Origin of the sequence: Rhizobium sp. M10 (assembly GCF_002531955.1) — a bacterium.
GTDB lineage: Bacteria > Pseudomonadota > Alphaproteobacteria > Rhizobiales > Rhizobiaceae > Rhizobium > Rhizobium etli_C.
The window spans coordinates 54,091-110,203 of sequence record NZ_NWTA01000009.1; the positions used below are offsets into that span (position 1 = coordinate 54,091).

The window sequence follows — 56,113 nt, forward strand, 5'->3', positions numbered from 1 at the left end:
GGCAGGGGCGCAAGCACCCGCGTCGCATTCTCAGGTTCTCCGCCCTGTGCCCAGACGCGGACACGCTCCGCCCACAGATCGAGCGCTTCATCCTCATAGCCGCTGACATAGAGCTGTTCGGAACCATGCAGGCGGCAATAGAGGAAATCGGCGGTGATATCAATCAACAGCGGCCATTCCACCGTGTCGGCGCAGACGAGCGCGACGTTGTGACGCCTGAGCATCTCGATGAAGGCGGGAGAGCGGAAGCTGTCATGGCGTATTTCGAAGGCGTGGCGGATCGGCTGGCGCTCATCACTCTTAAGCCAGGCGCGTCCCTTGACGTGCCCGTCATGACGCTTGGCGAGCGCTGTCGCTGCTTCCCCATCGTGCGGCAGCAGCGCCAGGAAATTTTCGAACAGATCGGCATCGAAGGCCATGTTCGGCGGGAACTGCCAGAGGATCGGCCCGAGCTTGGGGCCGAGCCGCAGCAGGCCGGAGGCGAGGAAATTGGCGAGCGCCGTTTCGATATCCCTGAGCCGCAGCATATGGGTGATGAAGCGCGGGCCCTTGACCGCGAAGACGAAATCCTCCGGCGTCTCGTCGCGCCAGCGGCCGAAGCTTGTCGACCGCTGCAGGCTGTAGAAGGTGCCGTTGATCTCGATCGACGGGAAGTGGCGGGCGGCGTAAGAAAGCTCCTGCTTCTGTGGCAGACCCTTGGGATAAAATTGGCCGCGCCAGGGCGCATAGGTCCAGCCGGATATGCCGATGCGCACCGTTCCGGTCTTTTTCATCAGGAGATCCTCCCGTTCTGACAGGAGGAAAACAACGGCAGGCGGCCTTCGTTCCCGTCAGACGCGCATCGGCATCAGCACGTAAAGGGCATCGTCGCCGGCCGTGTCGCGGATCAGCGTCGGGGAGCCGGCATCGGCCAGCAGGAAGATCGCTTCCTCGCCGGAAAGCTGCGCGGTGATGTCGAGCAAGTATTTGGCATTGAAGCCGATTTCCATCGCATCCGTGTCGTAGCCGACGGCGACTTCTTCCGTGGCGCTGCCGGAATCGGGATTGTTGACGGTGAGCATCAGCTGCCCCTCGGACAGCGCCAGCTTCACGGCGCGGCCGCGCTCGGATGAAATCGTCGAGACGCGGTCGACGGCCTGGGCGAAGCTCGTGCAGTCGACGCGCATTTCCTTGTCGTTGCCGGTCGGGATGACGCGCTGATAGTCCGGGAAGGTGCCGTCGATCAGCTTCGAGGTCAGCACGATCGAGCCGATCGTCATGCGGATCTTGGCGTCGGAAACTTCGACGGTGACGATCGCTTCCGGATTGTCGACCAGCTTCTGCAGTTCCCCGACCGTCTTGCGCGGAATGATGATGCCGGGCATGCCCTCGGAGCCGGCGGGCGCATCGACATCGGCGCGCGCCAGCCGGTGGCCGTCGGTCGCCACCGCCCTGAGCTTCAGCTCGCCCTTGCTCTCGATCGTGTGGAAGAAGATGCCGTTGAGGTAATACCGCGTCTCTTCCGTCGAAATCGCGAACTGGGTGCGGTCGATCAGCATCTTCAGATCGCTCGCCTTCAGCTTGAAGGAATGGGTGAAGGTGCCGGCGGTCAGATCCGGGAAATCGGATTCCGGCAGGCATTGCAGCGAGAATTTCGAGCGGCCGGACTGCACCGTCATCGAGCCGCCGTCGGTGCTGGTCGCCAGCAGCACTTCCGAGCCGTCCGAAAGTTTGCGCACGATATCGTAGAGAAGATGGGCGGGAACGGTGGTGGCGCCGGCCTGCTCGACGCTGGCAGGTGTCGCCTCGGTGATCTCGAGGTCGAGGTCGGTCGCCTTCATGTCGAGGTTCTGGCCGTCGGCCTTGAGCAGTACGTTGGACAGGATCGGGATCGTATTGCGACGTTCGACCACGCGGTGGACGTGGTTCAGCGATTTCAACAGGTTTGACCGCTCAATAGTAATACGCATGGGATGCTACCGCTTTCGACCGTGACTGTCCGGGCGCATCGAGCACCCGAAGAATGCTTTCCCGATTGAGGTCGGGGGAGTGGACGGGCAAAATGGCAGACTTCAGCACCGGTTTGCAAGAGGCATGGGCGGTGGAAGGCCCGCATTTCAGGTTTTCCGGAGCAATCCTCACAGAAATCCGAACCCTTGCCGAAGCGGTGCGGCTCGCCCATAAAGGTTCCCCCATAAGGGTTCGACGACGGCGGGACGAAAGTAAACGGCATGAGCGAGGAAACGACGGCGGAGGCGGCCACGCGGCGAAGCTTCCGCCTGCACAATATGGCGGTGCCGGCGCGGCCGCTGGAGCCGGCGCTCTATCTCGTCGCCACGCCGATCGGCAATCTCGGCGACATCACGCTGCGCGCGCTGGAAACGCTGGCCGGCGCCGACGTTCTCGCCTGCGAAGATACGCGCGTCACCCGCGTTCTGCTCGACCGCTACGGCATCCAGAACCGCCCTTTCGCCTATCACGAGCACAATGCCGATGAGGCGGGGCCGCGGCTCCTCCAGGCGCTGGAGGCCGGCCGGTCGGTGGCGCTGGTGTCGGATGCCGGCACGCCTTTGGTTTCCGACCCCGGCTACCGGCTGGCGCAGCAGGCGATCGCCGCCGGTTATCGTGTCGTCCCCATCCCCGGCGCCTCGGCGCCGCTTGCAGCCCTTGTCGGCTCCGGCCTGCCGAACGACGCCTTCCTTTTCGCCGGTTTTCTGCCGGCCAAGGATAAGGCCCGCCGCGACCGCCTCGGCGAACTTGCCGCAGCCCCCGCGACGCTGATCTTCTTTGAATCGCCGCATCGCATCGGCGCCACGCTTCTCGCTGCCGCCGATGTGCTGGGCGCCACGCGGCCGGCCTCCGTCTGCCGCGAGCTGACCAAGACCTATGAGGAATTCCGCCGCGGCACGCTGGCCGAGCTCGCCGCCCATTACCAGGAGGTGGACAACGTCAAGGGCGAGATCGTTCTCGTCGTCGGTCCGCCGCAGCCGGTGGAAACGCCGGAGGCCGACGTCGAGGCGGTGCTGGCGGATCTCTCGAAGTCGATGCCGACGGCAAAGGCCGCCACCGAGGCCGCCCGTCTCACCGGCCTGCCGCGCAAGGTGCTCTATCAGCGCCTCTTGGAAATGAAGGGCGCCGATGGGCGATAACGACCTCACCGCCATCAGAAGAAAGGCGCTGCGCCGCGGCCTGATGTCGGAGTATGTCGCCGCCGTCTTCCTGATGTTGAAAGGCTATCGCATCCTGGCGCTGCGCCACCGCACCCGGCTCGGCGAGATCGATATCGTCGCCCGCAAGGGCGATCTCGCCGTCTTCGTCGAGGTCAAGGCCCGCCATGGCGAGGCGGCGGCCGTCGACGCCGTCTCCGCTGCCGCGCAGAAGCGGATACGGGCGGCAAGTGATCTCTGGCTCGCCCGCCAGGCCGATCAGGCCCGTCTTTCCCAGCGCTACGATATTGTCGCGGTCACGCCCGGCCGTCTGCCGCGCCATTTTCAGGACGCTTTTTAGTCATTCCCAGTCCGGCGGGCTTTCGGATCGTTAAAATTTTAGTTCCGGTTTGAACCAGCTTCTTACGACTCTCTGCTATCGCAATCGCAATGCATGTCGCCCGGAAGTGCGCCGCGGTTCCGGGATAACGACATGCATAAAAACAAAGATCTTTAGGGGTAATGATTGGGGGTTGTTTCATGGCCTGGAAGCTGATGTTTGCAAGTGCGGTCGCCATGGCCGTGCGTTCGGTGCCTTATGCCGTGGCGAAGCCGGCCGGGAAATCCTTCATCGCGCATGCAAGCGACCTGCTGCCGCTGAAATCCACGCCGATCAATCCCGACTGGATCGTCAGCGGCAACCCGCAAGCGCGCACCGCCGAACATTCGCGCGGCCATGACGAGGCCTCGCTGACGGCGATCTGGGACTGCACGGCGGGCGAATTCCGCTGGTATTTCGGCTGGGACGAGACGGTGATGATCCTCGAAGGCGAGGTCCATATCACCGCCGAGGACGGCACCGAACGAACCTTGTGCGCCGGCGACGTCGCCTTTTTCGCCGGCGGAACCTGGGCAAGCTGGCGGGTCGACAATTACGTCCGCAAGGTCGCCTTCCTGCGCAAGCCCTTCCCGAAGCCCCTGGCGATCGCCTATCGCCTGCGCAACCTGCTGCGCAACAACGGCAACCAGGGGATCGCCGCCTGACCAATGGTGGCGGCGGCAGGCCTTGATTGACCGTTGCGTTTGATACCGGGCCGACCTACATCTGTCCGGCATTCAGCGAGGGACGGAAATGGCCAAGATCACCAATGTAGCGGTCCAGATGGATCATGTCGCCGGCATCAATATCGCAGGTGACTCCACCTTCGCCATGAGCCTGGAAGCCCAGGCGCGCGGCTACCGGCTCTTCCATTACACCCCCGACCGGCTGAGCTTCCGCGACGGCAAGCTCTTTGCCAGCGTCGAGCCGATGCTGCTGCGCGACGTCAAGGGCGATCACTTCGAGCTCGGCGCGCCCGAGCGTGTCGATCTCTCCACCATGGATGTGGTGCTGCTGCGCCAGGATCCGCCCTTCGACATGGCCTATATCACCTCGACGCATCTGCTCGAGCGCATCCACCCGAAGACGCTCGTCGTCAACGATCCTGCCTGGGTGCGCAATTCGCCGGAGAAGATCTTCGTCACCGAATTTTCCGACCTGATGCCGAAGACGTTGATCACCAAGGACCCGGCCGAAATCCGCCGCTTCCGCGACGAGATGGGCGACATCATCCTGAAGCCGCTCTACGGCAATGGCGGCGCTGGCGTCTTCCATTCGACCCGCGACGACCGCAATCTCTCCTCGCTGCTGGAGATGTTCGGCCAGATGTTCCGCGAGCCCTTCATCGCCCAGCAATATCTGCCCGACGTGCGCAAGGGCGACAAGCGCATCATCCTGGTCGACGGCGAATTCGCCGGCGCCATCAACCGCGTCCCGGCCGAGCATGACAGCCGCTCCAACATGCATGTCGGCGGCCGCGCCGAGGCGACCGAGCTGACGCCGCGCGAAAAGGAAATCTGCGAACGGATCGGCCCGGCATTGCGTGAGCGCGGCTTCCTGCTCGTCGGCATCGACGTGATCGGCGATTACATGACCGAGATCAACGTCACCTCGCCGACCGGCATCCGCGAGGTCAAGAAGTTCGGCGGCGCCGATATCGCAGCCCTGCTCTGGGATGCGATCGAGCGCAAGCGCGGCTGAGCCTGCGGCTCCAGCCCCACGCCTGCTGTGACCGGGTACAACCCCGGTCACCATTCATATCCGAAAACGTTCCTTTATCGTTCTTGTTTTATTCCTGCTTCCGTGCCAGATTGCAACCGGTGGCCCTGAACGGTTGCGGGCGGTATAAGAGTTTGCGGGCAGGGGATGGGCATATGGTCGCGCGTGTCAGTACGGTGGCATTCCAGGGCATAGAAGGAGTGCCGGTCGAGGTCCAGGTCATGATCGCGCCCGGCAAGATCGGCATGCAGATCGTCGGCCTGCCCGACAAGGCGGTGGCCGAAAGCCGCGAGCGGGTGCAGGCCGCCCTTCACGCCTCCGGCCTGGCGCTGCCGGCCAAGCGGGTGACCGTCAATCTGGCGCCGGCAGACCTGCCGAAAGAAGGCTCGCACTTCGACCTGCCGATCGCACTGGCCTTGATGGCGGCGCTCGGCGCCATTCCCGCCGATGCGCTGTCGGATTATGTTGTCGTCGGCGAGCTCAATCTCGACGGCACGATCGCCGCCATTGCAGGCGCGCTGCCGGCCGCCATCGGCGCCAATGCGCTTGGCAAGGGGCTGATCTGCCCGGCCGAAAGCGGCGCCGAGGCCGCTTGGGCCGGCGCCGACGTTAATATCCTCGCCCCGCGCAGCCTGATTGCCCTTGCCAATCATTTCCGCGGCACCCAGGTACTGTCGCGGCCGGAGGCGTCGATCCGCGCCAATGCCGCCAACCTGCCGGATCTTGCCGAGATCAAGGGCCAGGAAAGCGCCAAGCGCGCCCTCGAAGTGGCGGCCGCCGGCGGCCATAATCTGTTGATGGTCGGGCCTCCCGGCTCCGGCAAATCGATGCTGGCGGCAAGGCTGCCGTCGATCCTGCCGCCGCTTTCGGCGGCCGAGCTGCTTGAGGTGTCGATGGTCCATTCGATCGCCGGTGAGCTTTCCGGCGGCAAGCTCTCCGATCGCCGGCCCTTCCGCACCCCGCATCATTCCGCCACCATGGCGGCGCTGGTCGGCGGCGGCATCCGCGCCCGGCCCGGCGAAGCCTCGCTTGCCCATCACGGCGTGCTCTTCCTCGACGAGTTTCCGGAATTCACGCCACAGGCGCTCGATGCGCTGCGCCAGCCGCTCGAAGGCGGCGAATGCGTCATTGCCCGCGCCAATCACCGCGTCTCCTATCCGGCGAAATTCCAGCTGATCGCCGCAATGAACCCCTGCCGCTGCGGCATGGCCGGCGAGCCCGGCCACACCTGCGTCCGCGGCCCGCGCTGCATGAGCGACTACCAGGCCCGCATCTCCGGCCCGCTGATGGACCGCATCGATATCCGCATCGACGTGCCCGCCGTCTCCGCCGCCGATCTGATCCGCCCGATGGCGGCTGAAGCGAGCGCCGACGTCGCCCGCCGCGTCGCCCGCGCCCGCGAATTCCAGCAAGAGCGCTTCGAGGCCGCTGGCGCCAAAGGCATCGGCACCAACGCCCGCTGCTCCACCGCCATGATCGAGAAACTCGCCGAACCCGACGCCGGCGGCCTGCAGCTCTTGCGCGACGCCGCCGAAAAAATGAAATTCTCCGCTCGCGGCTATCACCGCGTCCTCAAGGTCGCCCGCACCCTGGCCGACCTCGACGACAAACCGACGGTCGGCCGCCTGCATCTGGCTGAGGCGATTTCTTACAGGATTGCCGGGGAGAGGCTGACGGCGGCGGCGTGAGAAGAAGCGCGGATGCGCGCAGATATTTTGACGCATTGGTCCTCAGGGCCACTCACCAATCTGCCGAGCGCGCTGGTGCTGATGGTCGCCCTCAGCGAAATTCCAGCTGCCTCGGACGATGAAGCATCCCTCTGTGTTGATTATCCGTTAGGGGTAAAGGCCTCTCCTCATTTCGTCGCACTTTACAATATTAGCTCCGGCTGAAAAAATTTCGGGAAGAATGTCTGTCCGTTCGACATGGTCGGTCGGAGGCGACGGATGAGAAAGGCTACCGGGGATGTAGATGAGTAACGAATATCCGGGCTCAAATGCCAACCCATTGGAGGTTCTAGACTTGGCGAATGCCTACTCTCGCGCTTCCAAACTCCTATTCAGGAAGGGTCAGAAGCAAATTGCACTATCCATTGCCCCGGCTCGAATGTGCGCCATTCACGCTATCGAACTCTACTTAAATGCCTTCCTGCGCCATGAGGGCGTTGCTCCAGAGGATATACGAGGACGGCTGCACGACCTCGCGGAGCCAACGTTCGTTGACAAACTCAAACTGAGAAAAAAGACCGCCCAGCATCTCGAGGCAATGACAGCAAAGCGTGAGTACCTCATTTCGCGCTATGCTCCGGAGCGGACGAGCGAGCACACCGAGCTGACGCGTTTGACCGCGACGCTGGCGGAAGTCATGGCGAAGGTTGGCAAACACTTGCATTCAACGAGCTCAGGTGGACATCGACCATCGTCATTGCGGACTACCACAGAACTTTCGTCCCACTTCGGTTGGAACGCAGGTGACGGCACAAAAGAAAGGGCGCCGAAGCGCCCCGATATTCTGCAGGATAAATTGCCGGCGGAATCGTCCGGCCCCAGCCACCTTTAGCTCCCCAGCCCCTCAAACAATGCCGTCGAGAGATAGCGCTCAGCAAAGGACGGGATGATCACGACGATGTTCTTGCCGGCATTCTCCGGACGGACGCCGACCTTGATCGCTGCGGTCAGTGCCGCACCCGAGGAGATGCCGACCGGCACGCCTTCCAGCCTGGCGACCAGGCGCGCCTGTTCGAAGGCCTCGTCGTTGGTGACGGTGACGACCTCGTCGTAGATGCCGGTGTCGAGGATTTTTGGGGCGAAACCGGCGCCGATGCCCTGGATTTTGTGCGGGCCGGGATTGCCGCCGGAGAGGATAGGGGAATCGGCGGGCTCGACGGCGATGATCTGGATTTCGGGCTTATGGCTTTTCAGCACCTGGCCGACGCCGGTGATGGTGCCGCCGGTGCCGATGCCGGAGACGAGGATGTCGACCGTGCCGTCGGTGTCGTTCCAGATTTCCTCGGCGGTCGTCTTGCGGTGGATTTCGGGATTGGCGGGGTTTTCGAACTGCTGCGGAATGATGGCGTCGGGAAGCGATTCCGCCAGCTCCTCGGCCTTGGCGATCGCGCCCTTCATGCCCTTGGCGCCCTCGGTCAGCACCAGCTCGGCGCCGAGCAGCGCCAGCATCTTGCGGCGCTCGACCGACATGGTTTCCGGCATGGTGAGGATCAGCCGGTAGCCCTTGGCGGCGGCGGCAAAGGCGAGCGCGATGCCGGTGTTGCCGGAGGTCGGCTCGATCAGCACGGACTTGCCGGGGGTGATCCTGCCCTGCGCTTCCAGGCTTTCGATCATCGCCACGCCGATGCGGTCCTTGACCGAGGCGATCGGGTTGAAGAATTCGAGCTTGCCGATCAGGTTGGCCACCACGCCCTTTTCCCGCGCCAGCTTGTCGAAGCGCACGAGCGGCGTGTTGCCGATGGTCTCGGTGATCGAGGAATAGATGCGGCCGCGGCCGGGCTTGTGCGACATGGGTGCCTCCCTTTGGACTTCGGTCCCTGAAATCGAAAGGAGAATAGGGGCAAAGGCCGAATGAGGCCAGCCCACGTTGATGCCGGCGGAGCCGGAGGCGGAGAAAAAAAGCTTTGAAAACCGTTTCTTGGCGGATGTTTATTTCAGGCCGCCCGCGTGGCGATGAAGGCGGCGGTGCCGGCCAGGATGCCGGCCGCAACCCGGTTCAGCGTCTGCAGGGCGCGCGGCTGTTTCAGCATCGTGCGGGCCCGCGAGGCGAGCAGCATATAGGGCACGAGCACGGCAATCAGCACGACGAAGGTGACGGCAAGCAGCATCGCATAGTCGCTGAGGCTGATATTGCCGATATCGATCAGCGTCGGCGCCAGCGCGACATAGAAGAGCATGGTCTTTGGATTGCCGAGCGTCACCAGCAGACCGGAGAGGAAGGACAGGCCGATATTGCTGGATTTCTTCGCCGCGATGTCCTGCGGCAGCAGCCCCGCCGTCCAGAGTTTCCAGGCAATATAGGCGAGATAGAGGGCACCGGCGATCTTGATGACGAGGAAGACCTCGGTAAAAGTCTGCGCCACGAAGGCAAGGCCGAGAATGACGGCGGTGAGATAGGTCATGTCGCCGAGCACCAGGCCGAGCCCCATGAAGAAGGTCTCGCGGAAATTTGAGCCGAGCGCGCGGGCGACGATGGCGGTAATCCCGGGTCCGGGAATGGCGGCTGCGATGAACAGCGCTCCGGCATAGGCGAGCAAGGCGGCAAGGCTCATGTGTGGCTCCTTTTTCCCGGTGTTTTATATCCGGTCAGCCTTGCCATCAATCGGCCGGCGTTGATGGGTCCATCACCAGAAGAAATGCCTGCCGCCCTGTGCCTGCCTTCCTCTGGTCAGCCCTGAAGCGCCCGCGGCCGCAGCCAGCGCGGCGTCCAGCCGAGGTTCATGCCGGCCGCGGCAAGCAGGATGATGGCGGCGCCCGCGATCTGCATCGGCTGCAGCGCGTGGCCGAAGGCCAGCCGGTCGACGAGGATCGCGGCGATCGGATAGAGGAAGGACAAGGCCCCGGTCAGATGCGTCGGCAGCCGCTGGATGGCGCCGTAGAGCAGCACATACATCAGCCCGGTATGGACGACGCCGATGGAAACGAGGATCGCCCAGCTTCCGGCATCCTGAGGCGGCTGCGAAAAATCCGTGATCGGCGCCAGCATCAGCATGCCGGTTACGACCTGGATCAGCGCGATCAGATGCGGCGGCGTGCCCTTCAGCCATTTGGCGGCAAGCGCTGCCAGCGCGTAGAAGAAAGCCGCGCCCAGCGCCATCAGGATGCCGAGGCCGTAGCTCTCGAACGTATCGCCGCTTCCGCCCGGTTTTGCCTGGACGATCGCCATCATGCCGGCAAAGGCGAGCGTCAGCCAGAACAGCTTGGCGGCGGTGATCTTCTCGCCGAGAAACAGCGCGCCGAGCACCAGCAGCATGAAGGGCTGGGTGTTGTAGACGGTGGTGGCGATCGAGATCGTCGCATGCGAATAGGAGGCGAAGAGCAGCAGCCAGTTGACGACGATGGCGATGCCGCCGAAAACGGCGATGGCGAAGGTGCGCAGCGAGAGGATGCCCGGCCGCAGCAGCCCGAGCGCGCCGCAGATGACAAGCAGGGTGAGGGCGCCGAACAGGCAGCGCCAGAAAACGACGCCGCTGACCGGCTGGCCCGACATGACGACGAACCAGCCGATCGTCCCCGAGATCAGCATCGCTGCCGTCATCTCCGCCGTGCCTCTTTTGATATCGCCGCTCATGATCGCCTCCGTTTTGCTGGGGTGATAATATTGCGGCGACAAGCGAAATTATATAAGGATAAAAATGGACTTCATCGCTGCAGCCTAATAATAAAAGGGAAAGACGCGGTCATGCCTAACGATGCCCAGCCGCTTGATGAAATCGATCAGGCCATTCTCGAAGCGCTGGCCGGCAATGCCCGGATCTCGCTGAAGGAGCTGGCACAGCAGGTGGGGCTTTCCTCGCCGAGTGCTGCCGAGCGCCTGCGCCGGCTGGAGGAGCGCGGCGTCATCAAGGCCTTCACCATCGATCTCGATCCCGCCGCGGTCGGCTATCCCCTGCAGGCGATCGTCCGCGTGCGGCCGCTGCCGGGGCAGTTGCATATCGTCGAGCGCCTCATTCAGGAAATTCCTGAAATCGTCGAATGCGACAAGGTGACCGGCGAGGATTGTTTTATCGCCCGCCTGGTCATCCGCTCGATGGCGGAACTCGACGGCCTCCTGGACAGGGTCGCCGAACGCGCCGAGACCAACACCGCGATGATCAAAGCCTCGCCGGTCAAGCGCCGCCTGCCGCCGCTGTCACGTGGGAAATAGATCGACGAAACAGCTTAGAAATCCGCCATCGGCGAGAGCATCGCCGGAGAATGCGGGGCGGCGTCGCCGAGCCCGCGCAGCATCAGCACCGTGCCGCTTTCAAACAGCTGCGGCGCGCCCGTCCAGCCGAGCTTGTCGGGACGGAAGAGCACTTCGACGGTCGCCGAGGCAATGTCGAGGCCGCCGAGAATCGCGGCAAGCGACGGGATCTCCGCTGCCACGACATCGAGAAGGCTGAAGCGGCCTGTCCCATCCATCTTCCAGGCGATGACGGCCTGGCAGCCTTCCAGGAAGCTGATGCGGACATCGGGATCGAGCTGCGTGTTAATGAGAAACATCGCCGCATTTGCGGTCACCGAGAGCGTCGTCGAAACCGGGCTGCGTGCTTTCAGCAGCACTTGCAGCAGGGCGAGATCGTCCGCATTCGCCGGCAAAAGCGGCCGAGCGGGTGTGGCGCCAATCGCGGGGGCAGGTGCCGTTCCCTCATATCGGTTCAGTGGTATCGCGCGAAATCCGTAAGCTTCGTAGAGCGACGGCTTATCGGTGTAGAGGATGACGGCTTCGAAGCCCTGCCGCTCGCACCAGTCGAGCGCCTTCACCGTCAGATCGCGATAAAGCCCGCGGCCGCGCCACTGCGGCCGCACCGCGCCGGATTGCAGCCCGGCGGCATGGACGATCCTGCCATTGAGGACGAAGGGGAGCGCAAAGGCCGAGAGATTGGCCGCAAGCTCGCCCTCGGCATCGAACCAGCCGAACGGCATGCTGGTGGGATCGGGACCGCCAAGCTGCTGCAGCGGACCGATATCGATGCCGAAAATATCCTGGAGCAGGCGGACAAGCGCCGCCCATCCGGCGGCATCGCCGAAATAATCCTGCCGGAAGGTCAGGCCCGCGCTGTCGGGGCGCTTCGTCATCACACGCCGGTGGAGCCGAAGCCGCCTGCGCCGCGTGCGGTTTCGCTTGCCGCGGTGATCTCGGCCACTCGCGCCTGGGTCACCGGCGCGATCACCATCTGGGCAATGCGCATGCCGCGCTCGATAACAAAAGCCTCTTCGCCGAGATTGGCGAGCAGCACCTTCACCTCGCCGCGATAGTCGCTGTCGACGGTGCCGGGTGAATTCAGGCAGGTGATGCCGTGCTTGAAGGCAAGGCCGGAGCGCGGCCGCACCTGGCCTTCGAACCCTTCGGGGATCTCGAAGATGAAGCCGGTCGGCACCAGCGCCCGTTTGCCGGGCGCAAGCGTCAGCGGCGCATCCGCGTCGACGGCGGCGCGCAGGTCCATGCCGGCCGCTCCCTTGCTTTCATAGGCGGGCAGGTCGAGGCCTTCGCCATTGGCCAGGCGGATGAGGTTCAGCGTCGGGCGCGTGTCGTGATGAATGGTCATGGCCCATTACTTTGCGCCCGCAGCGCCGAGGTCAATTGCAATGCCGGGCTTTAATCGTTAGATACGCGGCAATTCCACAGGATTCATAGTATGGCCGAAAGTCTCGCCGAGGCGGTCTCCCGCCGCCGCACATTCGCTATTATCGCCCACCCGGACGCGGGCAAGACGACGCTCACCGAAAAGCTGCTGCTGTTCGGCGGCGCCATTCAGCTTGCCGGCGAAGTCAAGGCGAAGAAGGATCGCATGCAGACGCGTTCCGACTGGATGAAGATCGAGCGCGAGCGCGGCATCTCCGTCGTCACCTCGGTGATGACCTTCGAATATAACGACAATGTCTTCAACATCCTCGACACGCCCGGTCACGAGGATTTCGCCGACGACACCTATCGCACGCTGACGGCCGTCGACGCCGCGGTCATGGTCATCGATGCCGCCAAGGGCATCGAGCCGCGCACGCTGAAACTCTTCGAAGTCTGCCGTATGCGCGATATCCCGATCATCACCTTCATCAACAAGATGGACCGCGAAAGCCGCGATCCCTTCGAGATTCTCGACGAGGTGGAGGAGAAGCTGGCGCTGGATACGGCGCCGATCACCTGGCCGATCGGCCGCTCGAAGACCTTCTGCGGCTCCTATCATCTCGCCAACAGCACCGCCCGCGGCTCCGACACCGAAGTCGAGACCACGCCGGTCAATGGTCCGCGGACGGTCGCCGACAGGCTGCCGGAAAACGAACGCCAGGCCTTCATCGATGAGACCGAGCTCGCCATCGAGGCCTGCCGCCCCTTCGACCGCGACTCCTTCCTGGAAGGCCATATGACGCCGGTCTTCTTCGGCTCGGCGCTGCGCAATTTCGGCGTTCGCGACCTGATCAACGCGCTCGGCGAATTCGCGCCGCCGCCGCGCGACCAGGTGGCCGATACCAGGACGGTGCACGCGACCGACGACAAGATGACGGCCTTCGTCTTCAAGATCCAGGCCAACATGGATCCGAACCACCGCGACCGCATCGCCTTTGCCCGCATCTGCTCCGGCAAGCTCGAACGCGGCATGAAGGCGCGGCTCGCCCGCACCGGCAAGCAGCTCGGCCTGACGGCGCCGCAATTCTTCTTCGCCTCGCAGCGCCAGCTCGCCGATACCGCCTATGCCGGCGACGTCGTCGGCATTCCCAATCACGGGACGCTGCGCATCGGCGATACGCTGACCGAGGGCGAATCGCTGGTCTTCCAGGGCGTGCCGAACTTCTCGCCTGAGATCCTGCGGCGCGTGCGCCTGGAAGACGCGATGAAGGCGAAGAAGCTCAAGGAGGCGCTGCAGCAGATGGCCGAGGAAGGCGTTGTCCAGCTGTTTTCGCCGGAAGACGGCTCGCCGGCGATCGTCGGCGTCGTCGGCGCCCTGCAGCTCGACGTCTTGAAGGAGCGGCTGATGGCCGAATACGGCCTGCCGGTCTCCTTCGAAATGTCGCGTTTCTCCGTCTGCCGCTGGATCTCCGCCGATCAATCGGCCGATCTCGAAAAATTCCTCACCGTCAAACGCGGCGATATCGCCCGCGATCTCGACGGCGATCCCGTCTTCCTCGCCCAGGACGCCTTCTCGCTGCGTTACGAGGCAGAGCGCTATCCGGCGATCAAGATGGTCGCCATCAAGGAATATCACGCCGCCAAGGCGGCGTGATCATCATCCGGTCAGCCGTTCCGCCAGGAAATCGACGACGGCGCGCACCGCCGGCAGTTGGCCGCGCCGATGCGGCATCAGGATCGTCGTCTCGATGCTGCCGGCCGTCCATTCCGGCAGCACCCGCACCAGCCGCTCTTCGGCCAGCGCCTTCCGGCAGACCGATGTCGGAAGGCAGGTGATGCCGAGCCCGGCCACCGCCGTTTCCATCAGCACATAGGGCTCATCCGCCGCCATGACCGACTGCAGTGTGACGAGAGCCTCGTCGCCGCCATCGGAGGTGAGCCGCCATTGATTTTCCGTCAGGCTGGTCAAGATCGTTGCATGCTCCGCCAGCTCCTCCGGCCGGCGCGGTTGCCCATGGGCGCTGATATAGTCGGGCGAAGCGAGAATGAAGAAAGGGTGGCGGGCGAGCTTGCGCTGCACCAGCGCCGAATCCGGCAGGGGCGCACGATGGCTTCGCAGTGCGATGTCGAAGCCTTCCTGCACGATGTCGACGAAACGGTCCGTCACGTGCACGGAGAGCCGGAGCTTCGGATAGCGGGCCGCCAGCGCCGGCAGATGCTCCGTCAGGGTGAACTGCGCCGTCGGCACCGAGGCCGTCAGGCGAACGCTGCCGGCAGGTTCGGCCAGATGCCGCCGCACGATGCCCTCGGCCATGTCAGCCTCGATGATCGAGGCCTGGGCATGCTGAAAGAATTCGCGCCCGAGCTCGGTCAGCGCGAAGCTGCGTGACGTGCGCTGGATCAGCCGCACGCCGAGCCGCCGCTCCAGCTCCGCGACCCGCTTGCTGACCGTCGATTTCGGCATGCCGAGATGTCTCGCGGCGGCGGTAAAACTGCCGCTGTCGACGGCCTGGACGAAGAGATGCAGATCGTTGAGGTTGAAAAGCGCCATTGCCATCTTCCAGATATGTGGACATTGCGATGCAATTATAGCCTCTACCGCATGATCGTCCACATCTTCACATTGATCCTGTCCAAACGGGTTCAATTCTAAAAGGAACGACTGATGTCACCCATATTGTTTTACGGCGTGCCGGAGGGCTGCTCCTTCGGCTCGATCGTCGCGCTGGAATGGTCCGGCCTGCCTTATCGGCTCTGCCGCGTCGAGATGCCGGAAGTGGTTTCCACCGATGAATACAAGCAGATCAATACAGTCGGCGAGACGCCGTCGCTGCTGCTCGAGGATGGCAGGACGATCTGCGAAAGCATGGCGATCCTCAACCATATCGGCGCCCGTGCGATTGGCAGCGGTCTGGGCTTTGCGCAGGGGTCGGAGGATTTCGATCGTCAGAACCAGATGCTTGCCTTCCTCAACACCAGTTTCTTCGCAGCCTTCGGCCCGCTCTGGTATGCGTTGGAACACCCGCTGGAGCCGCAGCAGAAACAGGCGCTTACGGCCTACGGCACCGCCGCGGTCGAAAAGGCGCATCATACGCTGGAGCATCTGCTTGCTGGCCGCGAATGGCTTCTCGGCAACGGCCCGAGCCTGGCCGATGCCTATTTCGTCGGCATCGCCCGCTGGAACGATTTTCACAAGGTCGTCAACCGCAGCCAGTTTCCCGGCCTGCATCGCCTCTATGAGCGTATGCAGCAGGAGCCGGCCGTGCGCTTCGCCCATGCGATCGAGCATCGGCAGGAAGCGAAAAGCAGCGGCGCTTTCCTCGGTGAAGTCGATCTGGCCGAAGCTCTCGGCCGATTGAAGCAGGCGGCCTGAATCGTGTGGCCATCGCAGCTTCGGGTGCGATGGCCATGGCCCTCAGCCGGCGGCAACGATCTCGATTTCGACGAGCCAGTCGTCGCGCAACGTTTCGACGATGATCGCCGTGGTCGGCACGGCGCGGCCGCCAAGCGCCCGGAGGCGGGCATTCTGGTTTGCCTCGACGAAGGCGCCGTCGCGGAGATAGCTCGTCAGCCGCACGATATTGTCCACCGTCATATCGGCCGAGGCGAGGATGGTGCCGAGGTTGGACCAGATGAGATCCAGCTGCCCTTCAAGGCCGTCCGCCGCCATTCCCCTTTCATCGAGGCCCATCGTGCCGCTGACGAAGAGCAGCCTGGCGGGATGTCTGACCTCTAGCGCATGGATGTAATCGGGGCTTGCCGGGTAGATCCCGCGTGCCGGATTGTGCTCGATTGTCTCCATCAGTCTCCCTCCTTCCAGAATATTCTGTTGAGAAAGGCCAATATTGCTGATTATTCTTCGGCAGAAAGGAGATTTGCCGAATGGGAAAAAATACAGACGATCTTCGGCAGAAGCGTCCGCAGCCGCCGGTCATCGATGCTTTCGACCGAAAAATATTAGCCGCGCTCGCCGCCGACAGCGGCCAGAGCTATCAGAGGCTCGGCGAATCGGTCGGCCTCTCGGCGCCGGCCGTGCATGAGCGCGTGCGCCGGCTCAAGCAATCGGGCGCCATCAAAGGCGTACATGCGGCACTGGATGGAGCAGCCCTTGGCAAGCCGCTGCTTGCCTTCGTGCATGTCGAGGCGGCGGGCTGGGGCAAGAGCGAGCGGCTGATGCAGGTCCTGCGTTTTCCAGAGGTCGAGGAAATGCATTCGGTTGCGGGTGACGCCAGCGTTCTCTTCAAGGTCCGAACCGCAAGCCCACAGGCATTGGAGGCATTTCTGGCGCAGATCCATGCCGTTCCCGGTGTCACCGGCACTCGCAGCTATATCGCTCTTTCCACCTATCTCGAGCGTCCGGTGCAGGCTGGCGTCACGGATAGCTGGCCAGATCTGCCGGCACAGGAATAGCTGGCGGCGTTTCGCCGTCAATGTTCCTCGATCCTCGACTCCAGCTATTTTTCCCGCAGCGCGCGGCGGAAACTCTGCGTGATCGGCTCGGCCAGATAGGAAAGCACGGTGCGGGCACCCGTCCGGATCAACGCTTCGCTCGACATGCCGGGCATGAGCTTGCGGCCCTCCAGCTTGGCAAGTTCGCTCTTGTCGATCAGCACGGTTGCGGCGAAATAGGGCGCCCCGCTGCGCTCCTCCACCATCCGGTCGGCCGAGACGATCTCGACGACGCCCTCGAGCGGCGGCAGGTTGTAGCGGGCAAAGGCCGGGAAGCTGACGCGTGCGCGCTGCCCGGGCGCGATCGTCTCGACATCCTCCGGCCTGACCATGGCCTCGACCACGAGCTGCTGCCCGAGCGGCACGACCGTCATCAACGTCTCGCCGGGTTTGACGACGCCGCCTGCTGTATGGACCTTCAGGTCCATGACAATGCCGTCAACCGGTGCGACGACATTGGTGCGGGAAAGCACGTCCTTGGCGGCGCGCTCCTCCTGCCTGAGGTCGAACAGTTCCGCCTCGACCTTGCTCAGCTCTTCGACCGCCTCGTTCAGCCGCAAGGTGCTGAGATTGAGGATTTGCATGTCGATCTCGGCCATGGCGCTCTTGGCGCGGGCAATGGCCGCGACATTGGTCGCACGTTCGCCCTCGACCTCCCGCTGCTGCCGTCTGAGCAGCAGCCACCGCTCCCGGGTGACAAGGCCGCGTTTGAGGAGACTTTCAAGGTCCTTGGTTTCCCCCTCGAACACCTCGATCTGCTTGTCCTCGGTGACGATCAGCTGCTCCAGCCCCGTGATCTCTTCCTGGGTCTGACGACGGCGCTGGCTGAGAATTTCCCGCTCGTCCTTCAAATTGTGGTGCTTCGCCGCGAAGACATCGCGCTGGGCGGCCACCGCGTCCTTTGCCGACCGGGTCGGGTTTGCCAGCAAGGCCGGATCGAACTCGATCTCGGCCTTGTCGTCCCGCTCGGCCCGCAGACGGGCGGCCAGCGCCTCACGCGTTGCGATCCGGTTCTGGAGCAGATCGAGCTTCGTCCTCGCCTGCGTGCCGTCGAGCTGGATGAGCACCTTGCCCGCCTTGACGATATCGCCATTGGCGGCGTTCAGATCGGCGATGATGCCGCCTTCCAGATGCTGGATGAGCTTGCGGTCGCCGGCAACCTTGATGACACCAGGCGCCACCGCGGCGCTGTCCAGCGGGGCGAGTGTCGCCCAGCCCCCGGCCATGCCGAAGAACAGGAAGATGATCGCGAACCCTGTGACCGTTACGCCTGTCAGACGCAGGGGGGCTGGCGCAGGCGGGGGCGAAACCGGTAACGGGACGACCTTCATGTCCGTCATGGCTGTTTCGTTCCTTGCTGCTTCGCCACGATCGTCGGCATCTGCGCGACCTTGCGGACGCGTGCGGCGAGTTCATTGAAGACATGGTCGCGCGGACCGAACAGGTCCTGCTGGCCGCGGTTGAGGACCAGGATCTTGTCGACGGTTTCCATGATGTTCGGTCGGTGCGCGATCAGGATAACGGTCGTGCCCGCCGCCTTGACCGTGCCGAGCGCTGCGATCAAGGCCTCTTCACCCTCTCGGTCGAGGTTCGAATTGGGCTCGTCCAGGATGATGAGCGCCGGATCGCCGTAGAGCGCCCGCGCCAGGCCGATGCGCTGGCGCTGTCCGCCCGACAGCACCGCGCCGGATTCGCCGATCTCGGTCAAGTAACCCTTCGGCAGCCCTTTGATCAGATCGTGGACGCCCGCCAGCCGCGCTGCCTTGACCGCCTTGTCGAAGACTATGGGACTGACGGTGGCGAAGCGGCAGATATTTTCGCAGACGTTCCCGGCGAAAAGCTCGATGTCCTGCGGGAGATAGCCGACATGATGACCGCGGTCCTCCGCCGCCCATTGGGCGACATCCATGCCATCGAGCAAAGCCCGCCCGCCGGAAGGGCGCCAGGCCCCGGCCAGGATGCGTGCCAGGCTGGTCTTGCCGGCCCCGCTCTGGCCGATCAAAGCCATGGATTCACCCGGTTCGAGACGGAAGTTGATCCCTTTCAGAATATGTTCGCTGCCCTGTCGGGCAAGCACGATGTTGTCGGCCTCGAACCGGCCTGTCGGCCGCGGCAGCGCCAGAACCGGTGTGGCCTCGGGGTGCTGGCCGGCGACGGCGGTGAGACGCCGGTAGGCGGCCCGCGCGCCGACCGTCGCCTTCCACGTGCCGATCGCCTGCTCGACCGGCGATAGCGCGCGGCCCATCAGGATGGAGGCGGAGACCATGATCGCCGGGGAAGCCTCGTTTTGCAGGACGAGATAGGCCCCGAGGCCCAATATCCCCATCTGCAGGGCCAGCCGGTGACAACGGGCAATGGCCGAGATGATCCCGCCGCGGTTGGCGGCAAGAACCTGGCCCCTGTTTGCCTCGTCCTGCTGCACCTTCCAACCCTCGAGCAGCGGCTTCAGCATGCCCATTGCCTGGACGACCTCGGCGTTGCGGATCGCTGCCTCGGCCTGGGTGTAGGCCCGCGACTGTGCGCTGGTCGCCTCGGTCAACGGCTTGCGTGTCAGCCATTCGTTGAGCAGGGCCAGCGCAAACAGCACCGCCCCGCCCGACAGCGCCAGCCAGCCCAGCCAGGGATGCATGAAGAATATGGCGGCGAAAAACAGCGGCGCCCAAGGCGCATCGAGGATCGGGAAGATGCTCGGGCTGGTGAAGAAATTCCGGACCTGATCGAGGTCGCGCAGCGGGCGGGCATTGGCCTGGCCGGGCGCCGAGGCGGCGTATTCCACCGATGCCGTCAGCAGAACGGGCGCCAGCCGCGCGTTCATCCACGCTCCGACGGTTGCCAGAAGGCGACCGCGCACCACCTCCAGCCCCGCCATTGCCGCAAGTGCGCCTGCCGCCATCAGCGACAGCATCAGCAGCGTCTCGAGGCTGTGGCTGGACAACACCCGGTGATAGACCTGGAGCATGTAAAGCGCCCCGGTCAGCATCAGGACGTTGATGCCGCCGCTGAACCAGATAAGCGGCCGGATGGCCCGTCTGGCTTCTTTCATCACCACCTGAAGCGCCGGGGGCGGCTGTTTGGTTTTCATCTTTTCTATCTCTGGTACTCGAGATCACACCCTTGCAATGCATGACGGGGGCAGCGGAGCGGATGCTGCCCCCGTTGGTGACACGTCAGGCGACGTCGACGAGGATGTGTTGCATCTCCGTCTGGTCCCCGTCCGCATCGACCACCTGGAAGGCGAAGTCGAGGTTGGCGTCCGGCGTCTGGGTCACGGTGGAAGTGAAGCCGATGTCGGTGATCTTCAGCACGTCGTTGTCGGTGGCGTCGAAGTTCACCAGACCGGTGGTCGCATTGCTGCCGCCGTTGGCGCCGGTCACCCTGTTGAGGTCGATCGCGGTATTGTTGCCGGTGATCCCGTTGCCCGACTGCATGATCTGCGCGCCCTGCAGCACGTAGTCTTCGTCGGCCGCATTGTAGTCGTTCTGCTCGACGATCACGAGGCCGTCATTATTGTCGAGCGTGAACTCGCTGCTGTAGGGAGCCGGGACCTGGCCGGTCTTGTAGATGTCGGCGTTCGACACATACATGGCCCGCGTGATCGTGGCATTGTCGTCGCTGTTGCCGGCGATGTTGTCGGCGCCGTTCAAATCGATCAGGTTGAGGATCAGCATCAGGTCTTCGCTGTTGCCGATACCGTCGAACTTGATGGCCATCGCGCCGGCAGTCGCCGTCGGGGTGGTGGCCTCGGTAGCGATGCCGACATTGCTGCTGAAGAACCGCAAGGTCAGCAGTTCGTCTTTCTGGATCGTGTCGCCGGCGACGCCGTTGGTGCTCTGCGTTGCAGAGACCCACGTCTCATTGCTGTTGCTCACCATCTCGTGACCGCCGACGGTGAAGGTGGAGTCAGCGGACGTGCCCTCGCCATCGTTCGTCAAGCGGAATGGGTTGGCCCTGTTGACCAAGTTGCCGGTGAACTGCACGTAGAAGTCTTCATCAGGTGATGTGTCCGGGTCATCCTCCTGCAGCAGTTCCACCACGATTTGCGGATGGCCGGTATTGCTCGTCGGCTCCTTGGACAGGAGCTCGCTGGTATGCAGAATGTCGAAGCTGAAGCCTTCCAGCGGGTCTGACAGGGTGATGGTATAGGTGTCGGCCGCCTTGTCGAAGATGAGGGTGCCGCCTGCCGTGCCGATCTGGTCGCCGGCCGCCGGATCCCTGTCGTAGGTGAAGGTGAAGTTGAACGTTGCGGAGGTGAGGCTCTCCGACGCCAGCGTCACATTCGAGCTGAGGAGACTGCCGCTGCCGCCGCCGGTAATCGTGCCGGTCAGTCCGATCTGGACGCCGGCCGCCACGAGATCTTGATCGACGAAGTCGGAGCCATTCGTATAGAAGGCAGCCGGGTGAATATCCGCGCCGATATTGTAGCCGAAGGCGCCGCTAGCCGAAGCGTTGAGCGCGTTGGCCAGGGTTTCGTGCTGAATACCTGCGGTACCGGGGTCGCCGTCAAACGGCACCGTGATCGTCGGGCCGTCATCCTCGAAGTGGAGGTTCTGGCCGATATTGTGGGTGGCGGTGGCCTGATCGCCGTCGCCGTCGGTGATGGTCGCCGTCAGCGTGACGAGGTCGTCGGCAGCCAAAGTCCGGCTGTCATCCGGGTTGCTGGCGTCGGCATGGATGATTGCCCGTGCCTGGTCGAGGGTGACGATGCCGAGAGCACTGACGCTGACGGTGAAGACAACAGGACCGCCGGCCCCGGCGCGGCCGACGACGCTGCCGCCTTCGAGGAAGAGCAGCACGGATTGACCAGTTTCCGTGTCGGTGAGGCCGCTGACATTGTTGAGCGCGTTGATGCCGAGCGCATAGGTGATGTCGTCGCCATCTGCCCCGGCATTTGAGGTGAAGGAGGTCGAGAAGTCGCCGGTGGCATTGGTCGCCAGGGTGGTCTCGTCGACTGTCAGATTCGGCGGACTGCCGGTTGCCGTGATCGCCGGCCCGTCATCCTCGAAGTTGAGGTTCTGGCCGATATTATGCGTGGCCGGGGCGGGATCGCCGTCATTGTCGGTGATGGTCGCCGTCAGGGTGATGAGGTCGTCGGCAGCCAGGGTCCGGCTGTCATCCGGGTCGCTGGCATCGGCGTGGATGATTGCCCGAGCCTGGTCGAGGGTGACGACGCCGGCAGCATTAACGCTGACGGTGAAGACAACAGGACCGCCAGCGCCGGCGCGGCCGACGACATTGCCGCCTTCGAGGAAGAGCAGCACCGATTGGCCGGTTGCGGTATCGGTGAGGCCGCTGACATTGGTGACCTGGCTGATGCCGAGCGAATAGGTGATGTCGTCGCCATCGGCCCCGGCATTTGAGGTGAAAAAGGTCGAGAAGTCGCCGGTGGCATTGGTCGCCAGGATGGTCTCGTCGACCGTCAGGTTCGGCGGGGTGCCGGTTGCGGTAATCGTCGGCCCGTCATCGTCGAAGTTGATGAAGGAGCCAACCTCTTCGTTATGAGCGTTGCTGACCTCACCGCCGAAATGCACTTCCTTGACGTCGAAGAAGTCCTTCTCGGTGTCGATATTCTTGATGGTGAAGCGATCGAAGGTTCCGCCAACGCCGCCCGCGGTGGTGAAATCGACCGTCACGCCCTCGCCGACATCCTCGAGGATCAGTCCGTTGCCGTTGAGATTGACCGTGATGCCGAGCTCTGCCGCCGTTTTTGTCTCACCGTTCAGTTTGAACGTCACGCCGGTGATGTTGATCTCGTTATCGTTGTCGTCAGTGGGGAAGTCAGCGCCTTCCACATTGTCGTCGTTATTATAGGCGTGGATCTCGATGTCGGCGACGGTGCCGGTCGGGGTCGATTGCGAGATCGAGAAACCGGCGCTGGAGACGTTCTCGAGGTGTGAGCCGTAGTCGGGCGCGATCGGCGTGTCGGTAAAGTCCTTGCCCGCGCTCTGGGTGCCGCCGCTGATCAGGTCGATCTGAAGCTCGCGGCCGAAGCGCACGTCTTGAGAGGCGACGCCCAGGCCTTGCGTGCTGACATTGACTTCCGCCTGCACGCCATTGTCGTGCGCCGTGACCAGGATCTTCTGCGGGCTGGCTGCATCGGCGTCGAGAATATACCAGTTGTTGTGTCCGGAAGGGGCGTCGCCAAGTTGGCTGAAATTGACCACCGAGGTTCCGGTGACCGAAGCGAACACCTTATTGGTCAGATCGATGCGGTCGTCGGCGTTGGTTGCGTCGGGATGAAGCAACGGCACGTACTGGACCGTGTACAGGTCGGCATTGGTGGGGCTGGTGCTGATCAGCGCGAGCGAAAAGGCAAGTGCCCCGTTCTCGGCGGGCTCGGCATCCGGGTCGGAAGTGCCAATGACACCGATCACGACGTTTGCATGCGTCGGGTCCTGGAACAGCCAGATATAATTGCCATCGACCGTGCGAATGCCGCTGTTGACGCCGACCGTGGTGGAAAACGGCGTCCCGGAAGCGTTCTGGGTGAGAATCACCGAGGTGATGGTTTCCCCTGCGCTCGCCGAGGCGACGACGAAGTTGGACTGGAAGGCGACCTCCGGTGAGGCTAGCCCGCCCGAGCCATCGCGGCCCAACATATATTGCAGCGTCGTGTTGGTGCTATGCGGCGCAAGCGACGCATCGATATCGTCGTCCTGCAAAGTGGCGGTCTCGTCGATGACGAGGTCCTGGGTTGTGATGTCGAGTGCCATGGAGATTCTCCCTCGGTTAAGTCGCAGGGGGGCGGGCCCCGGATGCCGAATGCACCCGGCAGGTCCACCGCTTGCGCATCGGACTTGCAGCTCCCATCGATCGCGATTGTCTCGCCGATGGAGAGGGACAGTCCGTCTCAATTGGAGGGTATTAAGACCAAAGTCCGCCGTTGATTAAGACCAAAGTCTATGTATAGAGGATGTCATAACAGCAACTCCGAAGTTTACATTCTCATTAATGCAAGACAGAGTTTGTAAAATTCAGAAGAAATACATTTGTGGCTGTGCAACCCCTACCAAACGCGGTGCTAGAATTCCCCTCCAGTTTCTTTATACTATAAGTTGGGGGAAATTTCACTTAGCCAGTTCGAGCTAACGGAGGATCTGTATTGATTTTTAATGGCGATTTTTCTGCTTTTCATGAATGAATACATTGTGTTGACCTTTCGCCGCAAGTCCAACGGCGGACTTGCGGCGCGGCGCCTGGTCGAGCATTCGAGGCGGGTGTCCGGTTGCGACGAGACAAAGCCAAACGAGGTCGAATGAGCAGAGCAGGTATCATCGAGAGCCGGTCGGAAATGGCGCCCTCGATTGTCGCGCGCCACGTCTTTTCAGACGGGCGGCGTTGGAATGTCTCTCAATCCTCGCCGTCGAACCGCGGCAGCGGTTCGATATTCTCCACCCAGGGCAAGGCTGAGCGGCACCATATCTGTTTCGTCGGCATCAGTTCCCGCCGCTGGTCGATGCTGCCGAGACGGATGCCGACGGCGCTGCCTTTACCATTGGTGCGGTAGAGCGGCGATCCGCAAGTCGGGCAGAAGAACTGCCGGCTGAGGCCGCCGCTGTCGCCATATTTGCTGTATTCGCGCGGTTCGCCCGATATCAGCGTGAAGCGTTCCGATCGCGCCGGCGCGGTGACGCGATAGGCCGAACCCGTCAGCTGCTGGCAATCGGTGCAATGGCAAATCGAAACCCGCTCCGCGTCGATCTCCGCCTGATAGCGGATCGCGCCGCAATGGCATCCTCCTGATATATGCATCGGCCCGTCCTCAATCTGCCGGCGGGGCCGCCGGCCGCTCGGCATAAAAGGCCTTGGCATCCGCCGTGAAGGCGGCCCGCTGGTCGGCATTCGTGTAGAACATATGGCCGCCGCGATAGAGCTTCAGCCCGACGCGTCCGCCGGTGAGCGAAGGCGGCAGATGGTCGACGACGTAGCGGCTGACGCCGTAAGGCGTCACCAGATCGCTGTAGCCATGGGCGATCAGCAGATGAAATGCAGAGTTGGAGGCGAGCAACTGCCTGATGTCGTCGGTGGCGCTGGCCTGCAAGCGCGTCCCGCCGCCGCGTCCGCCACTCCATTCCCAGCGCCGGCTGATATCGCCGTCGAGCAGCGAATAGGTCATCTCGGTCTTGAAGCCGAGTTGGCTGCGGGCATAGTCGGCGAAGGCGCCGCCATAGGCGCGGGTGAAACCGTCTAGGATGGCGTCGTCGCCGCGGTCGTAATCCGATTCCGGATAGGGGTCGGGGGCGGCAAAGGAAGCGTCGTAGGGGCTCATCACCGCGCCGCTGCCGCCATCCGAATGTTTGACGAAGGAATTGCCGAGGAAGCCGCGGTTACGCGCCACGATATCCTCAGGGATACCCGTCAGTCCGGCAATCCTGCCATAAAAGGCGGCGGCACTGCTCCCTGTCGGCGGTGGGCCGGCGAGCGTCGTCAGATAGTCGCCGAGCGCGAAGGTTTCCGCCTCGCGCTGCTTTTCTTCGTCAAAGGCGTTGTGCCGGTCGAGTTCGGCGGCCGCCAGCGACGGCAGCTCAAGTGCTGCGCCGAGCGCGAACTGATCGGCGTTGAACATCAGCTGGCCTTCGAGCAAGGGCGAAAGCATGACCGCGCCGGCGACGACGATGCCCTGGCTTTCCTGCAGCACGGAGGCGACCTTGGCGGCGCGGAAGCCGCCATAACTTTCGCCGAGAAGATATTTCGGCGAATTGGACCGGTTGTTGTGCGCGACATAGAGTGCGATCGCCTTGGCGATACTCTGGGCGTCGGAGTTGACGTTATAATAGTTGGAAGCGTCGTCGGCCTTGACCGTCCGGCTCCAGCCGGTGCCGATCGGATCGATCAGCACGAGGTCGGTGAAATCGAGCCAGCTTTGGGGATTGTCGACCAGTTTCGCGTTGGCGCCGTCGCGTCCCTGAGGCCCGAAATCGAGCACTTTCGGTCCGACCAGCCCGAGATGCAGGAAGGCGGAAGCCGCCCCCGGCCCGCCATTGAAGGCAAAGGTCAACGGCCGGTCGGCCCCCGCGTCTTTCGCGACATAGGCGGTGTAGAAAATCGCGCCGGTCCGGGCGCCGTCCTGGCCGAAGAGATCGAGCGTGCCGGCGGTTGCGGTATAGCCGATCTTCCGGCCGCCGATCGTCAGTTCGTGTTCGGTGACGGAATCGGCCGGCAGCAGCTTCAGCACGCCCTCGCGCACGCTGCGCTCGACATTCGCCTTCGGTTGACCGCCGTCCTGTGCCGGAGAAAGGGCAGGGAGCAGCGACGCCGCAAGCGCGGCCAGCAGAAACAGGGGTTTTATACGCAAAAAATGTCTCCTCCGGCGGTGCGGCATGCGGGTTGAGATAGCGTAGCATCCGCAGCAGGCGACCGGCATCAAGAGATGGTGATGGGCCGGTGAGCGAGCAACTGAGTGAGCAAGTGAGCGCGTGAGCGAGCGGCTCAGGATGCCTTCTCGATCGCGCGCACATTCACCTCCAGCGGCCGGCCGGCCTTCCAGCCGTTGATCGCGGCCGCGAGCCCGAGCGCGACGAAGAGAAGCGCACACCAGGAAAAGCTGCCGGTCCAGCCGCGAATGAGGCCGACGATGAGCGGGCCGACGGCGGCAAGGAGATAACCGACGCATTGCGCCATGCCGGAGAGATGGGCGGCGACATCGGGATCGCGCGAGCGCAGCACGATCGTCGTCATCGCCGCCGCGATCAGCCCGCCCTGGCCGATGCCCTGCAGCAAAGCCCAGAGCCAGACCGTCGACAGCGGCGCGAAGAGCAGGCCGAGCAGGGCGACGACGGCGACGCCGCAGAGGCCGGCATTGATCAGCCGTTGATCGCGGCCGCGCACGGCGATATGCGGCACAACAAGGCAGGATGCGGCCTGCACCATCACCGACAGTGAAACGATCACCCCGGCGGTGACGCCGTCGAGCCCGCGTTCGCGCAGGATCGGAACCAGCCAGCCGAAGACGCAATAGGCGAGCGCCGATTGTAGCCCCATGAAGAGCGTCACCTGCCAGGCAAGCCGGTCCTGCCAGAGGCCTTTGACGTGGGTTCCGTTTCGTCTTGCCTGGCCGCTGCTGCGCAGAACCTGCGGCAGCCAGACCAGGCCGACGGCGAGCGCCGGCAGCGCCCAGATGGCGAGCGCACCCGCAAGCGAGCCGCCGAGCGCGTGCTCGAGCGGCAGTGTCAGCCCGGCGGCACTTGCCGCACCCGCGCAGAGCGCCATCGTGTAGAAGCCGGTCATCAAGGCGGTGCGTGTGGCGAAATCCCGCTTGACCAACCCCGGCAGCAGCACGTTGCCGACGGCAATGCAGGCGCCGGCGAGCGCCGTGCCGATGAAGAGCAGCGGCACGGAGGAAAACCCGCGCAATGCAGTGCCAAGGGCGAGAAGCAGCACAACGCCGAGCAGCGTACGCTCCGAACCGAGGCGCTGGGCAAGCCGCGGCGCCAGCGGCGAGAAGGCGCCGAGGCAAACGACCGGCAGCGTCGTCAGCAGGCTGGCGCCGAGCGCTGTGAGACCAAGTTCCGAGCGGATTTCGGGCAGAAGCGCCGAGGCGCTTGAAAAGACCGGACGCAGGTTGAAGGCGATCAGCACCAGGCTGGCGCCGAGCAGGAAACGATCTGCGGCACCGCCCACCGGTGTCGCCTGCGGCAGCGGCAGGCTGCCGGCTTCGGCGTCGATCAGCAGTTCGTCGGCCGGGTCGAGCGTGGCGGTGAGATCGTTGGAAGGCGCATTCATGACAGGATCATCCGGTCGAGGGCGGCGAGAACCGGCGCCATGAAGCGGCGCACCGCCGCATCCGCCTTGTCGGGATCGCCGGTTTCGATCGCGTCGACGATATCGGCATGCGCCTGGATATCCGGTTCGGGAATATCCTTCCCCAGCGTCGCCGCGATGGTCTCAGCGATCGAGGCCGAGAAGAAATCGTAGATCTCGACCATCGCCCGGTTGCCCGACGCGGCGATGACAGCCTTATGGAAGGCGAGGTCGCGCTCGATGAAGCCGGCCTTGTCGCCGCCGTCATAGGTGCCGCGCTCGGCAAGCAGCCGGCGAAGCTCCGTTACCGTCTCCGGCGTCTTGCGCATCGCCGTCAGCCGGGCGGCCTCGACGTCGAGCGCCAGACGCGCCTCGAACTGGTCTCGCAGGCTGGCGCGTCGCGCCATCGTCAGCGGCCGGCCGGCATCGCTGGTCGAGCGGACATAGGTGCCCGACCCCTGCCGCGTTTCGAGATAGCCCTGGGAGACGAGGACGCGTACCGCTTCGCGCACCGTGCCGCGGCTGACGGAGAGCATGGCCGACAGCGAGGCTTCATTCGGCAATTTATCGCCGACCGCCCAGCGTTTGCTGAGGATGTCGCCGCGGATCGCCTCGATCGCCTCATCGGCGAGATTTGTCCTGCTGATCGCACGCATGCAGCCACTCATAAAGTCATCGGATGACTTTATGAGTAATGGACTTTTTTCTTCTCGTCAAAGCAAAATCCGGGCAATAAAAAAGGGCCGCCTCAGCGACCCTTTCCATGAGTTTGGCCTCGAACTGGCCTGGACTGTCAAAGCAGCCCCAGGAAGGCGGGTTTTAGAGCGAGGGCTGCCTCGCTTTCATCACCTCTTCCATGCCCGTTACGAGGTCCGAAATCTCATTAGACATTGGATCACCTTCCTTTCGTTCTGTTGCTGATAGACCCAAGGTAGGCTGATTCTTTCGAGATGCAAGCAGAAATCCCCGTCAATGCCCGGCCTCGGCGGATCCGACCGTTCACAAAAAAACACAGAGCTTTGCTGAATTTGAAGGCGCCGGGCGCCACGAAACCGTCACCTTGCGCTTGCAAACCCGCCGCGCGTTAAGCTGTTATTAGCCTTGACGTTCGACAATTTCAGCATTCCCGCCGAAGCGGCGGCGGGTCCCGGAGCAAAAGCCATGTGTCGCTGGGCAGCCTATCGCGGAGACCCTCTCTATCTCGAGGAGCTGGTATCCTCGCCCGCCCATTCGCTGATCGAGCAGTCCCATTGCGCTACCCGCGCCAAGACGGCGACCAATGGTGATGGCTTCGGCATCGCCTGGTATGGCGACAGGCCCGAGCCCGGCCGCTACCGCGATATCCTGCCGGCATGGTCGGACTGCAATCTGAAGAGCCTGGCGCGGCAGATCCGTTCGCCGCTCTTTCTCGCCCATGTCCGCGCCGCCACGGGCGGCGGCACGCGCCGCGACAACTGCCACCCTTTTACCCACGATACCTGGTCCTTCATGCATAACGGCCAGATTTCAGGCTTCGAGCGCCTGCGCCGGCCGATGGAGGCGATGCTCGACGACGAGTTGTTTAATGTCCGCAGCGGCACGACCGATTCCGAGCTGATGTTCCTGCTGGCGCTGCAATTTGGCCTGCGCGAGGCGCCGATCGCCGCGATGTCTGCTATGGTCGGCTTCGTCGAAAACCTGGCCGAAAACATCATCGGCTCGATCCTGCTGCGCTTTACCGCCGCCTTCTCCGACGGCAATACGCTCTATGCGATCCGCTACGCCACCGATCGCAAGGCGCCGACGCTCTATGCCTCGCCGGTCGGCGCCGGCTATTGCCTCGTCTCCGAGCCGCTGAACGACGATGTCGACGCCTGGGCGGAAATTCCCGATGGCAGCGCCGTCACTGTCGGCAAAAACGGCATCGACGTCGCGGATTTCCGGCCGGAAAATCGGAGCGTCGCCAAGTTGCAGCCTTTGGCCGTCTCCGCGTAGTCGTCGTCGAAAATCGAAAGCGATTTTCTAAAGCGTGTCGCGATCTTTCAGATTCGCTTTTCACGCTTTAGGTCTTTGTTTTCACGCATGTCTTTATCGCAAAACCGCTGCACACTTTTGCGAGACATGCTCTAACTATCCGCGGAAACGCTCGGCGATCAGCGCCGCCAGCCTTTCGGCAACCTCTTCCTTCGCCAGGTCAGGCCACCGCTCGACACTGTCGTGACAGATGAGTCTGACGCTGTTGCGGCTGCCGCCCATGATGCCGGTCGCCGGAGAAACGTCGTTGGCGACGATCATGTCGGCGCCCTTGCGCTCGAGTTTCGCCCTCGCATTGCTCTCCACATCCTGCGTCTCGGCGGCAAAGCCGATCACCAGTTTCGGCCGCATCGTGTGATGGCCGACGGTTTTCAAAATGTCGGGGTTCTCGGTCAGTGCCAGCGTTGGAATGGATTCGCCCGGATGTTTCTTCAGCTTCTGATCGGCGGCCGAGGCGACGCGCCAGTCCGCCACCGCCGCCACCATCACGGCGATATCGGCCGGCAGCGCGGCCAGCACGGCATCGCGCATTTCCTCCGCCCGCTCGACATGAATGGTGTGGACGCCGACGGGGTCGGCGATCGTCACCGGCCCGGAGACGAGCGTCACCTCGGCGCCGAGCTTGGCAAGGGCTGCGGCGATCGCATGGCCCTGCCGGCCGGAGGAGCGGTTGGCGATGTAACGCACCGGATCGATCGGTTCATGCGTCGGTCCTGATGTGACGATCGCCTTGCGGCCCTTCAGCGGCTTTTCCCCGTCATCGAGCATGGTTTCGGCGGCGGCGACGATGTCAAGCGGCTCCGCCATCCGGCCGAGCCCGGCCTCGTGGCTTTCCGCCATCTCGCCGGCCATCGGCCCGACAAAGCGAACGCCATCGTCCCTCAGCCTTGCCGCATTGCGCCGGGTGGCCGGATGTGCCCACATTCTCGGGTTCATCGCCGGAGCCGCAAGCACCGGCCTCGCCGTTGCGAGCAGCACCGTCGAGGCGAGATCGTCGGCAAGCCCGTTCGCCATCTTCGCCATCAGGTCGGCGCTGGCGGGCGCAATCAGCACGAGATCGCAGTCGCGCGCCAGCCTGATATGGCCGACATCCTGTTCGTCCTGCCGTGAAAACAGATCGATGAAGACATGATCCGCCGCCAGGGCACCGACGGCAAGCGGCGTGACGAATTCCTGCGCCCCCTTGGTCATGATGGGACGAACGCTCGCACCGCGCTCACGCAGCCGGCGGATCAGATCCAGGCTCTTATAGGCGGCGATGCCGCCTGAGATGATGAGGAGGATGCGTTTGCCGCTGAGAGCCATGGCTTTCTACCCGTCGCCTTTTTTTGCCCGGCCTCGACCCTAAGCCTTTGGCGCAGAACATGCAATCGAGTACGGACGCTCCTGTTCTGCCTTGCGACGTCATTCATCACTGAGCAGGCTCATCAGGTTCTCTGTAACCGGCGAGCGATGCGTCCTCAGCATCGCCAGCGCCAGGCGCGCGATGGCCGGTGGCCCCTCGATCGGCGTGTAGACAACACCCTGAAGTTTGATCTGCGAGATCGACGCCGGCACGATCGACACGCCGAGATCGGCCGCCACCAGATTGACGACGGAGGAAATCTGCGGCGCCTCCTGCGCCACGGTGAGCTCGAATCCCGCCTTACGGCAGGCAAGCACGACATCGTCGTAAAGGCTCAATCCGACGAGCCTGGGAAAGAGGATGAAAGGTTCGTCGGCCAGGGCCGCAAGCGGCAGGCTGCGATGCCGTGCCAGCCGGTGGCTGGCGGGCAGGGCGATCACCATCGGTTCATCTTCAAGCCGACGCAGCCGGATGCCGGCGGGGTCGTCGAGGCTCGGGCGCATGAAGGCGGCGTCCAACTCGCCGCGTTCCAGCTTCTGCATCAGCGCCAGCGTGTTCATCTCCGTCAGCGACAGCTGCACCTCCGGCCAGCGCGCTCGGAAGCGGCGGATCGTGGTGCTGACCACGGGATTGAAGGCGGAGGATGCGGTGAAGCCGAGCGACAGCCGACCGGTCTCGCCGCGATTGGCGCTTTGCGCGGCAAGCTTCGCCTTCTCCGCTGCCGCGAGCGCCGCTTTTGCCTCACCGAGAAACGCTGCACCTGCCGCCGTCAGCTCTGCGCCATGCGGCACGCGGTGGAACAGCGCCGCACCCACTTCCGTTTCCAGGTCGCGGATTTGTTGGCTGAGCGGTGGCTGCCCGATGCCAAGTTTGCCTGCGGCGCGGGTGAAATTGCGTTCCTCCGCCACCGCAAGGAAATATCTCAGGTGCCGCAGCTCCATGGCCATCTCCAAAACATATTGAAATCGTCGTTTCCATATATTGGACAAATGAAGGGACGCTGACTAGATCGGAGGCTGGAAGGATGCATCCATGCCGAAGCCAGCCTATGCAGCAAAGCGCCCTGAGGAAACCGCGATCCCGGGACGGAGGTCCTATCTGACCCGCGGCACCGGCGCCTATCGCCGCGCCAGCCTGGCCCTTTTCCTCTCCGGCTTTTCCACCTTCTCGCTGCTTTATTGCGTGCAGCCGCTGCTGCCGATCTTTTCGCAGGAATTTTCCGTCAGTCCGGCCGAAAGCTCGCTGTCGCTGTCGCTCTCCACCGGCTTCCTGGCAGTCGCCATCATCTGCGCCGCTGCCGTCTCGGAGGGCCTCGGCCGCCGCAGCCTGATGTCGATATCGCTGCTCGGTGCAGCCTTGCTGACGATCGCCACCGCCTTTGCCCCGAACTGGCATCTGCTGCTCGTCATCCGCGCCTTGCAGGGCTTCGTTCTCGGCGGCGTGCCTGCCGTCGCCATGGCCTATCTCGCCGAGGAGATCGATCCGCGCGGCCTCGGCGCCAGCATGGGCCTTTATGTCGGCGGCACGGCCTTCGGCGGCATGTCCGGCCGCGTGCTGACCGGCATCTTCGCCGAATATCTCGAGTGGCGGCCGGCGCTGTTCCTCATCGGCGCCATCGGTCTAGCCGCGGCGCTCGGCTTCATCGCCCTGCTGCCGCCGTCGAAGAATTTCGTTCGCCGGCCGGGCTTCGACCCGCGTTTCCATGCCAGGGCCTGGCTCGGCCATCTCAGAAATCCGGCGCTGCCCTTCGTCTTCGCCATCGCCTTCCTGGCTATGGGCTCCTTCGTGACGATCTACAATTACGCCGGCTTCCGCCTCGTGGCGCCGCCCTATGGTCTCAACCAGACCGAACTCGGCCTGATCTTCACCGTCTATCTCTTCGGCATCGGCGCCGCCTCGATCGGCGGCCTCATCGGAGACCGGATCGGGCACTTCTCCGTGCTGCTCTTCGGCCTGGCGCTGACCGCCGCCGGCTGCGCGCTGACGCTCTCCCTCGCGCTGCCAGCGATCATCCTCGGCATTATCGTGCTGACGGCCGGCTTCTTCATGAGCCATTCCATCGCCAGCGGCCTCGTCGGCAGGCTGGCGCATGGCACCAAGGGTCACGCCTCGTCGCTCTATATGCTCGCCTATTACGTCGGCTCCAGCCTCATAGGCTCGGCGGGTGGCTGGTTCTGGGCAATCAACGGCTGGGCCGCCGTCGTCGCCTTCACCCTTGTCCTGCTGACGCTCGCCTTTATCTCCGCCTGTGCCGCCCAGCGTCTTGCAAGGGAAAAAGCATGATCCGCATCGACCGTCTCGATCATCTCGTGCTGACCGTCGCCGATATCGCAGCCACCTGCGATTTCTATTCCCGCATCCTCGGCATGTCGGTCGAAACCTTCGCGGGGGGCCGCAAGGCACTGAAATTCGGCCGCCAGAAGATCAATCTGCATCAGGCCGGCCACGAATTCGAACCCAAGGCCAGACATCCAATCCCCGGCTCCGGCGACCTCTGCTTCATCGCCGAAACGCCGCTTGTCGACGTCATCGCCCATCTGCGGGCATCGGGCATTGTGATTGAGGAAGGTCCGGTCGAACGCACCGGCGCCACCGGACGGTTGCGTTCGGTTTATTTCCGAGATCCTGACAGCAATCTCATCGAGGTTTCCAATCTGATCGATTGATGCGCCGCCTGGATAAACCGATCAAGGCGAGCCTTCCCAATTCTCTACCTGCAGGTCCGCCACGCGCTCGAACTCCCTCAGATTGCGGGTGATCAGGACGAGGCCGCGCGCAGCGGCCTGCCCGGCAATCAGGAAGTCATAGGGGCCGATGGGCGTTCCCGATGCTCGCAGCGCTGCGCGAACTTCTCCGGCCTTGCGCGCGTCGTTCCGGTCAAATTCCAGGATGGCGAATTGTAACGCATCGATCCGCGCCAGATTCTCATCGATATGAAGACTTTTGTAAGCGCCGTAAAAGAGTTCATGCGCGACGATCGCCGGCATGGCGAAATCCGTTGGTGTGTGCTTGCGCAGTTCGGCGATGAGGCGGTCATTGCCCTTTATCAAGGCAATGACGGCATTTGTATCGAGCAGGTACTTCATTTGAAGAAGTCGAGGTCAGGTCGTTCCTGTTGCGCAGGCTGCTCTTCTGCTGCTGTCGCGAAGTCGGGATCGACCGGACCGATCACGTCAGCCAGCCAATCCCAATTGTCGGAAATCGGTTCGAGAACGATCGCACGCCCTTGGCGCCGGATGGTGACACTATCGCCATCAAAGCGGAATTCCTTCGGCAAGCGGACGGCTTGCGAACGCCCTGACCAGAAGATTTTTGCGGTTTCCATGTCACGGCCCTCGGTGAGATATGACAATGATATATAGCAACTCGACTTACATTTCAATCCAGACGGATATAGGGCACGTCCTTCTTCACCACCTCATCCAACGCCTCTTCGTAGCCCGCGTCAGCATACCGCATGACGCCCAAGGCGGTGTCGTTGGTCAGCGCGTGGTCGAGCCGCTCGTCGGCGGCTTCGGTGCCGTCGGCGATGACGGTGACGCCGCAGCTCGTCATGTAGCCGGCATAACCGCCGCCGCCGGAATGGACGACGACGAGATCGGCCATCGACGAGCAGAGCATCATCGCATCGATCAGCGGCCAGTCGGCGATCGCGTCGGAACCGTCCTTCATCCGCTCGGTCATGATGTTGGGATGCGCCATGGCGCCGGCATCGAGATGGTCGCGGGAAAAGGCGACGGGACCTTTCAGTTCGGCGCCTGCGACCAGCGCATTGACGCGCCGCGCCAGCATCGTGCGTTCGCCGTGGCCGAGCCAGGCAATGCGGGCCGGCAGCCCCTCGAAGGGAACGTGCTCGCGGGCCAACCGGATCCAGTTGGTGATGATCTTGTTGTCGGGAAACATCTCGAGCAGCAGATCGTCGATGCGGGCGATATCGCTCTCCTCGCCCGACAGCGCCATCCAGCGGAAGGGGCCGATCGCCCGGGCAAAGAGCGGCCTCAGATAGGCCTCGGTGAAGATCGGAATGTCGAAGGCATTGGTGACGCCGCCTTCCGTCGCCTGGGTGCGGATCAGGTTGCCGTTGTCGAAGACCTCGGAGCCGCGTTTCTGGAAATCCAGCATCGCCGTGACATGATCGACGATCGAAGCGCGGCTTGCCGCCATCAACTGCCCCTGGCCATCGTCGCGCAGTTCTCTCACCTGATCGAGGCTCATGCCCTTCGGCACGTAGCCATAGACGAGATCGTGCGCCGAGGTCTGGTCGGTGACAATGTCGGGCACGATGCCGCGCCTTGCGATTTCGGGATAGACCTCCGCCGCATTGCCGACGAGGCCGACGGAGAGCGCCCGCCTGTCCTTCACCGCCGCATCGATCATCTCAAGGGCGGTATCGAGATCGGGCGCGATCTCCTGGAGATAACCGATCTGCTGGCGCTTGCGGGCGCGCTCCGGATCGATGTCGACGCAGAGGATCGCAGCGCCCGCCATGCGGCCGGCGAGCGGCTGCGCCCCGCCCATGCCGCCGAGACCGGCCGTCAGCACGAAGCGGCCGGCGAGATCGCCGCCGAAGCGCCGCTCGGCAATGCGCATGAAGATCTCGTAGGTTCCCTGGATGACGCCCTGGCTGCCGATATATTGCCAAGCGCCTGCCGTCAGCCCGCCCCAGCAGATCAGTCCCTTGCGCTGCAGCTCGTAGAATACCTCGGCTTTCGCCCATTGCCCGACGATATTGCAGTTCGCCATGATGACGAGCGGCGCCTTGGCATGCGTCTTCACCAACCCGATCGGCTTGCCGGACTGGATCAGCAGCGTCTGGTCCTCCTCCATCTCGGTCAGCGCTTTGACGATGCCCTTATGCGCCGCCCAGCTGCGGGCCGCCTTGCCGAGCGCGGCATAGACCACGAGATTGTCAGGGTCTTCGCCGACCGACAGGACGTTTTCCAGAAGCCGCAGCAGCGCCTCTTGCCGCCAGCCCCTGGCGCGCAGCTCCGGCCCGCCGGGAATCGGAAATTTCGGATAACGCGGATTGGCTTTCGGCATCGTGGGTTCCTTTTTGCGTCTCTGCTCTTTCTCTTCTCCCCAGCGGGGAGAAGGGGAAAAGCTCAGTCGTTATTTGCCCGGCAGCGATTCCACATAGGCGAGCGCGCCATCGAGCAAACGCCGTCTCAGCGCATCGTCGCCGTAAACCTCGGCCGTCGCCCGCACCCAGCCCTGCATCACCCGTTCGCCGGAGAGCATCTGGATCACGCCGGGCAGGGCCAGCGCCCAGCCGTCATTGCCCTTGCCGAGGCGGATCAGCATGCCGTCACTGCGCGCACCGCAAAGCAGATTGCCGTTCAGCAGAAAGGCCCGGCCGCCGAACATGGATTTTTCGGTAAGCCCCGGCCGGTCGCCGAGTTCCTCGCGCAGCAGTTCTTCGAGGCCGGGATCGCGCGTCATGGCTCAGGCCTTCGTTTCCAAAGCATAGCGGGCGATCTCGATCCCCATCGCCTTTTCGACGACGGGATAGACGGTGGGATCGAGCACGCTTGCCGACAGCGGGATGATATCCTTCGGCACATGCAGGATGAAGACGGACATGCCTTCCCTAAGCTGGCCGACGCTGAGCGGCTCACCCTCGGGCGACAGCGTGGTGATCACCGCGGGGAAGGTGGCAAGCCGGCCGCCATCGGCGTCGTCCACCGCCATATATTCGTTCATCACATGCAGCGTCACCGAATTTGCCCCCGAACCGACGGTGACCGTGCCGATGTCGAAGGCTTCCCTGGTGTAGACGACGTCTTTTCGAGAGATGACGCCTTCGGCGAGGATATGCCCGCCCGTCGTCTTGCAGATCGCGTCGATGACATCGGACCCGCCGCGTTTCTCCGCCGCGATGATCGCCTCTCCGAGCGCAAGCGCCATCGAGATGCCGCCGAGTGCCGCATGGCTGCGGACATAGGAGGCTCTGAGCGGGTTACGGCAGCTGGCGATGAAGCCGCCGGATTGATCGGCGGCGGCGCGCAGCACCGGCGAGATCTTCGCCGTCGCCCCCTTCACCACCAGTTCGATATACCGGTTTTCGGCGCGATTGCCGCCGACGGCCGTCTGGATCATCGGCTCGGGTGAGCCGGCCATGCCGATCGAGCCCATGTCGCCGGTCGGATGGGCGCGGATATCGCCGACCGCATCGACCACCTTGGTGCCGAGGATCGCCGAGGGCAGCCAGCCGTTCAGCGTCGAGGATTTGCCGTTCTGGCCGATGATCAGCCCGGAGAGCTTTTCGCCCAGCGCCTCCTGCAGGAGCTGCACGGCCTTCACATAATCGATGCCCTGCATTTCCCAGGGCGTGGTGGAGGCCGGCGCGCCGATGGCTGCAGCCGTCGCGATCCAGTCATCGTCCCGCAGTTCGTCGATCGACACCAGCTCGGGCTTGCCGGCATTGACGGCCGCCAGCCCGAGCATCCGCCCGTGATCGGCCCAGCCGCCGCCGCCGGCGGCATAGACGGAGCCGCCCTTGACGGCGGCTTCGACGTCCTTCTCAACCAGTATGCGTCCCATCGGCCTTCTCCCGCTTCGAATCCGTGTCCATCTCGCGCACCGCCTCGAACAGCACGGCGGCGCCGAGCGCGATGTCGTCATTGTCGGCCCACTCGTCGGCGCAATGGCTGCGGCCTGCCCGGCAGGGCACGAAGATCATGGCCGCCGGCGCCACCTTGGCGATCCAGGCCGTGTCGTGTCCGGCGCCCGAGGCCATGCGCCGATGTTTTGCGCCGACGCGCTCGCAGGCGGCCTCGAGCGTCGAAAGCAGCCCGGCATCGCCCGGCGTCGGCAGATTGTCGGATACCCGGTTCGGCGCCTCGATCCTCACGCCATAGGCGGTCGCCAGCTTTTCGACATGGCCGTCGAGCCAGCGGCAGAAGGCCTCCATGTCGGCGCGGATTTCCGCGCGCCCGTCGATCAGCAGCACGACCTTCGACGGCACGACATTGGCGGCATTCGGCTCGATCCTGAATTCGCCGACCGTCGCCGCAAAATGCCCCGGCGTTCTGGCAAGTTCGGCGGCGGCGTTGCGAATGTCGAGCACCAGCTGCGATGCCGCCACCAGCGCATCCGCCCGCCGGTCCATCGGCGTCGTGCCGGCATGGTCGGCTCGCCCCTCGACGGCAATTTCGATGCGGGTGATGCCTGATATCGCGGTGACGATGCCGATATCCTTCCGTTCGGCTTCGAGCACCGGCCCCTGCTCGATGTGCAGCTCGAGAAAGCCGGCAATATCCGGCCTCTTCTGCTGCGCCAGCACACCCGGCTCGCCGCCCACCTGGGCAATGCCCCCGGCAAGATCGAGATCGCCGCTGACGCGCGAAAGCCAGGCCTCCGGCAATTGCCCGGTCATGCCGCGGCTGCCGATGCAGGAGACGCCGAAGATGCTGACTTCTTCAGCGAGGAAATCGACGACCTCCAGATCGTGATCGAGTTCGATGCTCTGGTCGCTGAGCGCTCGTGCCACCTCAAGCGCCGCGATCACGCCGGCAATGCCGTCGAAGCGGCCGCCGTCCGGCACCGTGTCGGAATGCGAACCGAGCATGATCGTGCCGAGCCATGGTTTGCGGCCGGTGCGCCGGCCGATCAGATTGCCGGCCGCGTCGATCCGCGTTTCCAGTCCGGCCGCCTTCATCCGCGCTTCGAGATAGGTCCGGCCTTCGAGAAAGAGCGGCGAGAAGGCCCGCCGCGTCCAGGGATGCCCCGGCTCGGTGATCGCGGCCAGCGCCTCGATATCCTCAGCGATCCTGTTGGCATTGACGGGAAGATTGCGGCTCATGCACCGGCTCCCGCAATGATGTGGCGCGACGGCGGCCGGACGAACCGGCCGGTGCCGGGTTTGGCCAGCACCTTGCCGCCCTCGGCGATCTTTTCGCCGCGCAGGTAGGTGGCCGCCACCGTCCAGGGCAGGGCAATGCCGTTATAGGGGCTCCAGCCGACGACATTGTTGCCGCTTGCCGATGCATCATAGATGCTGTCGCGCGGTTCCAGCACGGTGATATCGGCATCTTTGCCCGGCGTCAGCGCCCCCTTGATAAGGTCGAGCCGGAAATGCTTCGCCGGATTCTCCGCCATCAGCCTGGCCGCCCAAGTCAGCGGAATGCCGCGCTCGATCGCGCCTTTGACGAAAAGCGGCACCATTACCTCAAGGCCCGGCACGCCGGATGCGTTGGCGAGCATGTCGGGATTGGTCTTGCGGTTCTCCGACCAGCTGACGTGATCGGTCGAAACCAGCCAGACATCGCCGTCGGCCACCTTCCGCCAGAGCGTCTCCACCTCGGCGCGCGGCCGCAGCGGCGGATTGATCTTCGCCTTGCCGCCGAGGCGCTTGACGTCGTTCTCTTCGTCGAGCGTCAGATAATGGATGCAGCATTCGACCGTCGCCGCAAAGCCGTCACGCCGATAGGCGCGGGCGATATCGTAGCCGCGCCCGAGCGAGCAATGCACCACATGCGCGGGGCAGCCGGTGGCGGCACCCGTTTCGAAGATCGTGTGCATCGCCAGGAGTTCGGTGATCGGTGGCCGCGACAGGCCGTGCGCCCGCCAGTCGGTGATGCCGCGCGCCTTCACCTGCGCGACATAGCTGCGCACCGCCTCGTCGTCCTCATTGTGCACGCCTGCTGTCAGCCCCGTCGGTGCGATGGCGGCAAAGCAGGCGTCGAGCAGGGCCGGGGGGATGCGCGGAAAACGCTTGGGATCGGTGCCGAACGTCGAGAATTTGAAGGCGGCGACGCCCGCCTCGACCATCTCGCCGATCCGCGCCGGGCCTTCCTCAGGATCGACGGTGCCGTAAAGCGCGAAGTCGACGCGCGCCTGCTGCCCGGCATGGTCGATCTTGCGTTTGACCGCCGCCGCCGAGCAGACGAGATCGCCCTCGTCATAGGGCATGTCGACGATCGTTGTCACGCCGCCGGCCGCTGCCGACCGCGTCGACCAGATGAAGTCTTCCTGGTTCTTCTGGGAAAGCGAATGCACCTGGGCGTCGATCGCGCCGGGCAGGATCAGCGCTTTGCCGAGCAGATGCCGTTCACGCGCCGCCGGCGGCACGCCGAGGCCGACCTCGGCGATCTTGCCGTCGCGGGCGGCGACATAGCCCTCTTCGAGAATGCAGTCCGGCAGCACCACCGTGCCCTGCAGAACGAGATCGAAGTCCATGCCGTTCCTCCTAGAATGAAGTCAGACTGTTGCCGGCCGGGGCAGGACGCCAAAAGCGCGAGCTGCTTTCGCACTGCATTCATGCCCCGACTGGTTAATGTAGAACAGGATCCCAATTTTCAGGCCCTGGCGCCTGACATCATCCTGTTCAGCTGGCCAGCCGCTCCTCGATGGGCTCCGGCGAGCCGAGTGCGAAGAAGTCGTCGAACGAAGCGATCGGCACCTGCTCGGTCAATTTTGCCAGAAAATCGTCCGATCCGAGCTCTTCCTCGATCGCCTCCACCTCGGCCGAAAGCGGCCGGTCGACGGTATAAAAAGCCGCGTGTTTGCGCACGACCTGATAAAGCATGCCGGCGACGCCCTTCGGTTCGTCTCCGAGAATGTCGATTGCCTGGGCCGACAGCAGCGCCTCGAGTGCCGCAAGCCGCTTCAGCGCCTGCATCTGCCGCTCGAAGCGCTCGATGACGAGCGGCAGGAAGGCCGCCTCGTCCTCCAGGCCGGCCGCCACGACCAGCGACTGCGCCGAAACGGGACCGGACATCGACAGGACGCGCGAGAAGATCTCGCCGGCAAGCTTGATGATCGGCCCGAAGCCGGTGGCGATCCGACCCGGCGGCACCAGATTGACCGGCAGGTCGCGCCGCTGGCCGTTGCCGAGAATGACGCAGCGGTTGAAGGCGTTGCGTGCCGCATGCGCCATGCACAGCGCCGCCGATTCGAGCAGGATGGTCACGTCGAGCGGCAGCGACCCGCCCGAGGTCATCACACTGCCTTCCACCACCACGGGATTGTCGTCCGAGCGGCCGGTGGCGGCAAGGATCTTGTGGCCGGTCGACAGCAGGTTTTCGATGACGGCACCGAACACCTGGGCGATCATGCGCAGGCTGAGGGGGTCCTGCACGTGCGTCGCGACCGGCCAGTTCCAGTCCTCCGACGCATTGCAGAGCCAGGCGCCGATCAGCGCCTCGCGCGCTGTGCCGACATGGCGGACGGCCTTCCAGGGATCGCGGGAGGCACCGAGCGCGCCGGCCGCCATCATCGCCGTCGCCAGCAGGACGCGGATCGAGGCCGCCGCATTGCGTGTCGTTTCCGCCGCCGCGGCAAAGCTCACGGCATTGACGCTGAGCGAGGCGAGGCTGTCGCGCGGCGCCATCCGCACCGGTTCCAGCCCTGCCGCCCGGAAGGCGTCGGCCGCCTGCATCCGCTGGCCGCGATAGACCGCTTCGCCGACGCCGGTCAGCACTGCGCCGATCTGCCCCATCAGGCCGATATCGGCGCAGCCGATCGAGCCGGTGCGGCGCACGACCGGAATGAGATCGGCCTCGAGCATCCTGATATAGGCCTCGATCAGCTCCGGCGTGCAGCCGACCTGGCCGGTCAGCGCCGTATTGACGCGGATCGCCATGGCGTTGCGCACGACGTTGCAGGAAAACGGCGTGCCGGTGCCGAAATGATGGGCGCGCACCAGGCCGAGATTGAAGGTGTCGAGTTCGTCGGCCGACCACTCCACATCCTTCATGGCGCCGACACCTGTGGTCGAGCCGTAGACCGGCATGCCCGAAGCAATCGCATCCTCGACGATCTCGCGGGCGATGGCGATGCGGGCCATGCCGGTTGCCGAAGCAGAAATCGCCGCCTTGCCCGCACCGATGGTCACCATCTCGGCAAAACCGAGCGGTCGTCCGGAAAGTTCGATGCCGGGGCGTTCGTGCTGCATGTGCCAGATCTCCTAGAACAGGATGATTTTAGGCCGGTTCGGCCGAAAATTTGAATCCTGTTCCAAATTAAAGAGCCAGAGCATGATGTCGCCCGAAAACCGCTCACACTTTTCGGCATCATGCTCTAACGGTGAGACTAAGCGAGCCCTCCGTCACATGGGATATCCTAAATGCCGAACACAGCATGCTATCGGGAGGCGGTCAGCTCAGCATCCAGGCAATATAGAGAAGCGTCAATGCGATGACCCACAGCGCGATTCTGGCCGAGCGGTTGTGCCGTGCTTCCGCCTTGCCGATCGCCTCGGCCGTCTCCTCGTCGAAACGCAGGCCGTGCTCGCTCATATGCAGAAGCTGATGGTGGAATTTTTCGGTCTTCGCCGCAATTTCCGGCACGGCTTCGGCAAGCTTGACCGCCGCCTTCAGCCCGTCCTTGAGATCGGTGGCGATCCGCTTCGGCCCGAGATTGTTGCGAATCCAGTCGCCGACGACGGGCTCGGAGGCCTTCCACATGTTGAAGCGCGGGTTGAGCATGCGTGACACGCCTTCGACGACGACCATGGTCTTCTGCAGCATCACCAATTCCGGCCGTGTCGCCATGTCGAAGAGTTCGGTCACTTCGAAAAGCAGCGTCAGCAGCTTGCCCATCGAGATCGTCTCGGCCGGCTGTCCATGGATCGGCTCGCCGATCGCCCGGATCGCCTGGGCGAAGCTCTCGACATTGTGGTGGCCGGGCACATAGCCCGCCTCGAAATGCACCTCGGCGACGCGAATGTAATCGCGGGTGATGAAGCCGTAGAGGATTTCGGCGAGGAACCGCCGTTCCTTCTTGCCGAGCCGCCCGACAATACCCATGTCGACGGCGACGATCATGCCACCGGCATCGACGAACAGATTGCCCGGATGCATGTCGGCATGGAAGAAGCCGTCGCGCAGCGTATGGCGCAGGAACGACTGGATCAGCGTGTCGGCGAGCAGGTTGAGATCGTGGCCGGCCGCGCGCAGCCCCTCGACGTCAGACATTCTCGTGCCGTCGATCCACTCCATGGTGATGACGTCGCGGCCCGTGCGCTCCCAGTCGACCTTCGGGACGCGGAAGCCGGGATCGCTGTCGGTGTTTTCGGCGATCTCCGAAAGCGCTGCCGCCTCCAGGCGAAGATCCATCTCCACCTTCGTCGTCTGTTCGAGCGTCTTCGTCACCTCGACCGGCCGCAACCGCCGGCTCGACGGCATGAAGCGCTCCTGCATATGGGCGACGAGGTACATGGCCTCGATGTCGTGCGCAAAACGCTGGCGCACGCCGGGTCGCACGATCTTGACGGCGACCTTCTTGCGGCCCTGCGATGTCTCGACTTCGGCCGGGTGTACCTGGGCGATCGAGGCTGCGGCGATCGGCTCGCCGAAGCTTGCATAGAGTTCGCCGATCGGCCGCCCGAGCGAGCCTTCGATATTCGCCTTTGCGGCAGCGGAGGGAAAGAAGGCCATCCGGTCCTGCAGCTGCGACAGGTCGTTGGCGAATTCGACGCCGACGACATCCGGCCGCGTCGCCAGGAACTGCCCGATCTTCACATAGGAAGGACCGAGCCGCTCGACCGCCTGCGCCAATCGGTCGCTGCGCTTCTGATGCTTTGCCTTGCTTCGCTCGAAAATCGTGACGAAGGATTTGGCGAGCGCGACCGAAGGCGGCAGGCCTTCGGAAGGAAGCGCCGAGACGACGCCCTCACGCACCAGCACCCAGCCGACGCGCCAAAGGCGGAAATAGGCTCCGAAAGTGCTCATGCAGGAATGCCCCGGTGACGGAGGTTCGTCTCTTTTTTCTTCATTCCCTCAGAGCTTCCAGCCGGAATGCAGCGCGGCGATGCCGCCGGTATAATTGGTGTAGCTGACGCGCGAAAAGCCGGCCTGGCGGATCATCGCCGCGAAATTCTCCTGGTTCGGGAACTTGCGGATCGATTCCACCAGATACTGGTAGGGTTCGGCATCGCCGGTGATCGCCTTGCCGAATTGCGGAATGGCGTTGAACGACCAGGCGTCATAAATCTTGTCGAGCAACGGCATGTCGACTTCGGAAAATTCGAGCACCAGCAGCCGGCCGCCGCGCTTCAGCACGCGATAGGCCTCAGCCAGCGCGACATCGATCCGCGGCACGTTGCGGATGCCGAAGGCGATCGTATAGGCGTCGAAGCTGGCGGCCTCGAAGGGCAGCTCCTCGGCATTGGCCTCGACGAAGGTGAGATTGCCGGAAAGCTTCTTGTTTTCCGCCCGTTCGGCGCCGACGCCGAGCATCGAGCCGTTGATGTCGAGCACGGTCGCATGCGCCTGCCGGCCCGAAGCCTCGACGATGCGGAAGGCGATGTCGCCGGTGCCGCCGGCAACGTCGAGCACCTTGTAGCCCGGCTCCTTGCGCGGATTGAGCGCGGCGATCATCGCATCCTTCCAGACCCGGTGCATGCCCATCGACATGACATCGTTCATGATGTCGTAGCGTTTGGCGACCTTGTGGAACACCTGGTTGACCATGCCCTGCTTCTCGCCGCCGGGCACTTCGCGAAAGCCGTAGGAGGTCTCCATGCCGCCATCGGCGGAAGTGCGGCTTTCTGACATCAGACTGCTCCGTTCCTTCAAGATTCGGACACGGCGGCCATAGCGAAAGACCGCGCGCGACGTTATCACTGGGCCGCGCTCTCCGCGGCTCACTGGCGCTATAGCGCACATCGTCCTCGGTTGAAACACGTTCGATATAGATGGGTTAAGATGCCGGAATTGCCAGAAGTCGAAACGGTCAAACGCGGGCTGGCGCCGGCGATGGAGGGGGCTCGCGTCGCAAGGCTGGAGCTGCGCCGCAGGGATCTGCGCTTCCCCTTTCCCGATGCCCTGGCGGACAGGGTTTCAGGCCGCACCATTATCGGGCTTGGCCGCCGCGCCAAATATCTGCTGGTCGATCTCGACGACGGCAATACGCTGATTTCCCATCTCGGCATGTCCGGTTCCTTCCGTATCGAGGAGGGTGCGGCCTCGGCGATGCCGGGCGAATTCCACCATGCCCGCACCAAGGACGAGAAGCACGATCACGTCGTCTTTCATCTCGAGGGCGCCGGCGGCCCGCGCCGCGTCGTCTATAACGACCCGCGCCGTTTCGGCTTCATGGATATGGTAAGACGTGCCGATCTTGCCGCCCACCCTTTCTTCCGCGATCTCGGCCCGGAGCCGACGGGAAACGATCTCGGCGCCGCCTATCTCGCCGACCGTTTCCGCGACAAGGCGCAGCCCTTGAAGAGCGCGCTTCTCGACCAGAAGAACATCGCCGGTCTCGGCAATATATATGTCTGCGAGGCGCTGTGGCGTTCGCATCTTTCGCCGATTCGCGCCGCCGGCACGCTGGTGACGCCGGGCGGCAAGCCGAAGGAAAAGCTCGGCCTGCTCGTCGCCTCGATCCGCGACGTCATCGCCGATGCGATCGCCGCCGGCGGATCGTCGCTGCGCGACCATATCCAGACGGACGGATCGCTCGGCTATTTCCAGCATTCCTTCTCCGTCTATGATCGCGAAGGTCAGGCTTGCGGCACGCCCGGCTGCGGCGGTACGGTCGCCCGTATCGTCCAGGCGGGGCGCTCCACCTTCTATTGCGCCGCCTGCCAGAAATAAGAGAGAACCGGGAGACCAGCATGGCTTACGAGACCCTGATCGTCGAAACCCGAGGCAATATCGGCCTCGTCACGCTGAACCGCCCGCAGGCGCTGAATGCGTTGAATTCCACCGTCCTGAAGGAGTTGAAGGCGGCCTACGCCGGCTTCCATGCCGACGAGGCGGTCGGCGCCATCGTCATCACCGGCTCCGAACGCGCCTTTGCCGCCGGCGCCGATATCAAGGAGATGCAGTCGCTCCAGTTCGCCGACATCTATAAGAGCGACTTCATCAGCGGCTGGGACGACATCGCCAAGGCGCGCAAGCCGGTCATCGCCGCCGTCAGCGGCTTTGCCCTCGGCGGCGGCTGCGAGCTTGCCATGATGTGCGATTTCATCATCGCCTCGGAGACGGCGAAGTTCGGCCAGCCGGAAATCACCCTCGGCGTCATCCCCGGCATGGGCGGCTCGCAGCGGCTGACGCGCGCCGTCGGCAAGGCGAAGGCGATGGATCTTGTCCTGACCGGCCGGATGATGGATGCGGCGGAGGCCGAACGATCGGGACTCGTTTCGCGTGTGGTGGCGCCCGAGCGTCTTCTCGACGAGGCGCTTGCCGCAGCCGAAAAGATCGCCTCGCTTTCGCAGCCCTCGGTGATGATGGCCAAGGAGGCGGTCAACCGTGCCTTCGAGACGACGCTGGAGGAGGGGCTTCGCTTCGAGCGCCGCCTGTTTCACAGTCTCTTTGCCACCGATGATCAGAAAGAAGGCATGGCGGCCTTTGTCGAGAAGCGCAAACCTGCCTTTCAGCACCGTTGAATGGTTTTCGGTGCTTCCGGCTGGAAAGCTTGAAAATCCGCGTTGACGTGGGCCGGCTTTAGGGTTATATGCCCGCCCACGGTTCGGAAAGCCGCTCTGGTTTTCCGCGATTGCTCCCGCATTGCTGGATTTTGTGGCCGCAGGGCCCGCGGTAATGGCGGAGTTTGTTCGAATTCTTGAGAGAGGCATCCATGGCCAATACAACTTCGGCGAAAAAAGCGACCCGCAAGATCGCCCGCCGTACCGACGTCAATAAGGCTCGTCGCTCGCGCGTTCGCACTTTCGTTCGCCAGGTCGAAGAGGCTATCGCATCCGGTGACGCCGACAAGGCGAAGGCCGCTTTCCTGGCCGCTCAGCCCGAGCTTGCCCGCGCCGCCAGCAAGGGCGTGCTGCACTCCAACACGGCATCGCGCAAGGTCTCTCGCCTGGCCGCTCGTGTGAAGGCTCTTTCGGTCTCCGCGACCGCGTAATCTTCCGTTAACGACCTCCTCGTTATGATTAGCCCGGTAATTTTACCGGGCTTTTTCGATTCCGCTGATTGGCGTGTTCATGGTTAATCGCACGACTGTTTCGTGTCAACGCCATGACAGGAAAAGTCATTAAAAAACAATGGCTTGCGCAAGGATGCTTTGGCGCTGCGCGACTCTGGCCTGCGCTCCGGGGACCCTGGGCGAGTCAAGAAGATTTTTATTTTTTTTCTTTCTTTGCGTGTCAAAATAGCCCGAACGGGGAATCTCCTTGATTCAAAAGCGATTCTTTTTTGACGCTGGTGTGACGCCCGAAAAGGCCGGGCGGAGTCAATGGCCGCATCTTAATTTTGCGTAAAATTCATCGTTGATCTTGCCATTTGATCCTGCCTAAATGGCTTCCAACAAAGGGCGCGGACATCACCTGCAGAGGCTCGGTCTTAACTGCCACGTCGGCAGGGCGATAAGTTTGTGCTATTTGTTACGGAGCCTTGCGCTTCCGTTTTTTCAAGCACTCGACGGATTTGAGCCGTAACGTGGCTGTTACGGGGCAGGGATGTTTTGTGCCTACGGCAACCACACGTTTAACGTGAGGCTGCCGGATAGGGATAGTAATATTGCGTTCGGGCTGGTCGGCCGAAAACGAGGATCGACCGCCAGCCTGGCACGGAAGCCGATGAAGGTTGCCGCATGAACGCGGTACCTGCACTGGTGTTCTGCGCCATGTTTGAGTGAACCGGCAGGCGAGTGGCTTCATGAGGATGCCGCCAGCCCGTCAAAGGCGGGGAATGCTCGGGCGGCTGTTTTAGCGGAGGCCGCCCGGTGGAATTGAAAGGCGGCATTATGCAGATGAATACGATGACGGCAGGCGGGCACGACAACGGGGATGCGGCACCGCAGGCATTCGGCTCCATTCGCCTGGAAATGGGGGAAGCAAAGGCGGAAATGAAGCAGAGCATTTTGTTCGAGCGCGTCAGCGCGCGCTTGAAGGCCCAGGTCGGCCCTGATGTCTATGCCAGCTGGTTTGCCAGGTTGAAGCTGCATTCGGTATCGAAGAGCGTCGTTCGCCTGTCGGTTCCCACGACCTTCCTGAAGTCGTGGATCAACAATCGTTATCTCGATCTCATCACCGGTCTGTTCCAGGCCGAAGATCCGGAAATCTTGAAGATCGAAATCCTGGTGCGCACGGCGACGCGCAGCGGCATGAAGGCCGCCGACGAGGTGGTCCAGCCCGAGCCGGCTGCTCCCGCGCAGATGCGCCGCCAGCCAAGCGCCCAGCCGGCCGGCCAGGCCGTCCAGCAGGCGGTTTCGGCTGTTGCCGCCGCAAGGCCGGCAAGCTTTGGTTCGCCGCTCTTCGGTTCGCCGCTCGATAGCCGTTTCACCTTCGAAACCTTCGTGGAAGGCAGCTCCAATCGCGTCGCGCTTGCGGCTGCCAAGACGATTGCTGAGGCCGGTTCGGGCGCCGTGCGCTTCAATCCGCTCTTCGTCCATTCGACCGTCGGGCTCGGCAAGACGCACCTGCTGCAGGCGATCGCCAATGCGGCGGTGCAGAACCCGCGGGCGCTGCGCGTCGTCTATCTGACGGCGGAATATTTCATGTGGCGCTTCGCCACCGCGATCCGCGACAACGACGCGCTGACGCTGAAGGATTCCTTGCGCAACATCGACCTCTTGATCATCGACGACATGCAGTTCCTGCAGGGCAAGATGATCCAGCACGAATTCTGCCATCTCCTCAACATGCTGCTCGACAGCGCCAAGCAGGTGGTCGTCGCCGCCGACCGCGCGCCCTGGGAGCTGGAATCGCTCGATCCCCGCGTCCGCTCGCGCCTGCAGGGCGGTGTGGCGATCGAACTCGATGCGCCGGATTACGAAATGCGTCTCGAAATCCTCAAGCGGCGCCTTGCGGCCGCCCGCCTGGAGGATCCGTCGCTCGAAATTCCGGCCGATCTGCTTCAGCACGTCGCCCGCAACATCACGGCCAGCGGCCGCGAACTCGAAGGCGCCTTCAACCAGCTGATCTTCCGCCGCTCCTTCGAGCCGAACCTGTCGATCGAGCGCGTCGACGAACTGCTCGCCCATCTCGTCGGCTCCGGCGAGCCGCGCCGTGTGCGCATCGAGGATATCCAGCGCATCGTCGCCAGGCACTACAATGTCTCGCGCCAGGAACTGGTCTCCAATCGCCGCACCCGTGTCATCGTCAAGCCGCGCCAGATCGCCATGTATCTGTCGAAGACGCTGACGCCGCGCTCCTTCCCCGAGATCGGCCGCCGTTTCGGCGGGCGTGATCACACGACCGTGCTGCACGCCGTGCGCAAGATCGAGGAGCTGATATCGGGAGACACCAAGCTTTCGCACGAAATCGAGCTGCTGAAGCGGCTGATCAACGAATAAGCGGTGGATTTTCGAGGACATTCGGCGGCCGGGAGCGATTCCGGCCGTTTTCCTTTATAAGCTTTTTATTCTATACCTCCGGCCATGCCGTGCACGTCCGATTTGGAGCGGCGCGCATCGGACAAAATGAAAGCGCCGAAGCGGGCGCGTGGGAGGATATGCATGAGTTTCAAAAAGATTGCCGTTGTCGGCCTGGGCAAGGTCGGACGGCTGGCGGCGACGCTGTTGCATGAAGGCGGCTTCGACGTCATCGGCGTCGATGCGCAATTGCCGCTGGGCGATCTGCCGTTCAAGTGCCGCACCGGCGATATTTCCGACGCTCAGGTGATTGGCGAACTGCTCTCCACTGTCGAGGCGGTGCTCTCCTGCCTTCCTTACCATCTGAACATCGAACTGGCCCGCGCCGCCCATCTTGCCGGCATCCATTATTTCGATCTGACCGAAGACGTTCCCACAACCAACTTCATCATCGAACTGTCGAAGACGGCCCGCGGCCTGATGGCGCCGCAATGCGGCTTGGCGCCGGGTTTCGTCGGCATCGTCGGCGCAAGCCTTGCCGACGGCTTCGAGCGCTGCCGCTCGATCCGCATGCGCGTCGGCGCCCTGCCGCAGCATCCGACCGGCCTTCTCGGCTATGCCTTCAACTGGTCGCCGGAAGGCGTCGTCAACGAATATCTGAACGATTGCGAGGTCATCGAGGGCGGGGTGCGCAAGCTGGTCTCGCCGATGGAATGGCACGAGACCATCTATGTCGGCGGCGTCAAGCTCGAAGCCTTCACCACCTCGGGCGGTCTCGGCACCATGTGCGACACCATGCTCGGCAAGATCGACAATCTCGACTACAAGACCATGCGTTACCCCGGCCATATGGAGCTGATGAACTTCTTCTTCCATGAGCTTCTGATGCGCGACAAGCGGGCACTCGCCGGCGAGATCCTGACCAATGCCAAGCCGCCCGTCGAAGACGACGTCGTCTATGTCCATGTCGCCGCCGAGGGGACGGAGAATGGCAGCCTGCGCCGCAAGGAATTCGTGCGCGCCTATTATCCGATCGAGATTGCCGGCGCGCGCCGCACGGCGATCGCCTGGACGACGTCGGCCTCTGTCGTCGCCGTCATCGAGATGGTCCGTGACGGGCTGCTGCCGGCGACCGGCTTCCTGCATCAGGAGCATATTCCGCTGGAGATGTTCCTGAAGACGCCGACCGGCAGCCTGTTCAAGGCAGGCGCCACCAATCACGGCTGAGAAATGCTTTCCGGCGCGGCAGCGATGTCGTTGCTGCGCCGGAATAAACCCGTTGCATGAGCGTCAGCAGGCGAGATCGGCGACGACGGAATCGAGGATCAGCATGCCGGATGGCGTGCAGCGCAGCCGTGAATTGCCGATCCGCTCGATGAATTTATGTTCGAGCAGAAACTCTTCCCGCTTCGGATCGAGCTCGCGGCCGGAAAGCTGCTGCCAGCGGGCGAGATCGACACCTTCCCTGAGCCGCAGCCCCATCAGCAGCAATTCGTCGGACTGTTCCTCATAACCCAGCCGCTCCTCGTCGAGAATGCCGTGGCCGTCGCGCTCAACCATGTCGAGCCAGGCTTCCGGCTTGCGCTCGGTCGCCGTCGCGATTTTTTCGCGGCCGCGCGTTAGCCGGCCGTGCGCGCCCGGCCCGATGCCGGCATAATCGCCGTAACGCCAGTAAGTCAGATTGTGCCGGCTTTCCGCACCTGGCCGGGCGTGGTTGGAAACCTCATAAGCGGGCATGCCCTCACCCGCGGTGATCTCCTGCGTCGCCTCATAGAGCACGGCCGATTGCTCGCCATCCGGCACGATCAGCTTGCCCGCCTTGTGCAGGCCGTAGAAGGGCGTGCCTTCCTCGATGGTCAGCTGGTAGAGCGACAGATGGTCGACCGCATAGGCGATCGCCTGCTTCAGCTCCCTTTCCCAGTCCTCGACCGTCTGGTCCGGCCGGGCATAGATGAGATCGAAGGACATGCGCGGAAAAATGTCGCGCGCGAGCCGGATCGCCTTCAGCGCGTCGGCGACATCATGCAGCCGGCCGAGAAATTTCAGGTCCCGGTCGTTCAGCGCCTGCACGCCGAGCGAGACGCGATTGACGCCGGCCGCCCGGTAGCCGCGGAAGCGCTCGGCCTCGACGCTCGAAGGATTGGCCTCCATGGTGATCTCGATACCATCAGGCACGTGCCAGTGCCGGGCAATGCCGTCGAGAATGGCGGCAACCGTTTCCGGCTGCATCAGCGAGGGTGTGCCGCCGCCGAGGAAGATGCTCGTCACCGTCTTCGGCCCGCTCATCGCCCGCACCGCCGCCGTCTCCTTCAGGAAGGCGGCGGCAAAGCGCTCCTGATCCACCGGCTGGTGGCGCACATGGCTGTTGAAGTCGCAATAGGGACACTTCGCCGCGCAGAACGGCCAATGGACATAGACGCCGAAGCCGGGCTCGCCGGTATCGGGCAGCAGCGTCGCATCGCGCGAGGAGCCTGGCGTATCGAAATTGCCCACGAACAGATCTTATGCCTCCAGGCAGGTTTCGACGAAGAGTTTGAAGGCGCGCGCCCGGTGCGACAGCGCCTGCGGCTTGCCGATATTCCAGCCGTGTTTTTCCTCGCCGCTCATCTCGCCGAAGGTAACGCCGTAACCCTCCGGCTGGAAGACCGGATCGTAGCCGAAGCCCTGCGTGCCGCGCGGCGGCCAGACGACATTGCCCTCCACTTCCCCGCGGAAGAGTTCGGTATGCCCGTCCGGCCAGGCGAGGCACAGCACGCTGACGAAACGCGCGGTGCGCTGTTCAGGCATCGTGGCGCCTGCTTCCTGCAGCGCCTTTTCCACCTTCGCCATCGCCATGTCGAAATCGCGCGTGCCGTCGGCTCTTTCCGCCCAATTGGCGGTGTAGACGCCGGGATCGCCGCCGAGCGCGTCGACCACCAGCCCGGAATCGTCCGACAGCGCCGGCATGCCGGCGGCATTGGCCGAGGCGACCGCCTTGATCGTCGCATTTTCCTCGAAGCTGGTGCCGGTCTCGTCGGGTTCGACGAAATTCAGCTCGGCCGCCGATTTGGCGGTGAAGCCGAGCGGACCGATCAGTTCCTGGATCTCGCGGATCTTGCCGGCATTGTGGCTGGCGACGACGATGGTCTTCGTTTCAAGCTTGCGCATTCAGATATCCTGTTCGATGCCCCAGATTTTGGCCTCCGCACATTCCAGGCTGTTGCCGGCCGGATCGCGAAAATAGATCGAGCGGCCGCCGTTCGGCCAATGCACCTCGGATTCGATCGCCACACCTGCCGCTTTCAGCCGTTCGGCAATCGCATCGATATTGCGGCCGGCGACCCGGAAGCAGGCATGGCCCTCGCCGCTCGTGCCGTGCGGCGGCACCTGCAGGGCATTGGGCGGCGGCGGCTTTACCGTTTCCTCGGGGTTGAAGATCAGCAGCACGCCGGGGCCGCAGCGGAAGAAGACATGCCGGTTGGCCGCACGGGTGATCTTTTCAAGTCCGAGAACGTCTTCGTAGAAGACCTCCGCCGCATCGAGATCCCGCGCATAGAGCGCCGTTTCCAGCATGCCTTCCAGCATGGGGTTCATCCCGCAATCGCCTGCTTCTGCAGGGCGACGAGTTCGCCGATGCCGTTCTTGGCAAGACCCATCAGCGAGGTGAATTCCTCTTCGGTAAACGGCGTGCCTTCGGCCGTGCCCTGGATCTCGACGATGCCGCCGGCGCCGGTCATGACGAAATTGGCATCGGTTTCGGCCGAGGAATCCTCGAGGTAGTCGAGGTCGATCACCGCCTGGCTGGCGAAGACGCCGCAGGAGATGGCGGCGACATGATCCTTCAGGACCCGGTCGACCTTGATCATGTTGCGGCTTTCCATCCATTTCAGGCAATCGTAAAGCGCAATCCAGCCGCCGGTGATCGACGCGGTCCGAGTGCCGCCGTCGGCCTGGATGACATCGCAATCGAGGGTGATCTGCCGTTCGCCGAGCGCCTGCAGATCGACGACGGCGCGCAGCGACCGGCCGATCAGCCGCTGGATTTCCTGGGTGCGGCCGCCCTGCTTGCCGGCCGCGGCCTCGCGCTTCATGCGTTCGCCGGTCGCCCGCGGCAGCATGCCGTATTCGGCCGTCACCCAGCCCTTGCCGGTATTGCGCAGCCACGGCGGCGTCTTGTCCTCGAGGCTTGCGGTGCAGAGCACATGCGTATCGCCGAACTTCACCAGGCAGGAGCCTTCCGCATGCTTGGAAAAGTTGCGCTCGAACGAGACCTTGCGCATCTGGTCGGTTTTTCTGCCTGAAGGCCGCATTCTTATCTCCTGGAGTTGCTGACCGCTTCTACGATTGGCGGCGCCCATTTGCAAATTCCCTTTTGCCACGGCGGCGAGTTTGACTATATTTTCGGAAGCATCATCAGTTTGGGTTCGAGAGGTTCATGGGCATCAGGTCGACGTCGGTTTCGGATGCCGTTGCCGTGCTGGACGAGCGCTCCCGAGAAATCTTTCGCCGCATCGTCGAAGGGTATCTGGAAAGCGGCGAACCGCTCGGCTCGCGCAATCTGTCACGCCTCCTGCCGATGTCGCTGTCGCCGGCCTCGGTGCGCAACGTCATGAGCGATCTCGAAGAGCTCGGCCTGATCTATTCGCCGCATATCAGCGCCGGCCGGCTGCCGACCCAGATCGGCCTGCGCTTCTTCGTCGATGCCTTCATGCAGGTCGGCGATCTCTCCGCCGAGGACCGCGCCAATATCGACCGCCAGGTGCGGGCGGAAAGCGGCGGCAATCCGGTGGAATCGATGATGAACGAGGCGAGCCGCATGCTGTCGGGCATTTCGCGCGGCGCCGGCCTCGTCATCACCTCGAAAAGCGATCCAGTGCTGAAGCATGTCGAGTTCATCCGGCTCGAGCCGACAAAGGCGCTCGCCGTGCTCGTCGGCGATCATGACCAGGTGGAAAACCGCATCATCGAGCTGCCGGCCGGCGTCACCTCCTCGCAGCTGACGGAGGCGGCGAATTTCCTCAATGCGCACATGTCCGGCCAGACCCTGCCGGAGCTGCGCAAACAATTGAGCCGGCTCAAGGACGATGTCCGCCACGAGCTCGATGCGCTGTCGCGCGATCTCGTCGAGCGCGGCATTGCCGTCTGGGCCGGCAGCCCGGACGAGGGAAAGCCCGCCCAGCTGATCATTCGCGGCCGGGCCAATCTGCTCGAAGGGCTTGGCGGCGCCGAGGATCTCGACCGGCTGCGCATGTTGTTCGACGATCTCGAAAAGAAGGACAGCCTGATCGAGATCCTCAATCTGGCCGAAAGCGGCTCGGGCGTGCGCATCTTCATCGGCTCGGAAAACAAGCTCTTCTCGCTATCCGGCTCGTCGCTGATCGTCGCGCCCTATCGCGACGAGGACGACCGGATCGTCGGCGCTGTCGGCGTCATCGGTCCGACGCGGCTCAATTATTCCCGCATCGTGCCGATGGTGGATTACACCGCCCAGCTCGTCTCCCGCCTTTCGCGCAATCCGCTTTAAGAACGTCGCCGAAGAAGGCGCGGAATTTTCTCTTCTTTGTCACGCAGACTTGATTTTTTTCGGTCAAACCTCGATATCGGGCGCATCTGAAGACACCAACCGGAGACCGTCATGACCGATGAAACGACGAAAAACGGACCTGACGCAACTGCGGCCGATGCCGCAGCCGACGCCGCCGCCTACGTCGAGAACGATACAGTGCAGGAAGAGACCGCCCAGCCAGACCCGCTTGAGCTTCTGAAAGCCGAAAACAGCGACCTGCGCGACCGCTATCTGCGCCTTGCCGCCGAGATGGACAATCTGCGCCGCCGCACCGAGCGCGAGGTCAAGGACGCCAAGTCCTATTCCGTCGCCGGTTTCGCCCGCGATATGCTCGCCGTCTCCGATAATCTGCGCCGGGCGCTGGATGCCATCTCTCCGGAGGCCAAGGCCACTGCCGATGCCGGCCTGACCACGCTGATCGAAGGTGTCGAGATGACCGAACGTGCCATGCTGTCGGCGCTCGAGCGCCATGGTGTGCGCAAGCTGGAGCCGGTCGGCCAGAAGTTCGATCCGAATTTCCATCAGGCGATGTTCGAGGTGCCGAACCCGGAAGTGCCGAACAACACGGTCGTCCAGGTCGTGCAGGCGGGCTTCACCATCGGCGAGCGCGTGCTGCGCCCAGCCATGGTCGGTGTCGCCAAGGGCGGCCCGAAGCCGGCCGAAGCCGAAACCAATTCCGTCTTCGACGAGAAGGACGCCTGAAGTCGTTTTCCTTCTCTCTTGTGAGAGAAGGAAAACCAAAGATCAGATGCGGGCGAAGCGTTCGATCAGAAGATCGAAGAAACCGTCCGCATCGACATGGCGCATCACCTTGGCATTGGGCTTGCGATCCGTCACATGCCACCAGTCGACGACGGTCATGCCGACGGTGAGTTCAGAGCGGACCTCGATCTCGACATTGCAGTCCCGGCCCTGGAAAAGCTCCGGCTTCAACAGATAGGCGACGACCGTCGGGTCATGCAGCGGCCCGCCGTCGGAGCCGTATTTCTCGATATCGAAGCGTTCGAAGAATTCCAGCATCTCGACCATCGCCTGTGCCGGCGCCGTGCCGATCTCGGCCATGCGCTTCACCCGGTCCTTGCGGGTCAGCAATTGATGCGTCACGTCGAGCGGCATCATCACGATCGGCACGCCTGAGCGGAAGACGATGTCGGCCGCCTCAGGATCGACATAGATGTTGAACTCGGCAGCCGGCGTGATGTTGCCGCCTTCGAAGAAGCCGCCGCCCATCATCACCAGTTCGCGGATGCGGGGGATGATGTCGGGTGCCTTCTGGAAGGCCATGCCGATATTAGTCAGCGGGCCGAGCGTGC

At 63.5% G+C, this 56,113-nt stretch carries 53 protein-coding genes and 1 pseudogene (2 of these 54 running past the window's edge); 21 read left to right on the forward strand and 33 right to left on the reverse strand.

Translation table 11 applies throughout. The annotated features are described in order from the left end of the window. Positions 1-776: the 5' portion of a DUF72 domain-containing protein gene (locus CO671_RS16345; RefSeq protein ID WP_170964995.1), read on the reverse strand. Its footprint begins 136 nt before the window's first position; the window shows 776 of its 912 coding nt (coding positions 1-776); it begins with the start codon at positions 774-776; its stop codon lies off the left edge, out of view. 54 nt (positions 777-830) lie between these two features. Then, positions 831-1,949 (reverse strand): DNA polymerase III subunit beta, encoded by a 1,119-nt coding sequence (dnaN, locus tag CO671_RS16350; RefSeq protein WP_097606796.1) that lies wholly within the window; start codon positions 1,947-1,949, stop codon positions 831-833. A 261-nt stretch (positions 1,950-2,210) separates the two neighbouring features. On the opposite strand from dnaN, the gene rsmI reads away from it, so the two are divergent. The 7 genes from rsmI to CO671_RS16390 all read left to right on the forward strand — a co-directional run bounded on the left by rsmI (position 2,211) and on the right by CO671_RS16390 (position 7,782). Further along, entirely contained in the window at positions 2,211-3,128 is a 918-nt protein-coding gene (gene rsmI / locus CO671_RS16360; protein ID WP_097606797.1) for a 16S rRNA (cytidine(1402)-2'-O)-methyltransferase, read from the forward strand. Further along, positions 3,118-3,486, forward strand: a complete 369-nt coding sequence (locus CO671_RS16365; RefSeq protein ID WP_097606798.1) for a YraN family protein — start codon at positions 3,118-3,120, stop codon at positions 3,484-3,486. Before rsmI ends, CO671_RS16365 begins: the two co-directional genes overlap by 11 nt. Positions 3,487-3,665: 179 nt before the next feature. Beyond that, complete coding sequence (locus CO671_RS16370) at positions 3,666-4,169, forward strand: cupin domain-containing protein (protein ID WP_097606799.1); 504 nt, start codon at positions 3,666-3,668, stop codon at positions 4,167-4,169. An 88-nt stretch (positions 4,170-4,257) separates the two neighbouring features. Then, positions 4,258-5,205: a glutathione synthase gene (gene gshB / locus CO671_RS16375; RefSeq protein ID WP_097606800.1), complete on the forward strand. Its 948-nt coding sequence runs from the start codon at positions 4,258-4,260 to the stop codon at positions 5,203-5,205. A 173-nt stretch (positions 5,206-5,378) separates the two neighbouring features. After that, the gene (locus CO671_RS16380; protein ID WP_097606801.1) at positions 5,379-6,911 is read left to right on the forward strand and encodes a YifB family Mg chelatase-like AAA ATPase; all 1,533 of its coding nucleotides are present in this window, start codon (positions 5,379-5,381) and stop codon (positions 6,909-6,911) included. 12 nt (positions 6,912-6,923) lie between these two features. Further along, positions 6,924-7,115, forward strand: a complete 192-nt coding sequence (locus tag CO671_RS16385) for a hypothetical protein (RefSeq protein WP_097606802.1) — start codon at positions 6,924-6,926, stop codon at positions 7,113-7,115. A 79-nt stretch (positions 7,116-7,194) separates the two neighbouring features. After that, positions 7,195-7,782 (forward strand): hypothetical protein, encoded by a 588-nt coding sequence (locus tag CO671_RS16390; protein ID WP_097606803.1) that lies wholly within the window; start codon positions 7,195-7,197, stop codon positions 7,780-7,782. Here CO671_RS16390 and cysK read toward each other — a convergent pair. From cysK to CO671_RS16405, 3 genes are all read right to left on the reverse strand, one after another. Then, positions 7,779-8,741 carry a cysteine synthase A gene (gene cysK / locus CO671_RS16395; RefSeq protein WP_097606804.1) on the reverse strand — a complete coding sequence of 321 codons (963 nt, stop codon included), beginning with the start codon at positions 8,739-8,741 and terminating at the stop codon, positions 7,779-7,781. The genes CO671_RS16390 and cysK overlap by 4 nt on opposite strands. A 143-nt stretch (positions 8,742-8,884) precedes the next feature. Beyond that, positions 8,885-9,502, reverse strand: coding sequence for a LysE family translocator (locus tag CO671_RS16400; protein ID WP_097606805.1), 618 nt, complete (start codon positions 9,500-9,502; stop codon positions 8,885-8,887). 116 nt (positions 9,503-9,618) lie between these two features. Beyond that, complete coding sequence (locus CO671_RS16405) at positions 9,619-10,521, reverse strand: DMT family transporter (protein ID WP_097606806.1); 903 nt, start codon at positions 10,519-10,521, stop codon at positions 9,619-9,621. 111 nt (positions 10,522-10,632) lie between these two features. On the opposite strand from CO671_RS16405, the gene CO671_RS16410 reads away from it, so the two are divergent. Continuing rightward, the gene (locus CO671_RS16410) at positions 10,633-11,097 is read left to right on the forward strand and encodes an Lrp/AsnC family transcriptional regulator (RefSeq protein ID WP_009996823.1); all 465 of its coding nucleotides are present in this window, start codon (positions 10,633-10,635) and stop codon (positions 11,095-11,097) included. 14 nt (positions 11,098-11,111) lie between these two features. Here the strand turns inward: CO671_RS16410 and CO671_RS16415 are convergent, their stop codons facing one another. After that, positions 11,112-12,011 carry a GNAT family N-acetyltransferase gene (locus CO671_RS16415; RefSeq protein WP_097606807.1) on the reverse strand — a complete coding sequence of 300 codons (900 nt, stop codon included), beginning with the start codon at positions 12,009-12,011 and terminating at the stop codon, positions 11,112-11,114. Further along, positions 12,011-12,481 carry a dUTP diphosphatase gene (dut, locus tag CO671_RS16420; RefSeq protein ID WP_097606808.1) on the reverse strand — a complete coding sequence of 157 codons (471 nt, stop codon included), beginning with the start codon at positions 12,479-12,481 and terminating at the stop codon, positions 12,011-12,013. The genes CO671_RS16415 and dut overlap by 1 nt, the downstream gene beginning before the upstream one ends. Before the next feature lie 90 nt (positions 12,482-12,571). Here dut and CO671_RS16425 point away from each other — a divergent pair, with 90 nt between their 5' ends. Continuing rightward, positions 12,572-14,155 carry a peptide chain release factor 3 gene (locus CO671_RS16425; protein WP_097606809.1) on the forward strand — a complete coding sequence of 528 codons (1,584 nt, stop codon included), beginning with the start codon at positions 12,572-12,574 and terminating at the stop codon, positions 14,153-14,155. A 3-nt stretch (positions 14,156-14,158) separates the two neighbouring features. On the opposite strand, the gene CO671_RS16430 is transcribed toward CO671_RS16425, so the two are convergent. Beyond that, on the reverse strand, positions 14,159-15,052 hold the full coding sequence (locus CO671_RS16430) for a LysR substrate-binding domain-containing protein (RefSeq protein ID WP_097606810.1): 894 nt from the start codon (positions 15,050-15,052) through the stop codon (positions 14,159-14,161). 114 nt (positions 15,053-15,166) lie between these two features. On the opposite strand from CO671_RS16430, the gene CO671_RS16435 reads away from it, so the two are divergent. Beyond that, the gene (locus CO671_RS16435) at positions 15,167-15,874 is read left to right on the forward strand and encodes a glutathione S-transferase family protein (RefSeq protein WP_097606811.1); all 708 of its coding nucleotides are present in this window, start codon (positions 15,167-15,169) and stop codon (positions 15,872-15,874) included. A gap of 42 nt (positions 15,875-15,916) precedes the next feature. On the opposite strand, the gene CO671_RS16440 is transcribed toward CO671_RS16435, so the two are convergent. Next, a complete protein-coding gene (locus CO671_RS16440) occupies positions 15,917-16,303 on the reverse strand; it encodes a RidA family protein (RefSeq protein ID WP_097606812.1) in 387 nt (128 codons plus the stop codon). Positions 16,304-16,330: 27 nt separating this feature from the next. On the opposite strand from CO671_RS16440, the pseudogene CO671_RS16445 reads away from it, so the two are divergent. Beyond that, a pseudogene (locus tag CO671_RS16445) lies at positions 16,331-16,911 on the forward strand (Lrp/AsnC family transcriptional regulator). A 44-nt stretch (positions 16,912-16,955) separates the two neighbouring features. On the opposite strand, the gene CO671_RS16450 reads toward CO671_RS16445, so the two are convergent. The 7 genes from CO671_RS16450 to CO671_RS16480 form a co-directional block, all read right to left on the reverse strand. Beyond that, positions 16,956-18,290: an HlyD family type I secretion periplasmic adaptor subunit gene (locus CO671_RS16450; RefSeq protein WP_097606814.1), complete on the reverse strand. Its 1,335-nt coding sequence runs from the start codon at positions 18,288-18,290 to the stop codon at positions 16,956-16,958. Next, entirely contained in the window at positions 18,287-20,032 is a 1,746-nt protein-coding gene (locus tag CO671_RS16455) for a type I secretion system permease/ATPase (RefSeq protein ID WP_097606815.1), read from the reverse strand. The genes CO671_RS16450 and CO671_RS16455 overlap by 4 nt, the downstream gene beginning before the upstream one ends. An 85-nt stretch (positions 20,033-20,117) precedes the next feature. Then, the gene (locus CO671_RS16460) at positions 20,118-23,660 is read right to left on the reverse strand and encodes a DUF5801 repeats-in-toxin domain-containing protein (RefSeq protein ID WP_097606816.1); all 3,543 of its coding nucleotides are present in this window, start codon (positions 23,658-23,660) and stop codon (positions 20,118-20,120) included. A 637-nt stretch (positions 23,661-24,297) separates the two neighbouring features. Further along, positions 24,298-24,699, reverse strand: a complete 402-nt coding sequence (locus tag CO671_RS16465; RefSeq protein WP_097606961.1) for a GFA family protein — start codon at positions 24,697-24,699, stop codon at positions 24,298-24,300. Between the two features lie 10 nt (positions 24,700-24,709). Beyond that, on the reverse strand, positions 24,710-26,242 hold the full coding sequence (locus tag CO671_RS16470; protein ID WP_097606817.1) for a carboxypeptidase: 1,533 nt from the start codon (positions 26,240-26,242) through the stop codon (positions 24,710-24,712). 134 nt (positions 26,243-26,376) lie between these two features. Then, positions 26,377-27,669: an MFS transporter gene (locus tag CO671_RS16475; protein ID WP_097606818.1), complete on the reverse strand. Its 1,293-nt coding sequence runs from the start codon at positions 27,667-27,669 to the stop codon at positions 26,377-26,379. Beyond that, the gene (locus tag CO671_RS16480; RefSeq protein ID WP_097606962.1) at positions 27,666-28,343 is read right to left on the reverse strand and encodes a FadR/GntR family transcriptional regulator; all 678 of its coding nucleotides are present in this window, start codon (positions 28,341-28,343) and stop codon (positions 27,666-27,668) included. The genes CO671_RS16475 and CO671_RS16480 overlap by 4 nt, the downstream gene beginning before the upstream one ends. 505 nt (positions 28,344-28,848) lie before the next feature. Between CO671_RS16480 and CO671_RS16485 the strand changes: the two genes are divergently transcribed. Then, positions 28,849-29,661 (forward strand): class II glutamine amidotransferase, encoded by an 813-nt coding sequence (locus CO671_RS16485; protein ID WP_097606819.1) that lies wholly within the window; start codon positions 28,849-28,851, stop codon positions 29,659-29,661. A gap of 135 nt (positions 29,662-29,796) precedes the next feature. Here the strand turns inward: CO671_RS16485 and coaBC are convergent, their stop codons facing one another. Together coaBC and CO671_RS16495 are read right to left on the reverse strand one after the other, a co-directional pair. Further along, entirely contained in the window at positions 29,797-31,005 is a 1,209-nt protein-coding gene (gene coaBC, locus CO671_RS16490) for a bifunctional phosphopantothenoylcysteine decarboxylase/phosphopantothenate--cysteine ligase CoaBC (protein ID WP_097606820.1), read from the reverse strand. A 99-nt stretch (positions 31,006-31,104) separates the two neighbouring features. After that, a complete protein-coding gene (locus tag CO671_RS16495; protein ID WP_097606821.1) occupies positions 31,105-31,986 on the reverse strand; it encodes a LysR family transcriptional regulator in 882 nt (293 codons plus the stop codon). Positions 31,987-32,077: 91 nt separating this feature from the next. On the opposite strand from CO671_RS16495, the gene CO671_RS16500 reads away from it, so the two are divergent. Next, positions 32,078-33,328, forward strand: coding sequence for an MFS transporter (locus tag CO671_RS16500; RefSeq protein ID WP_097606822.1), 1,251 nt, complete (start codon positions 32,078-32,080; stop codon positions 33,326-33,328). Continuing rightward, a complete protein-coding gene (locus tag CO671_RS16505; protein WP_097606823.1) occupies positions 33,325-33,711 on the forward strand; it encodes a VOC family protein in 387 nt (128 codons plus the stop codon). The genes CO671_RS16500 and CO671_RS16505 overlap by 4 nt, the downstream gene beginning before the upstream one ends. 21 nt (positions 33,712-33,732) lie before the next feature. On the opposite strand, the gene CO671_RS16510 is transcribed toward CO671_RS16505, so the two are convergent. The 10 genes from CO671_RS16510 to ubiE form a co-directional block, all read right to left on the reverse strand. After that, positions 33,733-34,131, reverse strand: a complete 399-nt coding sequence (locus tag CO671_RS16510; RefSeq protein ID WP_097606824.1) for a type II toxin-antitoxin system VapC family toxin — start codon at positions 34,129-34,131, stop codon at positions 33,733-33,735. Beyond that, positions 34,128-34,370, reverse strand: coding sequence for an AbrB/MazE/SpoVT family DNA-binding domain-containing protein (locus CO671_RS16515; RefSeq protein WP_038686430.1), 243 nt, complete (start codon positions 34,368-34,370; stop codon positions 34,128-34,130). Before CO671_RS16515 ends, CO671_RS16510 begins: the two co-directional genes overlap by 4 nt. 53 nt (positions 34,371-34,423) lie before the next feature. After that, positions 34,424-36,085: a urocanate hydratase gene (locus CO671_RS16520; RefSeq protein WP_097606825.1), complete on the reverse strand. Its 1,662-nt coding sequence runs from the start codon at positions 36,083-36,085 to the stop codon at positions 34,424-34,426. 69 nt (positions 36,086-36,154) lie between these two features. Beyond that, complete coding sequence (locus CO671_RS16525; RefSeq protein WP_097606826.1) at positions 36,155-36,484, reverse strand: TfoX/Sxy family protein; 330 nt, start codon at positions 36,482-36,484, stop codon at positions 36,155-36,157. 3 nt (positions 36,485-36,487) lie between these two features. After that, on the reverse strand, positions 36,488-37,585 hold the full coding sequence (locus CO671_RS16530) for a DUF917 domain-containing protein (protein ID WP_097606827.1): 1,098 nt from the start codon (positions 37,583-37,585) through the stop codon (positions 36,488-36,490). Beyond that, positions 37,566-38,846, reverse strand: a complete 1,281-nt coding sequence (locus CO671_RS16535; protein ID WP_097606828.1) for a Zn-dependent hydrolase — start codon at positions 38,844-38,846, stop codon at positions 37,566-37,568. The genes CO671_RS16530 and CO671_RS16535 overlap by 20 nt, the downstream gene beginning before the upstream one ends. After that, positions 38,843-40,222 carry an amidohydrolase family protein gene (locus CO671_RS16540; RefSeq protein ID WP_097606829.1) on the reverse strand — a complete coding sequence of 460 codons (1,380 nt, stop codon included), beginning with the start codon at positions 40,220-40,222 and terminating at the stop codon, positions 38,843-38,845. The genes CO671_RS16535 and CO671_RS16540 overlap by 4 nt, the downstream gene beginning before the upstream one ends. 148 nt (positions 40,223-40,370) lie before the next feature. Further along, positions 40,371-41,939: an aromatic amino acid lyase gene (locus CO671_RS16545; protein WP_097606830.1), complete on the reverse strand. Its 1,569-nt coding sequence runs from the start codon at positions 41,937-41,939 to the stop codon at positions 40,371-40,373. 202 nt (positions 41,940-42,141) lie between these two features. Further along, positions 42,142-43,716, reverse strand: a complete 1,575-nt coding sequence (gene ubiB, locus CO671_RS16550; protein ID WP_097606831.1) for a 2-polyprenylphenol 6-hydroxylase — start codon at positions 43,714-43,716, stop codon at positions 42,142-42,144. Between the two features lie 48 nt (positions 43,717-43,764). Beyond that, entirely contained in the window at positions 43,765-44,541 is a 777-nt protein-coding gene (ubiE, locus tag CO671_RS16555; RefSeq protein WP_097606832.1) for a bifunctional demethylmenaquinone methyltransferase/2-methoxy-6-polyprenyl-1,4-benzoquinol methylase UbiE, read from the reverse strand. A gap of 150 nt (positions 44,542-44,691) precedes the next feature. On the opposite strand from ubiE, the gene mutM reads away from it, so the two are divergent. From mutM to CO671_RS16580, 5 genes are all read left to right on the forward strand, one after another. Further along, positions 44,692-45,582, forward strand: a complete 891-nt coding sequence (gene mutM, locus CO671_RS16560) for a bifunctional DNA-formamidopyrimidine glycosylase/DNA-(apurinic or apyrimidinic site) lyase (RefSeq protein WP_097606833.1) — start codon at positions 44,692-44,694, stop codon at positions 45,580-45,582. A gap of 20 nt (positions 45,583-45,602) precedes the next feature. Beyond that, positions 45,603-46,376, forward strand: coding sequence for an enoyl-CoA hydratase (locus CO671_RS16565; protein WP_097606834.1), 774 nt, complete (start codon positions 45,603-45,605; stop codon positions 46,374-46,376). Positions 46,377-46,567: 191 nt separating this feature from the next. Beyond that, a complete protein-coding gene (rpsT, locus tag CO671_RS16570; protein ID WP_008524652.1) occupies positions 46,568-46,846 on the forward strand; it encodes a 30S ribosomal protein S20 in 279 nt (92 codons plus the stop codon). Between the two features lie 840 nt (positions 46,847-47,686). Further along, positions 47,687-49,237, forward strand: coding sequence for a chromosomal replication initiator protein DnaA (gene dnaA, locus CO671_RS16575; RefSeq protein ID WP_064681689.1), 1,551 nt, complete (start codon positions 47,687-47,689; stop codon positions 49,235-49,237). A 162-nt stretch (positions 49,238-49,399) separates the two neighbouring features. Next, positions 49,400-50,482: a saccharopine dehydrogenase C-terminal domain-containing protein gene (locus CO671_RS16580; RefSeq protein WP_097606835.1), complete on the forward strand. Its 1,083-nt coding sequence runs from the start codon at positions 49,400-49,402 to the stop codon at positions 50,480-50,482. A 63-nt stretch (positions 50,483-50,545) separates the two neighbouring features. On the opposite strand, the gene hemW is transcribed toward CO671_RS16580, so the two are convergent. The 4 genes from hemW to rph are packed head-to-tail and all read right to left on the reverse strand — an operon-like array spanning position 50,546 to position 53,544. Then, positions 50,546-51,748 (reverse strand): radical SAM family heme chaperone HemW, encoded by a 1,203-nt coding sequence (gene hemW / locus CO671_RS16585; protein WP_097606836.1) that lies wholly within the window; start codon positions 51,746-51,748, stop codon positions 50,546-50,548. Positions 51,749-51,757: 9 nt separating this feature from the next. Next, positions 51,758-52,402 carry an RdgB/HAM1 family non-canonical purine NTP pyrophosphatase gene (gene rdgB / locus CO671_RS16590; RefSeq protein WP_097606837.1) on the reverse strand — a complete coding sequence of 215 codons (645 nt, stop codon included), beginning with the start codon at positions 52,400-52,402 and terminating at the stop codon, positions 51,758-51,760. Continuing rightward, positions 52,403-52,828 carry a VOC family protein gene (locus CO671_RS16595; RefSeq protein ID WP_097606838.1) on the reverse strand — a complete coding sequence of 142 codons (426 nt, stop codon included), beginning with the start codon at positions 52,826-52,828 and terminating at the stop codon, positions 52,403-52,405. It abuts the gene before it with no gap. After that, the gene (rph, locus tag CO671_RS16600; RefSeq protein WP_010024267.1) at positions 52,825-53,544 is read right to left on the reverse strand and encodes a ribonuclease PH; all 720 of its coding nucleotides are present in this window, start codon (positions 53,542-53,544) and stop codon (positions 52,825-52,827) included. The genes CO671_RS16595 and rph overlap by 4 nt, the downstream gene beginning before the upstream one ends. A gap of 125 nt (positions 53,545-53,669) precedes the next feature. Between rph and hrcA the strand changes: the two genes are divergently transcribed. Further along, positions 53,670-54,758: a heat-inducible transcriptional repressor HrcA gene (gene hrcA / locus CO671_RS16605; protein ID WP_010032692.1), complete on the forward strand. Its 1,089-nt coding sequence runs from the start codon at positions 53,670-53,672 to the stop codon at positions 54,756-54,758. Positions 54,759-54,869: 111 nt separating this feature from the next. Then, a complete protein-coding gene (gene grpE / locus CO671_RS16610; protein WP_097606839.1) occupies positions 54,870-55,502 on the forward strand; it encodes a nucleotide exchange factor GrpE in 633 nt (210 codons plus the stop codon). Between the two features lie 42 nt (positions 55,503-55,544). Here the strand turns inward: grpE and CO671_RS16615 are convergent, their stop codons facing one another. Further along, positions 55,545-56,113, reverse strand: the 3' portion of a protein-coding gene (locus tag CO671_RS16615) for a nucleoside hydrolase (RefSeq protein ID WP_097606963.1). The gene runs 376 nt beyond the window's last position; only the last 569 of its 945 coding nucleotides appear in the window; its start codon lies beyond the right edge, outside the window; the stop codon is at positions 55,545-55,547.

Bases quoted from the DNA above. Each gene is read 5' to 3' on its own strand.
- dnaN (WP_097606796.1), bottom strand. From the start codon at position 1,949: ATGCGTATTACTATTGAGCGGTCAAACCTGTTGAAATCGCTGAACCAC.
- rsmI (WP_097606797.1), top strand. From the start codon at position 2,211: ATGAGCGAGGAAACGACGGCGGAGGCGGCCACGCGGCGAAGCTTCCGC.
- CO671_RS16365 (WP_097606798.1), top strand. From the start codon at position 3,118: ATGGGCGATAACGACCTCACCGCCATCAGAAGAAAGGCGCTGCGCCGC.
- CO671_RS16370 (WP_097606799.1), top strand. From the start codon at position 3,666: ATGGCCTGGAAGCTGATGTTTGCAAGTGCGGTCGCCATGGCCGTGCGT.
- gshB (WP_097606800.1), top strand. From the start codon at position 4,258: ATGGCCAAGATCACCAATGTAGCGGTCCAGATGGATCATGTCGCCGGC.
- CO671_RS16380 (WP_097606801.1), top strand. From the start codon at position 5,379: ATGGTCGCGCGTGTCAGTACGGTGGCATTCCAGGGCATAGAAGGAGTG.
- CO671_RS16385 (WP_097606802.1), top strand. From the start codon at position 6,924: ATGCGCGCAGATATTTTGACGCATTGGTCCTCAGGGCCACTCACCAAT.
- CO671_RS16390 (WP_097606803.1), top strand. From the start codon at position 7,195: ATGAGTAACGAATATCCGGGCTCAAATGCCAACCCATTGGAGGTTCTA.
- cysK (WP_097606804.1), bottom strand. From the start codon at position 8,741: ATGTCGCACAAGCCCGGCCGCGGCCGCATCTATTCCTCGATCACCGAG.
- CO671_RS16400 (WP_097606805.1), bottom strand. From the start codon at position 9,502: ATGAGCCTTGCCGCCTTGCTCGCCTATGCCGGAGCGCTGTTCATCGCA.
- CO671_RS16405 (WP_097606806.1), bottom strand. From the start codon at position 10,521: ATGAGCGGCGATATCAAAAGAGGCACGGCGGAGATGACGGCAGCGATG.
- CO671_RS16410 (WP_009996823.1), top strand. From the start codon at position 10,633: ATGCCTAACGATGCCCAGCCGCTTGATGAAATCGATCAGGCCATTCTC.
- CO671_RS16415 (WP_097606807.1), bottom strand. From the start codon at position 12,011: ATGACGAAGCGCCCCGACAGCGCGGGCCTGACCTTCCGGCAGGATTAT.
- dut (WP_097606808.1), bottom strand. From the start codon at position 12,481: ATGACCATTCATCACGACACGCGCCCGACGCTGAACCTCATCCGCCTG.
- CO671_RS16425 (WP_097606809.1), top strand. From the start codon at position 12,572: ATGGCCGAAAGTCTCGCCGAGGCGGTCTCCCGCCGCCGCACATTCGCT.
- CO671_RS16430 (WP_097606810.1), bottom strand. From the start codon at position 15,052: ATGGCGCTTTTCAACCTCAACGATCTGCATCTCTTCGTCCAGGCCGTC.
- CO671_RS16435 (WP_097606811.1), top strand. From the start codon at position 15,167: ATGTCACCCATATTGTTTTACGGCGTGCCGGAGGGCTGCTCCTTCGGC.
- CO671_RS16440 (WP_097606812.1), bottom strand. From the start codon at position 16,303: ATGGAGACAATCGAGCACAATCCGGCACGCGGGATCTACCCGGCAAGC.
- CO671_RS16450 (WP_097606814.1), bottom strand. From the start codon at position 18,290: ATGACGGACATGAAGGTCGTCCCGTTACCGGTTTCGCCCCCGCCTGCG.
- CO671_RS16455 (WP_097606815.1), bottom strand. From the start codon at position 20,032: ATGAAAACCAAACAGCCGCCCCCGGCGCTTCAGGTGGTGATGAAAGAA.
- CO671_RS16460 (WP_097606816.1), bottom strand. From the start codon at position 23,660: ATGGCACTCGACATCACAACCCAGGACCTCGTCATCGACGAGACCGCC.
- CO671_RS16465 (WP_097606961.1), bottom strand. From the start codon at position 24,699: ATGCATATATCAGGAGGATGCCATTGCGGCGCGATCCGCTATCAGGCG.
- CO671_RS16475 (WP_097606818.1), bottom strand. From the start codon at position 27,669: ATGAATGCGCCTTCCAACGATCTCACCGCCACGCTCGACCCGGCCGAC.
- CO671_RS16480 (WP_097606962.1), bottom strand. From the start codon at position 28,343: ATGCGTGCGATCAGCAGGACAAATCTCGCCGATGAGGCGATCGAGGCG.
- CO671_RS16485 (WP_097606819.1), top strand. From the start codon at position 28,849: ATGTGTCGCTGGGCAGCCTATCGCGGAGACCCTCTCTATCTCGAGGAG.
- coaBC (WP_097606820.1), bottom strand. From the start codon at position 31,005: ATGGCTCTCAGCGGCAAACGCATCCTCCTCATCATCTCAGGCGGCATC.
- CO671_RS16495 (WP_097606821.1), bottom strand. From the start codon at position 31,986: ATGGAGCTGCGGCACCTGAGATATTTCCTTGCGGTGGCGGAGGAACGC.
- CO671_RS16500 (WP_097606822.1), top strand. From the start codon at position 32,078: ATGCCGAAGCCAGCCTATGCAGCAAAGCGCCCTGAGGAAACCGCGATC.
- CO671_RS16505 (WP_097606823.1), top strand. From the start codon at position 33,325: ATGATCCGCATCGACCGTCTCGATCATCTCGTGCTGACCGTCGCCGAT.
- CO671_RS16510 (WP_097606824.1), bottom strand. From the start codon at position 34,131: ATGAAGTACCTGCTCGATACAAATGCCGTCATTGCCTTGATAAAGGGC.
- CO671_RS16515 (WP_038686430.1), bottom strand. From the start codon at position 34,370: ATGGAAACCGCAAAAATCTTCTGGTCAGGGCGTTCGCAAGCCGTCCGC.
- CO671_RS16520 (WP_097606825.1), bottom strand. From the start codon at position 36,085: ATGCCGAAAGCCAATCCGCGTTATCCGAAATTTCCGATTCCCGGCGGG.
- CO671_RS16525 (WP_097606826.1), bottom strand. From the start codon at position 36,484: ATGACGCGCGATCCCGGCCTCGAAGAACTGCTGCGCGAGGAACTCGGC.
- CO671_RS16530 (WP_097606827.1), bottom strand. From the start codon at position 37,585: ATGGGACGCATACTGGTTGAGAAGGACGTCGAAGCCGCCGTCAAGGGC.
- CO671_RS16535 (WP_097606828.1), bottom strand. From the start codon at position 38,846: ATGAGCCGCAATCTTCCCGTCAATGCCAACAGGATCGCTGAGGATATC.
- CO671_RS16540 (WP_097606829.1), bottom strand. From the start codon at position 40,222: ATGGACTTCGATCTCGTTCTGCAGGGCACGGTGGTGCTGCCGGACTGC.
- CO671_RS16545 (WP_097606830.1), bottom strand. From the start codon at position 41,939: ATGCAGCACGAACGCCCCGGCATCGAACTTTCCGGACGACCGCTCGGT.
- ubiB (WP_097606831.1), bottom strand. From the start codon at position 43,716: ATGAGCACTTTCGGAGCCTATTTCCGCCTTTGGCGCGTCGGCTGGGTG.
- ubiE (WP_097606832.1), bottom strand. From the start codon at position 44,541: ATGTCAGAAAGCCGCACTTCCGCCGATGGCGGCATGGAGACCTCCTAC.
- mutM (WP_097606833.1), top strand. From the start codon at position 44,692: ATGCCGGAATTGCCAGAAGTCGAAACGGTCAAACGCGGGCTGGCGCCG.
- CO671_RS16565 (WP_097606834.1), top strand. From the start codon at position 45,603: ATGGCTTACGAGACCCTGATCGTCGAAACCCGAGGCAATATCGGCCTC.
- rpsT (WP_008524652.1), top strand. From the start codon at position 46,568: ATGGCCAATACAACTTCGGCGAAAAAAGCGACCCGCAAGATCGCCCGC.
- dnaA (WP_064681689.1), top strand. From the start codon at position 47,687: ATGCAGATGAATACGATGACGGCAGGCGGGCACGACAACGGGGATGCG.
- CO671_RS16580 (WP_097606835.1), top strand. From the start codon at position 49,400: ATGAGTTTCAAAAAGATTGCCGTTGTCGGCCTGGGCAAGGTCGGACGG.
- rdgB (WP_097606837.1), bottom strand. From the start codon at position 52,402: ATGCGCAAGCTTGAAACGAAGACCATCGTCGTCGCCAGCCACAATGCC.
- CO671_RS16595 (WP_097606838.1), bottom strand. From the start codon at position 52,828: ATGAACCCCATGCTGGAAGGCATGCTGGAAACGGCGCTCTATGCGCGG.
- rph (WP_010024267.1), bottom strand. From the start codon at position 53,544: ATGCGGCCTTCAGGCAGAAAAACCGACCAGATGCGCAAGGTCTCGTTC.
- hrcA (WP_010032692.1), top strand. From the start codon at position 53,670: ATGGGCATCAGGTCGACGTCGGTTTCGGATGCCGTTGCCGTGCTGGAC.
- grpE (WP_097606839.1), top strand. From the start codon at position 54,870: ATGACCGATGAAACGACGAAAAACGGACCTGACGCAACTGCGGCCGAT.